The sequence below is a fragment of the Streptomyces sp. NPDC046931 genome (genome assembly GCF_040644655.1).
Lineage (GTDB): Bacteria > Actinomycetota > Actinomycetes > Streptomycetales > Streptomycetaceae > Streptomyces.
The window spans coordinates 286,848-330,422 of sequence record NZ_JBEYWX010000002.1 but is presented as its reverse complement, the minus strand read 5'-3'; the positions used below and the strand labels follow the sequence as shown (position 1 = coordinate 330,422).

The following is a 43,575-nucleotide window of genomic DNA, read 5'->3' as shown; positions in this document are numbered from 1 at the left end:
GCGGAGCAGGACCCCGAGCCCGAGACTACGACCGAGCCCGAGCCCGAGCCCGAGCCCGAGCCCGTCGCGGAGGAGAAGCCCCAGCCGGCGGCGCAGGCCACGACCGAAACCAAGCCGGAGGCGGAAGAGAAGCCCCAGCCGGAGACCACGACCGAGCACGCGCCGGAGGCCGAGCCGACGGCGGAGGAGAGGCCCCAGGGCGCGAAGCCCGAAGGCGAAGCCGCCGCCGAGGTGACCACCGCGACGACCGAGACCACCGGGACCACGGAGCCGGAGGCTGCCGCAGAGCCCGAGCCGGCCGTGGAAGTGGAACCGGAGGTCACCCCGGAACCGGAGGCTGCTGAGCCCGAGGCCGAGGCGCCCGCCGAGGTCACGTCGGAGGCTGAGCAGGCTGAGCCGACGGCCACGGACCCCGAGCCCGCGGTGGAACCCGAGCCCAAGCCGGAAGCGGTCGCCGAGACCACCCCCGAACCCGTCGCCGAGACGGCCCCCGAACCGAGCCCCGAGCCCGAGGCCGCGAAGGAGCCGGAGCCGGTGGCTGCCGCCCCCGAGCCGGTCGCCGCCGCCGACGGCGCGGCCGAGGCCCCGGTGGACGCCGACGGCGCAGCCGATGCGAAGCCAGCTCTGAGCCTCGCTCGCGTGAGGTCCCGCGCCCCCGGTCTCGTCACCGCCTACAAGGCCGCCGCCACCGCCCTCGACAAGCACGGCCTCACCGGCACCCGGGCCAAGGTCTACCTCGTGCTGGACCGCTCCGCCTCCATGCGCCCGTACTACAAGGACGGCTCCGCGCAGGCGCTCGGCGAGCAGGTCCTCGCCCTCGCCGCCCACCTCGACCCCGAGGCCACGGTGCACGTGGTCTTCTTCTCCACCGAGCTGGACGGCACGGGAGAGCTGACCCTCGCGGAGTACGAGAACAAGATCGACGATCTCCACGCGGGCCTCGGCCGCATGGGCCGTACGAGCTACCACGCGGCGGTGGAGGCGGTCACGAGCCACCACGACAAGTCCGCGGACCCCGCCCTCCCCGCCCTGGTGGTCTTCCAGACGGACGGCGCCCCGGACGCGAAGACCCCCGCCACCCAGTCCCTCGCGGACGCCACGAAGAGCCACCCCGCCCTCTTCTTCTCCTTCATCGCGTTCGGCGACCCGGAGAACAAGGCTTTCGACTACCTCCGCAAGCTGAAGACGGACAACACGGCCCACTTCCTGGCCGGCGAGACTCCCCGCGAGCTCACGGACACGGAGGTCTACGAGGGCGTACTGGCGAACTGGCGCCCGTAAACCTCCGCCCGGCCCGGCCGCACGGCGACCGCGGCGACCGACGCCGCCCGCTTCTCACCCCGTAGAACGAGAGGCGGGCGGCGTGCCCGTGTCGGCTACGATTTCAAGGTTCGTAGACGATGAAAGACGGTCCGGAAACCGACGATCATCACCCCACGTAGCGACTTGGGAGCAGCCCGCGATGGCTCGACACCTCATCACCAGCGCCCTTCCGTACATCAACGGGATCAAGCACCTGGGCAACATGGTGGGGTCCATGCTCCCGGCGGACGTGTACTCCCGCTATCTGCGCCAGCGCGGCCACGACGTGCTCTTCATCTGCGCGACCGACGAGCACGGCACCCCCGCCGAGCTGGCGGCCAAGGAGCTGGGCCTGCCGGTCGACGAGTTCTGCGCCCAGGCGCATGACGCCCAGAAGGCGGTGTACGACGGCTTCAAACTGGCGTTCGACTACTTCGGCCGCAGCTCGTCCCCGCAGAACCGCGAGATCACGCAGGAGATCGCCCGCGAGCTCAAGGCGAACGGGTTCATCGAGGAGCGGGCCATCCGCCAGGTGTACTCGAACGCCGACGGCCGCTTCCTGCCCGACCGGTACATCATCGGCACCTGCCCGCACTGCGGCTACGACAAGGCCCGCGGCGACCAGTGCGAGAACTGCACCCGCGTCCTCGACCCCACGGACCTGATCGATCCGCGCTCGGCGATCAGCGGCAGCAGCGACCTCGAGGTCCGCGAGACCAAGCACCTCTTCCTCCTCCAGTCCGCGCTGGCCGGGGAGGTCGAGGCATGGGTCGACGAGCGCGCCGACACCTGGCCGGTGCTCGCCTCCTCGATCGCCCGCAAGTGGCTCACCGAGGGCCTGCACGACCGTGCCATCACCCGTGACCTGGACTGGGGCGTCCCCGTCCCGGCCGACACCTGGCCCGAACTGGCCGCCGAGGGCAAGGTCTTCTACGTCTGGTTCGACGCCCCGATCGAGTACATCGGCGCGACGAAGGAGTGGGCGGACCAGGACCCGCAGAACCGGGACTGGCGTTCATGGTGGTGGGAGTCCGAGGCCGATGTCCGCTACACCCAGTTCATGGGCAAGGACAACGTGCCCTTCCACAGCGTGATGTTCCCGGCGACCCTGCTGGGCACCCGCGCGCCGTGGAAGAAGGTCGACGTCATCAAGGCCTTCAACTGGCTCAACTACTACGGCGGCAAGTTCTCCACCTCGCAGAAGCGCGGCGTCTTCACGCACGACGCGCTGGAGATCCTGCCCGCCGACTACTGGCGTTACTTCATGATGGCGAACGCGCCGGAGTCGGACGACACGTCCTTCACCTGGGAGCACTTCACGGCCACGGTGAACAAGGACCTCGCGGACACCCTGGGCAACTTCGTCAACCGGGTGCTGTCCTTCTCCCGCAAGCGCTTCGGCGACGCGGTGCCGGAGGGCGGCGAGCCGGGCGAGGCCGAGGCGCGGCTCGGTGAGGAGATCGGGCGCCGCCTCGCGGAGTACGAGGAGCACATGGAGGCCATCCAGTTCCGCAAGGCGGCGGCCTCGCTGCGCGCCCTGTGGTCGGCCGGCAACTCCTACCTGGAGGAGAAGGCCCCCTGGCTGGAGATCAAGACCAACAAGGAGGGCGCGGCCCTCACCCTGCGCACGGCGATGAACCTGATCCACCTTTACGCGGTGGTCTCGGAGCCGTTCATCCCGACATCCTCGGCGGCCATGCGCGCGGCCTTCGACCTGAAGGACGACACGGCCACGTGGGTGACGCACGAGGAGGCGAAGTCCCTCACCACGGTCCGGCCCGGCACGCCGTTCACGGTTCCCCCGGTGCTGTTCGCGAAGCTGACGGACGAGGACCTGACCGCGTACAAGGAGCGCTTCGGCGGCGAGTCGGAGTAGCTCGCCGCAAGGCGCACCGCCCGCACAGGGCAGAGGCCCGGGAAGCGTCCGCTTCCCGGGCTCCGCGCCGCCACAGGTCCTCGAGCCCTCCGACGGGCCCGACGGTCTCCCCGCTCCTCGGGCAGGTCCAGACCGCCTCGCCCCCTACCACCGTCGCGGTCGGCGGATGCGTGTCCGGGTGCACCGGGCAGCGCGGCCAGACCGCCGGGGCGCCCTCGGACCACGGAGCCTCGACCGCCCGGTCCCGCATCCGGTCCGCGAGGTACGCCAGACGCTCCGCCGGTGTGTCACCGGGGCCTTCGCTCACCCCTTGTCCGCTGCCGTCCGGCGCATAGAGCACCAGCCCGTACCCCCTCAGGGTGATACGCGTCGTCATGCGGGAAGGTCCCACACGAAAGTGGCCCGGAACCGGCCATCGGTTCCGAGCCACCCGAACCGCGGCGCTCACCGCACCGCCCGGCTCCGCTCCTACTTCGGCTGCGGCTTCCGCACCGACAGGTGCAGCTCCCTCAGCCGCTCCTCCGGCAGCTCCGTCGGCGCGCCCATCATCAGGTCCTGCGCGTTGCCGTTGAGCGGGAACGCGATGGTCTCGCGGATGTTCGGCTCGTCGGCCAGCAGCATCACGATGCGGTCGACACCCGGCGCGATACCGCCGTGCGGCGGGGCGCCGAAGCGGAAGGCGCGGAGCATGCCGGCGAACTGCTCCTCGACGGTCTCGCGGTCGTATCCCGCGATCTCGAAGGCCTTGAGCATGATCTCCGGCTCATGGTTCCGGATGGCGCCCGAGGACAGCTCGACACCGTTGCAGACGATGTCGTACTGCCAGCCCAGGATGTCCAGCGGGTCCTGGGTCTGAAGCGCCTCCAGGCCGCCCTGCGGCATCGAGAACGGGTTGTGCGAGAAGTCGATCTTGCCGGTCTCCTCGTCCTTCTCGTACATCGGGAAGTCGACGACCCAGCAGAAGCGGAAGACGCCCTCCTCGAAGTGGCCGGCCCGCTTGGCGGCCTCCACCCGCACCGCGCCCATGACCTTCGAGACCTCGTCGAACTCGCCGGCGCCGAAGAAGACGGCGTGCCCGGCGGCCAGCTGGAGCCGCTTCGTGAGCTCCGCGACGTTCTCCTCGGTCAGGAACTTCGCGATCGGGCCGGTCAGCGAGCCGTCCTCGGCGACGCGCACCCAGGCCAGGCCCTTGGCACCCAGTGAGACGGCGTACTCACCGAGCTGGTCGAAGAACTTCCGGGGCTGGTCCTGCACGGCCGGCACCGGCAGTGCGCGCACGTGCCTGCCCGCGAAGGCCTTGAACTCCGAGCCCTCGAAGACATCGGTGATGTCGACGAGCTCCAGCTTGGCGCGCAGGTCCGGCTTGTCGGATCCGTACTTGAGCATGGCCTCGCGGAACGGGATCCGCGGGAAGGGCGAGGTGACGTGACGGCCTCCGCCGAACTCCTCGAAGATCTCGGTCATGAGCTTCTCGATCGGCTGGAAGACGTCCTCCTGCTCGACGAAGCTCATCTCGACGTCGAGCTGGTAGAACTCGCCCGGCGAGCGGTCCGCGCGGGCGTCCTCGTCACGGAAGCAGGGCGCGATCTGGAAGTAGCGGTCGAAGCCGGAGATCATCAGCAGCTGCTTGAACTGCTGCGGCGCCTGCGGCAGCGCGTAGAACCTGCCCGGGTGCAGACGGGAGGGGACGACGAAGTCGCGGGCGCCCTCGGGGGAGGTGGCGCTGAGGATCGGGGTCGCCATCTCGTTGAAACCCATCGCCGCCATCTTGTGGCGGATGGCCGAGATCACCGACGTACGCAGCAGGATGTTGCGGTGCATGCGCTCGCGGCGCAGGTCCAGGAAGCGGTACTCCAGGCGCCGCTCCTCGTTCACCCCGTCCTCGGTGTTGATCGTGAAGGGGAGCGGAGCCGCGGCGCCCAGCACCTCGACATCGCCGACCTCGATCTCGATCTCGCCGGTCGGCAGGTCCGGGTTCACGTTCTCCGTGCCGCGGGAGACGACCTTGCCGTCGACACGGACGACCGTCTCCTTGGAGAGCTTGTCGAGCGCCTCGTACGCGGGCGTGCCGGGACGGGCGACAAGCTGCGTGATGCCGTAGTGGTCGCGCAGATCGATGAAGAGGATGCCGCCCAGGTCGCGCCGATTGTGCAGCCAGCCACTCAGCCGGACGTCGCTGCCGACGTCAGAGGCGCGGAGCTCGCCGCAGGTGTGGGACCTGTACCGATGCATCGTCGTTCATCCAGTCTTCGCGGGTCGGGTGTTCCCGGGGTCGCTCGCCCCGGCGCCTCCGGGCGGCCACGGCCCGGACCTACCAAGGGTACCGGCCGCCCCGACATCGCCTCCCCCTACTTATCGGCGACGCTCCGCGAAGACGGCCGTGAGGGCCCTTCCACCTTCGGCGGAGTCCTTCACGCGCCCGGCTGTTCCCCGCGCGCGCCCGGTCCCGGGGGGGCCGGTCCCGGTTCGTCCCCCGGTCCGTACCGCGCCCGCAGCTCGTGGCCGACACCGAACGCCGCCGCGGTCAGCGGCACCGCCAGCAGCATCCCGAGGATCCCGGCGACCGACGCCCCCGCGGTGAGCGCGAGCAGCACCGCGGCCGGGTGCATCCGCACGGTCCGGCTCTGCACCACCGGTTGCAGCACATGCCCGTCCAGCACCTGCACGGCGACGACGACACCGAGCGCCCAGAGCGCGATGACCAGCCCGCGGTCCGCGAGGGCGACCAGGACCGCGACCGCGCCCGAGAGGAAGGCACCGAGGTAGGGGATGTAGGCGCCGACGAAGACGAGCGCGCCCAGCCCGATAGCCCCCGGAACGCCGAGGACCAGCAGCCCCACGGTGGTCAGCGTCGCGTCGATGAGCGCGATGACGGTGGTGCCGCGCATGAATCCCTCGACGGCCGCGAAGGCGCGCCGCGCCACGGCCTCGACGGTGTCGGCGGTGCCGCGCGGGGCGAGCGAGCGCAGCTGGGCCGCCACTCGGTGGGAGTCGCGCAGGAAGAAGAAGACGAGCAGCAGCGCCAGTACGGCCATGGCGATGTACTCGGCGACGACGCTGACCCCGCTGATCACATTGGAGGCGGCGGTGCCACCGAACTTGGAGAGCAGCCCCTTGGAGCTGGTGGCCAGGTTGTCCAGTGAGGTGCCGGCCGCCCCGAAGTACGGCGTGACAGACTTCGCGGCCCGCTTCAGCGAGGACAGGATCTGCTCGCCGGTGTCGACGAGTGCGGTGACGACGATGTACCCGGCCCCGCCGACCACGGTCACGACGGCGACGCAGGTGATCCCGGCCGCGAGCGACCGGTGGACACCGGCCCGCACGAGCCACCGGTGCAGCGGCCCGAGGAGCGCGGTGCCGAGCAGCGCGAGCAGCACGGGCACGACGGCCGTACGGAACTGCCCGCACAGCCGGATCACGATCCAGACGACTCCGGCGACCAGCAGGACGGCGGCACACCAGGCGGCGAGCCGGCGTACGGGCTCGGGAAGGAGCTGCATCCTCCCAGCCGATCACGCGAAGGGCGGGCTGTCCTGTGTGGACAGCCCGCCCGGGTGACGCGGTATCAGGCCGGGCAGCGGTGTGTAGCCGCTGGTCAGGCCTCCCGCGGACCGCTCTCGCTCATCCCGTGCACCGCCGGGACGGTGCCGAGGCGCCCCTTCTGGAAGTCCTCGAAGGCCTGCTGCAGCTCCTCGCGGGTGTTCATCACGAACGGGCCGTAGTGCGCCATGGGCTCACGGATCGGCTGTCCGCCCAGCAGGATGACCTCCAGGTCGGGCGTGTGGGAGTCCTGCTTCTCGTCCGCGCGGACGGTGATCGAGGATCCCGCGCCGAACACGGCGGTCTGGCCGAGGTGGATCGGGCGGCGCTCCGTACCGACGCTGCCGCGGCCGGCCAGGACGTACGCGAGGCCGTTGAAGTCCTCGCGCCAGGGCAGGGTGACCTCGGCGCCCGGTGCCACGGTGGCGTGGATCAGGGTGATCGGCGTGTGCGTGATGCCGGGGCCCCGGTGGCCGTCCAGCTCGCCGGCGATGACGCGGATCAGCGCGCCGCCGTCGGGGGTGGTCAGCAGCTGGACCTGACCGCCGCGGATGTCCTGGTAGCGCGGGGCCATCATCTTGTCCCTGGCGGGGAGGTTGACCCAGAGCTGGATGCCGTGGAACAGGCCGCCGGACACGACGAGCGACTCCGGCGGGGCCTCGATGTGCAGCAGACCCGAGCCCGCGGTCATCCACTGGGTGTCGCCGTTGGTGATGGTGCCGCCACCACCGTTGGAGTCCTGGTGGTCGAAGGTCCCGTCGATGATGTAGGTGACGGTCTCGAAGCCACGGTGGGGGTGCCAGGGGGTGCCCTTGGGCTCGCCCGGCGCGTACTCCACCTCGCCCATCTGATCCATCATGATGAACGGGTCGAGGTGGCGGTAGTGGATCCCGGCGAACGCCCGGCGGACCGGGAAGCCCTCGCCCTCGAAGCCGCTGGGCGCGGTCGTGACACCGAGCACGGGACGGGACACCGCGTCGGCCGACGCGACCACACGGGGCAGGGTCAGCGGGTTTTCTACGGTCACTGCAGGCATGTCGGGACCTCCTTGTGCTTCCACTTTAGTTGACCATTGAACTTTCTGCCACCCCCGAACGCGGAAAGCCCGGAGGGCATTCCCTCCGGGCTTCCATCGCCGCGTGAGTGCGTCAGCAGCTTGGGCCGCTTCAGTTGCTGAAGTACAGGTACTTCCAGGCCCCATAGGTCGTGGAGTTCACGCTGTCACCGGACGATCCGTTGACGTACACCGACCGCGTCCGCGCCCTGATCCCGGACTCGCCGGGCGCCTCCAGACGCACGGCCGACCTGCCGTTCGCGCCGACCGCGAAGTACTGGGAGTCGGCCGGGTACCACCGTCCCTGGTAGTAGACCTGGAGGTCGAAGCGCTGCCGGCGACCCGGGTAGTACGTCATGGCCGTGGTGAGCAGCGGGTCGGTGTTCTTGTGGAACCAGTAGTACGACGTCGAGCCGATTCTGGCCGTCTTGTAGTGCCTGGAGACGGCCGTGGAGACCCTGACCCTGGCGTACGCCGTGACCTTCGCCGTCCCCGGCCTGTACCGGGAGTCACCCGCGAAAACCGCGGTCACGGCCGTGTCGCGGGTCATGTCCAGGGTCACGGACAGGTTGCCGCTGCTGTTGACGGTGCCGGACTTCACCAGCTTCTTCGGCCTGTCCGAACCGAAGGGGTCCGCGTAGATCTCGACCTTGCGGTTCTTGTACGTCGTGCCGAGGTGCGCGGTGAACTTTACGTCGGCGCCGTAGTTGTACAGCTTGCCGTTGTTGTTCAGGGTCAGCGTCGTGGTGGCGCGGGAGACCTCGACCTTGTCGGAGGCGCCGGCCGGCGTGTGCTCGGCGTCGCCCGCGTAGCCGACCTTGTACGTGACCCTGCCGCCGGCCGGCGGGGTGTCCGTGAAGGAGTAGGTGCCGTCCGCCTTCGCCGTGACGGCCGGGAGCGCCTTGCCGCCGGGGCTGTCCAGGTCGACACGGGTGACCGCGAGCTTCACGCCCGCCGGGAGCGGCACGTTCGCAGTGATCCTGCCCTTGACCGTGAGCCGCTTGGCGCGGGTCGCGGAGGCGGGCGCGTCGACCGTGAGGGCCGGCACGCTGAGCGCCGGGCCGGTGTACGCCTTCAGGGTGAAGGTGCTGCCCGTACCGGCCAGGGCGAACAGCCGCGAGGAGTCGGGGGCCCACGCCACCTCGCCGATGCCGGAGGACGTCCCCGTGTCGAAGCGGCGCACCGGAGTGGTGGCGCCCGGCTTGTAGACGGACACATGACGGTCGTAGGCCTGGGCGATCAGACCGCTCGGCGAGACGTCGCCGGACCAGCCCGTCTCCGTGAGTTCCCCGGCCTCCTTGAAGGCCCCGTCGGCGTACGAGAGCTTCCGGGAGCCGTTCCACAGCACCTGGGAGGTGCCGGGTACGAGGTCGATGTCGCCGAAGTACTGCCCGCCCTCGCTCTTGGCGACCAGCGTCGGGGTGGCCCCCGAGACGTCGAGCACGTTCAGCGCGCCCGGGCTGTCGCCGCTGTCGGCGAAGGACAGCAGACCGGGCACGGACGGGTCGGCGTCGAGGGCCGCCGCGTTGTAGTACGGGGCGACCGTGTCCGGGAGCTGTCCGAGGGTCACCGCGGCGGCCGCGTCGGTGGCGGCGGGGTCGATGGAGCCCAGGTTGCCGTGGAAGCCGTCGTCACCCGTGATCCGGTACGAGAACCAGAGCCGTCCGCCCGCGAAGGCGACCTCGCGCGGGTCGGTACCGGCGCCGAGGTCGTAGCGGGTCTTGACCTCCAGGGTGGCCGCGTCCAGGGCCACGATCTCGTGGCTGGTGGGCAGGGACGCGTACAGGGTGAGGCCGTCGTCGGAGAGCGCGAGGTCGCTGGGGCGGCCGAAGCCGACGTTCATGTCGACCAGGGTGCCCTTGTAGTCGGTGGCCAGGATCCGTCCGTTGTCCTGGTCGGCGACGAAGACACGCTGGAGGGCACCGTCGGCGACGAGGCCGACGGGCTGGGCGAGAACGGCCGGCTCGGCCGAGGCGGAGCCCGCCGCGGCCACGCTCAGCGTGACCGAGCCGAAGAGGACCGCGAGCGCCGTCGCGGCCGAAGTGCTGCGCATGCGCACAGTGATGAACCCCCACAAGAGATCCCGGGTTCGCCGGGGAGATGAGAGCGCCGCGCGACACCCGGACGCGACCGCATGAGGGCGGTGACGTGCGGGGCGCGGCTGCCGGGGGCAACTCTATGGCATGGCTGTGACAAACGACGGGCGGATTCACCGGGGCAACGGGCCCCTCGGCCCGGCCTGGTCAGCCGTCAGCGGGGCAGTGGCGTTCAGCTGCCAGCGGGGCAAGAGCGCTCAGCCGTCCGCGAGGCACGGGGCGTCCAGCCGTCCGCGAGGCAAGGGTGACTACCCATACATGCGCCGCATCGCGAACTCCACCATCTGCTCGACCGCCTTCGCGTCGAACACCATCCGGTGCTCCCCCTCCATGTCGAGGACGAACCCGTACCCCGTCGGCAGCAGATCGATCACCTCGGCGCCGGTGATCACGAAGTACTTCGACTCCTTGCCCGCGTATCGCCGCAGCTCCTTCAGCGAGGTGAACATGGGGATCACCGGCTGCTGGGTGTTGTGCAGCGCCAGGAACCCGGGGTTGTCACCGCGCGGGCAGTAGACCTTGGACGTGGCGAAGATCTGCTGGAAGTCCTCGGCGGACATCGACCCGGTGGTGAACGCGCGGACCGCGTCCGCGAGCGAGGGCGGCGACGGCTCGGGATACAGCGGAGGCTGCTGGCCGTATCCGCCGGGCATCTGCCCGCCCGGCATCTGCTGCCCGGGCATCTGCTGCTGCGCCGAGGCGTACTGCTGCTGCGCACCCGCGTTCTGGTAGCCGTACATGCCCCAAAGAGTAGTGGGCCACATATGGATCGTGAGGGGTTGATTCTTATTACCGACGGGTAGCATCATCGGTGCTACTCGTCAGTACTCGAACCAGATGCGAGGAGACAGTGCCTCGCCGATCTCTCTACGGAGCCGTCGCCATGGGGCACTACAAGTCGAATCTCCGCGACATCGAGTTCAACCTCTTCGAGGTGCTCGGCCGCGACAAGCTGTACGGCACCGGCCCGTTCGCGGAGATGGACACGGACACCGCCAAGAGCGTCCTCGAGGAGCTGACCCGCCTCGCGGAGAACGAGCTGGCGGAGTCCTTCGCGGACGCCGACCGCAACCCGCCGGTCTTCGACCCCGAAACGAACACCGCCCCGATCCCCGAGTCCTTCAAGAAGAGCTACAAGGCCTTCATGGACTCCGAGTACTGGCGCCTCGGCCTGCCCGAGGGAATCGGCGGCACGACGGCTCCCCCGTCCCTGATCTGGGCGTACGCGGAGCTGATCCTCGGCTCGAACCCGGCCGTGTGGATGTACTCCTCCGGCCCGGCGTTCGCCGGCATCCTCTACGACGAGGGCAACGAGGTCCAGAAGAAGATCGCGCAGATAGCCGTCGACCGGACCTGGGGCTCCACGATGGTGCTGACCGAGCCGGACGCCGGCTCGGACGTCGGCGCCGGCCGCACCAAGGCGGTCCAGCAGGAGGACGGCTCCTGGCACATCGAGGGCGTGAAGCGCTTCATCACCTCCGGTGAGCACGACATGGAGGAGAACATCCTCCACTACGTACTCGCCCGTCCCGAGGGCGCCGGCCCCGGCACCAAGGGCCTGTCCCTCTTCCTCGTCCCGAAGTACCTCTTCGACTTCGAGACCGGCGAGCTGGGCGAGCGCAACGGCGTCTACGCCACCAACGTCGAGCACAAGATGGGCCTGAAGGCCTCCAACACCTGCGAGATGACCTTCGGTGACCGCCACCCCGCCAAGGGCTGGCTGATCGGCGACAAGCACGACGGCATCCGCCAGATGTTCCGCATCATCGAGTTCGCCCGCATGATGGTCGGCACGAAGGCGATCTCCACGCTGTCCACCGGCTACCTGAACGCCCTGGAGTACGCCAAGGAGCGCGTCCAGGGCCCGGACCTGGCCAACTTCATGGACAAGGCCGCGCCCAAGGTCACCATCACCCACCACCCCGACGTGCGCCGCTCGCTGATGACGCAGAAGGCGTACGCCGAGGGCATGCGGGCACTGGTGCTCTACACCGCCTCCGTCCAGGACGCGATCGCGGTCAAGGAGGCGAACGGCGAGGACGCCGCCACCGAGCACGCCCTCAACGACCTGCTTCTGCCGATCGTCAAGGGCTACGGCTCCGAGAAGGGCTACGAGCAGCTCGCCCAGTCGCTCCAGACCTTCGGCGGCTCCGGCTTCCTGCAGGAGTACCCGATCGAGCAGTACATCCGCGACGCCAAGATCGACACCCTCTACGAGGGCACCACCGCTATCCAGGGCCAGGACTACTTCTTCCGGAAGATCGTCCGCAACCAGGGCGCCGCGCTGAACTCGCTCGCCGAGGACATCAAGAAGTTCCTGGCCATCGGCACCGGCGGCGAGGAGCTGGCCACCGCGCGCGAGCACCTCGCCAAGGCGGCCGTCGAACTGGAGGCCATCGTCGGCCTGATGCTCGCCGACCTCGCGGCCACCGAGCAGGACGTCAAGAACATCTACAAGGTGGGGCTGAACACCACCCGCCTGCTGCTTGCGTCCGGTGATGTGATCGTCGGCTACCTGCTGCTGAAGGGTGCCGCGATCGCCGCCGAGAAGCTCCAGACGGCCTCCGCCAAGGACAAGGCGTTCTACACCGGCAAGATCGCGGCGGCGAAGTTCTTCGCGGCCAACGTCCTGCCGGGCGTGACCCTGGCCCGCAAGGTGGCCGAGGGCGTCGACCTGGACCTCATGGAGCTGGACGAGGCCGCGTTCTAGGACGCGCCGGGCACGGGACGCCGCCGCACGCGGCGCCCCGGCCGGGCCCTGTCCGCCCTGGTCGGCCCGGCCGGCGTGCTCCAACCTCCACATCCTCCTTACGAGGGCCCGCTCCCATCACCGGGAGCGGGCCCTCGCCCGTCGTTAAGGTGAACCCATGAGCACAAGCCCTCGCTTCGACCGCGGCCACACCGACGACCTCATGTCCTTCCTGGCGGCCGGTCCCTCGCCGTACCACGCCGTGGCTCAGTCCGCCGAACGGCTGGAGAAGGCCGGCTTCCGGCAGGTCGCGGAGACGGATGCGTGGGACGGGACGAGCGGCGGCAAGTACGTGCTCCGCGGGGGCGCGATCGTCGCCTGGTACGTCCCCGAGGGCGCCGATCCCCACACGCCGTTCCGGATCGTGGGCGCACACACCGACTCCCCGAACCTGCGGGTGAAGCCGCGGCCGGACAGCGGCGCCCACGGCTGGCGGCAGATCGCGGTCGAGATCTACGGCGGCCCGCTGCTCAACTCCTGGCTGGACCGCGACCTCGGCCTGTCCGGCCGGCTCTCCCTGCGCGACGGCTCCACCCGCCTCGTCAACATCGACAGACCGCTGCTGCGCGTGCCCCAGCTGGCCGTGCACCTGGACCGCTCGGTCTCCACGGAGGGGCTGAAGCTGGACAAGCAGCGTCACCTCCAGCCCATCTGGGGCCTGGGCGAGGACGTCCGGGACGGCGATCTCATCGCGTTTCTGGAGCAGGAGCTGGGCCTGGCCCCGGGCCAGGTGACGGGCTGGGACCTGATGACCCACTCCGTCGAGCCGCCGGCCTATCTCGGCCGGGACAAGGAGCTGGTGGCGGGCCCGCGGATGGACAACCTGCTGTCCGTGCACGCGGCCACCGCGGCGCTCGCGGCCGTCGCCGGCACCGGCACCGCCCTCTCGTTCATCCCGGTGCTCGCGGCCTTCGACCACGAGGAGAACGGCTCCCAGTCCGACACCGGCGCCGACGGCCCACTGCTCGGATCCGTGCTGGAGCGCTCGGTGTTCGCCCGGGGCGGTTCCTACGAGGACCGGGCTCGGGCCTTCGCCGGCTCGGTCTGCCTGTCCTCCGACACCGGGCACGCCGTCCACCCCAACTACCCGGAGCGTCACGACCCGACCCACCACCCGCGGGCGGGTGGCGGCCCCATCCTCAAGGTGAACGTCAACAACCGCTACGCCACGGACGGTTCCGGACGTGCGATCTTCGCGGCCGCCTGCGAGAAGGCGAACGTCCCGTTCCAGACCTTCGTCTCGAACAACGCGATGCCCTGCGGCACGACCATCGGCCCCATCACGGCGGCCCGCCACGGCATCAAGACGGTCGACATCGGCGCGGCGATCCTCTCGATGCACAGCGCCCGCGAACTGTGCGCCGCGGACGACCCGCATCTGCTGGCGAACGCGCTGGTGGCGTTCCTGGAGGGCTGACGCGCGCCGCCGCGGCGGCGGCCCGCTCCTCCAGGCCCGTCACTCGCGCGTCCGTGCGATCGTCCCGGCATGCCCACCGCCCTCCCGGGTACCCGGGTTCTGGGCCGGAAGGACCGGCCCACAGGGAGGGCAGAACTCATGGGCCTGGGTGGATGCATCATCCTGATCGCCGTGGGGGCCATCCTCGCGTTCGCGACCGACTGGCACATGCAGGGCGTCAACCTTCATCTGGTCGGCGTCATCTTCATGGTCGTCGGGCTGATCGGGGTCGCCACGTTCAGCAGCATCTACCGTCGGAGGCGGGTCATGGTGCCGCCCACCCCCGTTGTCGAGGAGGAACGGCACCGTCCCGGCGACGGCTACGGCGGGTACGGGGTCTGACCCCGCACTCGGCCGCCCCGCCGCCTACTCCACGTCCATGCCCGCCAGCACCAGCGGAAGCCGGGTCACACCGCCCTCCGTGACACGGACCGGGACTCCCCAGTCCTGCTGGTGGACGTGGCACGCCGGATACTCGTTCGCCGGATCGTCGTCGCAGGACGCCGCCATCGCCGAGACGTGCAGCACCCCCTCGGATATGGACGGGTTCAGCTCCAGCTCGCGCGCCAGATCCGTGTGGGCCCCGTCGCCCTCGAGCAGCAGCTCGGGCGGGGTCGTGGAGACCAGCAGACGGGTCGAGGGGCCGTAGCGCGTGTCCAGCTTCTGCCCGGCCGGGGCCTGGAACACGACCTCCAACCGGAGCCTGCCGGGCGCCACTTCGGTCGCCGCGCGCTGGGTGCGGTGGGCGACCGACGCGACCTGCACCGCCTCCTCCGGCAGCCGCAGCCGGGTCAGCCGGTGACGGGCGGACTCCACCACCACGATGTCCTCGCCCGCGAGCACCGCGTCCGACGGCTCCCGCAGGTCCGTCGCGAGCGTCGTCACCTCGTCCGTCGCCGGGTCGTAGCGCCGCAGCGCGTGGTTGTAGGTGTCGCTGACCGCCACGGAGCCGTCCGGCAGCGCGGTCACACCCAAGGGATGCTGGAGCAGAGCCTGTTCGGCCGTGCCGTCCCGGTGGCCGAAGTCGAAGAGCCCCGTGCCGACCGCCGTGTGCACCGCGCCGTCCCGGTCCACCCAGCGCAGGGCGCTCGTCTCGGAGTCCGCGAGCCACAGCCGCTCCCCGTCGGCGGACACCGCCAGACCCGACGGCTGTGCGAACCATGCCTGGGCTCCCGGCCCGTCCACCAGACCCTCGTTGGTGGTGCCCGCCGCCACCGCGACCGTGTCCGCCTCGGGGTCGTAGGCCCACAGCTGATGCACGCCCGCCATGGCTATCCACACCCGGCCGCCGAAGACCGCGACGTCCCACGGCGAGGAGAGGTCCACCTCCCGGGCGGGACCGGACGTGGGCGAACCCTGCCACCACTGCTTGCCGGTGCCCGCGAGCGTGGTGACCGACCCGGTCGCCAGGTCCAGGCGGCGCAGCGCGTGGTTCACGGTGTCGGCGACGGCCACCGCGCCGTCGTCCAGCAGCGCCAGGCCCTGAGGCTCGCTGAAGCTCGCCGCCTCGGCCGGACCGTCCGAGAAGCCCCGCAGACCCGAACCGATGCGCCGCACCACCGTCTCGCCGTCCGCCGCCAGCTCCACCAGCTGGTGCCGGGTGGTGTCACTGACCAGGAAGGTGCCGGACGGCAGCAGGAGCGCCTTGCCCGGGAAGCGCAGGGTGGTCGGCTCCGGCTCCGGCGCCACGTAGGGACCGTCGCCGCGGCGCAGGGTGCCCTTCGCCTCGTGCTCGTCTTCCAGTTCCTCGACGAGCCGCGCCATCGCGTGGGCATGACCTTCACCCGCGTGCTGGGCGACCACGTACCCCTCGGGGTCGATGACCACGAGCGTCGGCCAGGCGCGCACGGCGTACTGCTTCCAGGTGGCGAGCTCCGGGTCGTCGAGGACGGGGTGCTCCACCCCGTACCGCTCGACGGCGTCCACCACCGCCTGGTGTTCCGCCTCATGGACGAACTTCGGAGAGTGCACGCCGATGATCACCACGGTGTCGCGGTGCTTCTCCTCCAGCTCGCGCAGCTCGTCCAGGACGTGCAGACAGTTGATGCAGCAAAACGTCCAGAAGTCGAGGATGACGATACGTCCTCGCAGGTCGGCGAGGGTGTATTGCTCTCCGCCCGTGTTCAGCCAGCCGCCCTTGCCGATCAGCTCGGGGGCGCGGACACGGATGCGACGCGGTGTGGAGTCGTTCATGGCTCAAGAGTGCCACCCGAGCTCGGCGGCCAGGGAAGCCTGTGGACAACCCGGTGACGATGCGTACGCGTACGGGATGCGCACCCGCCGTCACGGAGAGATGCTCGACCCAGACAGGGGGGCCATTGCAAGGGAGCAGTTCCATGCCACGTGACATCGACGACCAGATCCGCCGCCGGGACCGTGAGCGCGAGCACGGGGAGATCATCGGCGAGGACAGGCGCGACCGGGACCGGCACGACCCCGACATGAGCGGGCAGGGCCCGGCGGACGATGTGGAGGGCTCCGGCCTGCGGCGGGAGCGCGACGAGCGCCGTTCGTCGTGGGACGAGGACGACGAGGACCTACGCGACAGACGGGACACGCGGGACGGCTACCGGTAGCCCGGCCACCCGCATCCCGCGCGCGATCCGTGTGCGAGTCCTCCGCCGACGGCGGGGGACTCGTCCGCGTCCGGCCCGTGCCCGGTCCGTGCCCGGTCCGTGCCGACCGGACTCAGCCCGTCGGCCTACCGGCGGCGTTTCGGAACGGCCACGGGGGAAGCCCTGACCGTATGAGATTCCTCGTACGCGACCGGCTCCTCGGCATCGGTGACGACTACTGGATCGAGGACCAGCACGGAAACAAGGTGTTCCTGGTCGATGGCAAGGCGTTGCGGCTGCGGGACACGTTCGAGCTGAAGGACCCGCAGGGGCGCGTCCTGATCGACATCCACCAGAAGATGTTCGCCCTGCGCGACACGATGGTCATCGAGCGCGACGGCGAACCGCTGGCCAGAATCCGGCGCAAGCGCCTGTCCCTGCTGCGCAACCACTACCGCGTCTCGCTGGCGGACGGCACGGAACTCGACGTCAGCGGCAAGATCCTCGACCGCGAGTTCGCCATCGAGTACGAGGAGGAGCTGCTGGCGCAGATCTCCCGCCGCTGGCTGACCCTCCGCGAGACATACGGCGTCGACATCGTGCGCGAGGACGCGGATCCGGCGCTGCTGATCGCGGTGGCCGTGTGCGTGATCCACCTGGCGGACAAGGAGCGGGAGGAGGACTGAGCCGCCCGCCCCGCGCCGCCCGGACCCGGTCCGCTGCACCCGGTCCGCTACTTGGTGACCGCGAACGCCAGCAGGATCGCCGCCGTCAGCTCCGGGTCGCCCTCCGCCTTGATGCGGTCCGCCACGACGTCCGCGGTGACGCGGCCGCAGGCGAGACGGACGTACGTCTCCCAGTCCAGCGTGAGCGACACCGCCGGGCCCAGCGAGGGCGTGCCGTCTATCGAGCCGCGCCCCTCCGCGTCCACCCGGACCGTGCGCAGGAACTCGACGGGGCCGTGGACGTCGAAGACGACCGCGGCACCGGGCGGCGCCCCCGCGCCCTCGGCCACCACCTTCGGCAGTGCGGCCAGCAGCTCGTCCCTGGTGATGTGGGCACCCGGCGAGTCCAGGTTCCCCGGGCGGCCCAGGGTCGCCCGCAGGTCCTGCTCGTGCACCCACACGTCGAACGCGCGGTACCGCATGGCCTCCTCGAGGGTCTGCTCGCTCCCGAGCGGACCCCGCACCTTGGTGCCCGGATCCCGCGACTCGTTCCGCAGCTGGCGGTTGCGGCGGATGATCGTGTACTCCAGCTCGGACGTCATCTCCGGCGCCGTGTGATGACGGCGGACGTCGACCTGCATCTCCATGTAGCGCTGGTGCTCGTTGGTGACGTGGAAGAGGTCGCGCGGGAGCGTGTGGATGGGGCGGGGGTCGCCGAGCATCTCGCAGTCCATGCCGATGACGTGGGAGACCACATCACGCACCGACCACCCGGGGCAGGGCGTGCGCCGGTTCCACTCCCCTTCCACGAGCGGCTGCACCAGCTCGGATATCGCTTCGATGGAATGGGTCCAGGCGTCGGCGTAGGGCTGGAGGGTGGGATGCAGACTCACGGAACGGGACCCCTCGGGCGGTCGGTGCGCGGGCGGTTGACAGCGGTGTCGACGGGAGACGACTGTCGGCGGGTGTCTCGGAACGTTAAGTTACGCTGCTGTGAGGCACCCCGGCAGTGCTTTCGTGTGACGATCGTAGGCCGGAAGACAAGGCTCGAATGCCAGGACGGTGGTAGTGTGCGCGCCTCCCTGATCCAGATCCGGGTAAATGAGGACGAATCGGTCGAGTCACGCCGCCGACGAGCCGCTTCCCTGGTACGAGATCAAGCCGGAGTCGACCTCGTGGTGCTGCCCGAGCTGTGGACCACCGGCGCGTTCGCCTACGACAGGTTCGCAGCCGAGGCCGAACCGCTCGACGGGCCCACGTACGAGGCGATGGCGAAGGCGGCGAGCGACTCGGGCGTGTGGCTGCATGCCGGCTCCATCCCCGAACGCGCCGCGCCCGACAGCGGCTCCGCCGCGGGCGAGGGTCCCCTCTACAACACGTCTCTCATCTTCTCCCCCTCCGGTGAACTGGCCGCCTCCTACCGCAAGATCCACCGCTTCGGCTTCGACAAGGGCGAGGCCGTGCTCATGGGCGCGGGAACCGAACCGGTGACGGTGCGTCTGCCGGAGACGACCGTCGGCGTGGCCACCTGCTACGACCTCCGTTTCCCCGAGCTTTTCCGCTCGCTCGTGACCGCGGGGGCCGAGACGCTCGTGATCCCCGCGGGCTGGCCGGAGCGCCGTCGGCCCCACTGGACGCTGCTGGCCCAGGCCCGGGCGGTCGAGAACCAGGCGTACGTCCTTGCCTGTGGAACGGCCGGGACGCATGCGGGAGTTCCACAGGCGGGTCACTCGATCGTGGTGGATCCTTGGGGCGAGGTCCTCGCGGAGGCCGGCGCCGGCGAGGAGATCCTCACGGTGGAGTTCGACCCGGGGAAGGTCGCTGCCACACGGGACCAGTTCCCGGCGCTGAAGGACCGGGTGCTGGGCCTGGAGCCCCCGCGGCACTGACGGCTCGCCCGCACCTCCGCGGTCCCAGCCCTCCCCGGTCCCAGCCCTCCCCGGTCCCAGTCATCCACAGTCCCGGTCCCGCGGCCGTACCGGCCGGCCCTACGCCGGTACGTGCACCGTCTCCACGCGGCTGGCCACCAGCCGCTCCCGCTCCCTGCGCGCCGCCTGCCTGCGCAGCCGCAGGATCTGGCTCAGCCCCAGCGCCTGGAGGACGAACACCACGGAGAACGCCACCGCGTAGTCGTCGCCCGTCGCGTCCAGCAGCAAGCCGATCGCCAGCAGCGTCGTCATGGAGGCGATGAAACCGCCCATGTTGGTGATACCGGAGGCGGTGCCCTGACGCTCCGGCGGGTTCGCCGGTCGCGCGAAGTCGAAGCCGATCATCGAAGCAGGGCCGCAGGCTCCGAGCACCGTGCACAGCACGACCAGCAGCCACATCGGCGCGTGCACGCCCGGGTAGAGGAGCGTGGCCGCCCACGCCACCGACGTCGCCCCGACCGTCCCGAGCGCCAGGGGAAGCCGTGCCGCATGGTGCCGGGCCACGATCTGCCCGTACACCAGGCCGACGACCATGTTCGACAGCACCACGAGCGTGAGCAGCTCCCCGGCCGTCGCCCGGGACAGCCCCTGCGCCTGCACCAGGAACGGCAGGCCCCACAGCAGCAGGAACACCATCGCCGGGAACTGCGTCGTGAAGTGCACCCACAGACCGAGGCGGGTGCCGGGCTCGCGCCAGGACGCCGCGATCTGCCGTCGCACGTACGTGGACCCGTGGTGCGGGGACGGTTCCGGCTCGTACCCCTCGGGGTGGTCCTTCAGGAAGAGGAGGAGCAGCACGAGGACGACGACCCCGGCGAGCGCACTGCCGCCGAAAGCGGCCGTCCAGCCGACCCCGTGCAGCAGCCGGGCCAGCACCAGCGTCGAGACCAGGTTGCCCGCCATGCCCACCAGACCGGCGAGCTGCGCGACCAGCGGGCCGCGGCGGGCCGGGAACCAGCGGGTGCCGAGGCGCAGCACGCTGATGAACGTCATCGCGTCACCGCAGCCGAGCAGCGCACGCGAGGCGAGCGCCATGTCGTACGACGGGGAGAACGCAAAGCCCACCTGGCCGGCCGTGAAGAGGACGACGCCCATGGCCAGCACCCTCTTGGTGCCGAGCCGGTCCACCAGCAGGCCGACGGGTATCTGCATGCCGGCGTACACGAGGAGCTGGAGGATCGAGAAGGTGGACAGGGCGGACGCGTTCACATGGAAGCGGTCCGCGGCGTCGAGTCCGGCCACGCCCAGGGACGTGCGGAAGATGACGGCGACGAAGTAGACCGAGACACCTATGGTCCACACCGCTATGGCGCGCCGGCCGCCCGGCGGGTCTCCGGGCAGGGAGACCGGGTGGGAGTTCAGGGAACGGGACGTCATCGCACCTCACCCCGCGCCAGGTGGGAGAACCAGCTGACATGCCGGTGGACGATGTCGACGGCCGCCCCGGCGTCGCCGGACCGCAGAGCCTCGAGGATCTCCTCGTGCTCGGTGAGCGTCTTGGCGATCCGGTCGGGGTGCGAGTGCATGACCGCCACCCCCATGCGCAGCTGGCGGTCGCGGAGTTGGTCGTACAGGCGGGAGAGGATCTCGTTGCCGCCACTGCGCACGATCTCGGCGTGGAAGGTGCGGTCGGTGAGCGCCGCCCCGGCCAGATCCCCGGCGGCGGCCTGCTCCTTCTGGCGTGCGAGGAGTTCCTCGAGGCGGTGGATCAGCCCGGGCGGGGCGGGCACGGCCTTGCGGGCCGCGTGCTCCTCGACGAGCTGACGCGTCTCCACCACGTCCGCGATCTCCTGCGCGGACACGGGCAGGACCAGCGCCCCCTTCTTCGGGTAGAGCCTGATCAGTCCCTCGACCTCCAGCCGGAGCAGCGCCTCGCGCACCGGGGTCCGGGAGACCCCCACCTCCTCGGCCAGCTCTCCCTCGGTGAGCAGCGTCCCGCCCTCGTAACGGCGCTCCAGAACACCCCGTTTGACGTGTGCGTACACGCGGTCGGCGGCGGGTGGCTGCTTGGCGGTCGGATTCTCCTGGGCGGGGGCGGCGGACGGCGCTGAAGGCATGCGCACATCATAGATACAACACGTACGCAAGCCGATGGGCGTCCATGATGTGGACCGGGAAAGTCTTCTTCCCCGTCCATCCCGGCAACCGCACATCCTTCTGTGCTAGTTACGAGTCTCACGAGGGGGCGGCAGTACCATCTGGCCGTCCTCCAGGGGCATTTGGATGCAGAAAGTGCATCAGAGACGCAATCGGAGCGTTCAACTTGATTACCGGCATTAAGGGCGCGCGCGTCCGCAGAGCAGCCGCGACAGTCGTCACCACCGCAGCCGTGCTCGCCACCGGCGCCCTCACCGCGGCACCCGCGCAGGCCGTCACGAAGCCCACGATCACCGCCAAGGGCGGGTTCGTGATGAACAACGGCACCGGCACGAGCCTGTTCACCAAGGCCGCCGACACGCCGCTGTCCACCGGCTCCACCACCAAGATCATGACCGCGAAGGTGGTGCTCTCCCAGTCGAACCTGAACCTGGACGCGAAGGTCACGATCCAGAAGGCCTACAGCGACTACGTCGTCCGGAACAACGCCTCCCAGGCACACCTGATCGTCGGCGACAATGTCACCGTCCGTCAGCTCCTGTACGGGCTGATGCTGCCCTCCGGCTGTGACGCGGCCTACGCGCTCGCGGACAAGTTCGGTACCGGCTCCACGCGCGACGCGCGCGTGAAGTCGTTCATCGGCAAGATGAACAGCACCGCCAGCAGCCTCGGCATGACGAAGACGCACTTCGACTCGTTCGACGGCATCGGCAACGGCAACAACTACTCGACGCCGCGCGACCTGACGAAGCTCGCGAGCAACGCGATGAAGAACTCCACCTTCCGCTCGGTCGTGAAGACCAAGACGACGCAGCAGAAGGTCACCACCAAGAGCGGCGGCTACCGCTACTACAACTGGACCAACACCAACCCGCTGCTCGGCACCTACAGCGGCGCCATCGGCGTGAAGACGGGCTCGGGCCCGGAGGCCAAGTACTGCCTGGTCTTCGCGGCGACCCGCGGCACCAAGACGATCATCGGTACGGTCCTGGCGTCGACGTCCGCCGACAACCGCCTGGCCGACGCGAAGAAGCTGCTGAACTACGGCTTCGCCGTCTGATCGCCCGGTCATCACGGCGAAAGGGGCCGGCCGCTCGTCCGCGGCCGGCCCTTTCGTCGTTCCTGCGCCTTGGGCGCTAGGCCCAGGTGATCAGCCGCTTCGGCTGCTCCAGGATGGCCGCCACGTCCGCGAGGACCTTCGAGCCCAGCTCACCGTCCACCAGACGGTGGTCGAAGCTGAGGGCCAGGGTCGTCACCTGACGCGGCTTGACCTTGCCCTTGTGGACCCAGGGCTGGAGCTTGATCGCGCCGACCGCGAGGATCGCCGACTCGCCCGGGTTGAGGATCGGCGTGCCCGTGTCGACGCCGAACACCCCCACGTTCGTGATGGTGACCGTGCCGCCCTGCATCGCCGCCGGGGACGTCTTGCCCTCGCGGGCCGTCGCCACCAGCTCGCCGAGCGCCTCGGCCAGCTGCGGGAGCGTCTTGTCGTGCGCGTCCTTGATGTTCGGCACGATCAGACCGCGCGGGGTGGCCGCCGCGATGCCCAGGTTCACATAGTGCTTGCGCACGATCTCCTGGCTCGCCTCGTCCCAGGACGCGTTGATGTCGGGGCTCCGCCTGATCGCGACCAGGAGCGCCTTGGCGACGAGCAGGAGCGGGTTGACGCGCAGGCCCTGGAGCTCCTTGTCCTGCTTCAGCTCCTCGACCAGCTTCATCGTCCGGGTCACGTCGACCGTGACGAACTCCGTGACGTGCGGCGCGGTGAACGCGGAGCCGACCATCGCCTGCGCGGTGGCCTTGCGCACACCCTTGACGGGGATACGGGTCTCCCGCGCGGTGTCGTACGACGCCACGGGCGCCGGAACGGCCGGACGCTCCACCGCCGGCGCGGGGACCGCCGGAGCGGCCGCCGCCGGAGCGGGAGCCGCGGCGGCGTGCACGTCCTCGCGGGTGATGATCCCGTCCGGACCGGAGGGCGTCACCGTGGCGAGATCGACACCGAGGTCCTTGGCGAGCTTGCGCACCGGGGGCTTCGCCAGCGGGCGGGTCTTCCCGCCGCCGTGCCCGTTCAGCTCGCCCTGGAGTGCCGTGGCCGCCTGGGGGGCGTCCCCGGCAGCCGCCGCGGTCGTCTTGCGGGGGCGGCGCCTGGTGGACGACTCGGCGACGCCGTAGCCGACGAGGACGGGCTTGCGGCCCTCCTGCTTCGGCTCCTCGGCCGGGGGCTTCGGTGCCGGGGTCTGCTCGGCCGGCGCCGGTGCCTCCTGGACGGGAGCGCCCCCGGCCACGTCGACCGCGATGATCGCGGTGCCGACGTCCACCGTGGTGCCCTCGGGGAAGTGCAGTTCCCGGACCACCCCGTCGTACGGGATGGGCAGTTCAACGGCCGCCTTGGCGGTCTCCACCTCGCACACGACCTGCCCGTCGGTGACCGTGTCCCCGGGCTGGACGTACCACTTGAGGATCTCGGCCTCGGTGAGGCCCTCGCCCACGTCGGGCATCTTGAACTCGCGCACGGACGCGTCAGTCATCGTCGTCACGACCCTCTCCTCAGTACGCCAGGACGCGGTCGACGGCGTCCAGCACCCGGTCCAGGCCCGGCAGGTACTCCTCCTCCAGCCGCGCCGGTGGGTACGGGGCGTGATAGCCGCCGACCCGCAGCACGGGTGCCTCCAGGTGGTAGAAGCACCGCTCCGTGATCCGGGCGGCGATCTCCGCCCCCGAGCCGAAGAACACCGGTGCCTCGTGCACCACCACCAGGCGGCGGGTCTTCTCCACCGACGCCTGCACGGAGTCGAAGTCCAGCGGCGAGACCGAGCGCAGGTCCAGGACCTCCAGTGACCGGCCCTCCTCCTGGGCGGCCACGGCGGCCTCCTGGCACACCTTCACCATCGGGCCGTAGGCGGCCAGCGTGACATCCGTGCCCTCGCGCACCACCCGCGCCTTGTGCAGGGGGTAGGGGATCGCCTCGGGGTCGACCTCGGACTTGTCCCAGTAGCGCCGCTTCGGCTCGAAGAAGATCACCGGGTCGTCGCTCTGGATCGCCTGCTGCATCATCCAGTACGCGTCCGACGAGTTCGACGGAGAGACGATCTTCAGGCCGGCCACATGCGCGAACAGCGCCTCGGGCGACTCGCTGTGGTGCTCGACCGCGCCGATCCCGCCGCCGTAGGGGATACGGATGACGACCGGCAGCTTCACCTTGCCCAGGGAACGGGCGTGCATCTTCGCCAGCTGCGTGACGATCTGGTCGTAGGCGGGGAAGACGAAACCGTCGAACTGGATCTCGACCACCGGCCGGTACCCGCGCAGCGCCAGACCGATCGCGGTGCCGACGATGCCCGACTCGGCCAGCGGGGTGTCGATGACCCGGTCCTCGCCGAAGTCCTTCTGCAGGCCGTCGGTGACACGGAAGACGCCGCCGAGCTTGCCGACGTCCTCACCCATCACCAGGACCTTGGGGTCCGATTCCAGGGCCTTGCGCAGCGACTCGTTGATCGCCTTGGCGAGCGCCATCTTCTCGGCCACGTCACTTGCCCCCTTCAACGTCCGCGAACGACGCCTGGTAGGCGGCGAACCGGGCCCGCTCCTCGTCGACGAGCGCATGCCCGTCCGCGTACACGTTCTCGAAGATGGCGAAGTGGTCCGGGTCCGGCATGGCACGGACCGCTTCACGCACCCGCCTTCCCAACGTCTCGCTCTCCGCCTCGAGTTCCGCGAAGAATCCCTCGTCCGCGTGGTTCGAGGCGAGGAGGTAGGCGCGCAGGCGGGCGATCGGGTCCTTCGCCTCCCAGGCGACCCGCTCGTCGTCGTGGCGGTAGCGGGTCGGGTCGTCGGAGGTCGTGTGCGCACCCATGCGGTACGTGAACGCCTCGACCAGGGTCGGGCCCTCGCCGTTGCGCGCCCGCTCCAGCGCCCACTTCGTGACCGCGAGACAGGCCAGGACGTCGTTGCCGTCCACGCGCACACCCGGGAAGCCGAAGCCCTGCGCCCGCTGGTAGAGCGGCACACGGGTCTGCTTCTCGGTCGGCTCGGAGATCGCCCACTGGTTGTTCTGGCAGAAGAAGACCACCGGCGCGTTGTAGACCGCCGCGAACGTGAACGACTCCGCGACATCGCCCTGGCTGGAGGCGCCGTCACCGAAGTACGCGATCACCGCCGAGTCGGCACCGTCCTTCGCCACGCCCATGGCGTAGCCCGTCGCGTGCAGCGTCTGCGAGCCGATGACGATCGTGTAGAGGTGGAAGTTGTTGCTGTTCGGGTCCCAGCCGCCGTTGTTCACGCCGCGGAACATGCCGAGCAGGTTGGTGGGGTCGACCCCACGGCACCAGGCGACGCCGTGCTCGCGGTAGGTCGGGAAGACGTAGTCCTCGTCGTTCAGCGCCCGTCCCGAACCGATCTGGGCGGCCTCCTGGCCGAGCAGCGAGGCCCACAGGCCCAGCTCACCCTGGCGCTGAAGAGAGGTGGCCTCCGCGTCGAAGCGGCGGGTCAGCACCATGTCCCGGTAGAGGCCGCGCAGCTGCTCGGGCGTGATGCCCTCGACGTAACGGTCGTACTCCGGGTTCGCGACCCGCTCGCCCTCCGGCGTCAGCAGCTGGACGAGATCCGCGTCCGAGCCCTTCTTGGGCGTGGTGCGAGTGGTGCGCTTGGTGCCGGTGGCGCCGGCCTTGCTTCCGGCGCTGCGTCGCGGCTTGCGCGCGGCAGTGCTCTCCACGGTCACGTGTGCTCCTCCGTCGGTCCGGCCCCCGGGTTCGCCGGGTGCCTGGGGGTCCCCTCGGCCCGCTTGGGGCCGCTGGGAGCGGCTCCGCCTGCAGCGCACGGGCGCACGGGGTGGGTGCGACTCGTTCGAAACAGACGTGACAGGTGCCCCGGCGAGCGCCCTGCAAAGGGCACGTTACCCAGTGCGCCACATTTCTGTGAAACCCCTCCTGACCTGGGATTTTGCTTGGATTTCCAAGTAAATCGAGTAAGTCGGGCACAGATGCTGGTCACAGCCTTGCAGGGGGCCGGAACAACGGCACGTTATCCCGCTCACCTGGAGCACGGGAAGACGTCTTCTGGGGTGGTGCTGGTGTCGCGGGGTGAGGGCGGGCCGTGTGACCGGCTTCCGGGGGCGGCTGCCGGTGCCGCGGCTACCGTCCGTGTACGGCGTGTGGTGTGCCGGGGTGCGCGCGGCGCGGCCGAAGGGCGTGCGGTGTGGGCTCAGAGCGCCGGAGCCGAGGTGCCGTCCGGCATTGCCGGAGCTCCGAGGAAGCAGCGCTCGTCGCGGCGGACAGGGCCCGGAAATGCCACGCGCGCGTGGAGCCCGTTTCCGGGTTCCACGCGCGCGTGACCGCGTTGTCGGGGGTGCGTCACCCCTCGTTGTGTCGTGCGGGAGACGGCCCCGTCACGGCAGCTGCGGGTCGCCCACGCCCGAGGTGTCCCCGCCGCCGCCCCCGGCCCCGCCGGTCGCCGTCGGGTCCGAGGTCGTGCCGCCGCCGCCCGTGGGCGAGTCCGTCGGCCCGTCCGTGGGCGCCGTCTCGGAGGGCTCGTCGCTCGGCTCTTCCGGCGTCGTCGACGGCTGCGGCGGCGGCTGCTCGCTGTAGCTCTGCGACGGCGTGTACGAGGGCGTGTAGTCCGAGCCGCTGCCCGTGTTCTCGTCGCCGCCCGTGGACGGGCCGGTCGCCTCGTCGGACGGGGTCTCCTCGGACTTCTTGTCGTCCTTGGACTTGGTCGGGGCCGGCGACTGCGTGGTACTCGTCCCGCCGCCGCTGCCGCCCGCGTTGTTCAGCGCGAGCGCGACGCCCGCCGCGATGGCGATGACGGCGAGGATCGCGAGGATCCACATCTTGCCGCGCCCGCTGCCCCTGTTGCCGTGCCCCTCGAAACCGCCGTCGTCACCGGAGCCGTAGCCCGCGGGCAGGATCGGCTGCGGGATCTGGGTGGTGCCGGACTCACCGGGGTGCGGCATCACCGTCGTACCGGCGAAGCCTCCCGCGGGGGTGTGCCGGCCCTCGTGCATCTCCACCGGGCCGGTGTTCCAGGTGCCGGTGTGGCCGCCCTGGTCGTACAGCATCTGGAGCGCGTACTGCACCAGACCGCGCATCTCCTCCGCGGTCTGGAACCGGTCGTCCGGCTCCTTCGCGAGGGACCGCATCACGAGCCCGTCCAGCTCCGGCGGGGCCGCGCCCTCCGAGGTCTGGGACGGGGGCACCGGGATGTCCTGAACGTGCTGGTACACCACGGACAGCGGGGTCTCGCCCACGAACGGGGGCCGCAGCGCGAGCAGTTCGTAGAGCAGGCAGCCCGTCGCGTACAGGTCCGAGCGGTGGTCGACGGCCTTGCCGAGCGCCTGCTCCGGGGAGAGGTACTGCGGCGTGCCCATGACCATGCCGGTCTGCGTCATCGTCGTGGACGCCCCGTGCAGGGCGCGCGCGATACCGAAGTCCATCACCTTCACGGCGCCGTTGTTGGTGATGATGACGTTCGCCGGCTTGATGTCGCGGTGCACGATGCCGTGCTGGTGCGAGTAGGCCAGTGCCTCCAGCACACCCGAGACGATGATCAGGGCCTGCTCGGGTCCGGGTGCCTCCGCGTTGAGCAGCAGGTCGCGGATCGTACGGCCCTCGACCAGCTCCATCACGATGTACGGCACCGCCTGGCCGCCCGCCTGGTCCTCGCCCGAGTCGTACACGGCGACGATCGCGTGGTGGTTGAGGCCGGCCACCGACTGGGCCTCGCGCGTGAAACGGGCCTTGGAGACCGGGTCCTCGGCGAGGTCGGAGCGGAGCAGCTTGACCGCGACCGTCCGGCCGAGACGCACGTCCTCGGCCGCGAACACCTCGGCCATGCCGCCCCGGCCGAGTCTGCGGGTCAGCCGGTACCGGCCGTCCCCGACAAGGCCGCCGTTGCCCCAGTTCTCCGGCGCGTCTGACATCCCGCCGCCAGTCGCCTCGGGGTCGGACGGGCCCTGGGCGCGCTGCGTCTGTGCCATCAGTCCTCGCCGTCGTTTCTGCCCGCGGTCTGCGCGGTGGTTGTTACGGTCTCCGACGGGCCACGCTACAGGCTCCGAGCAAGGCACCGGTCCGAGATGGATTCGAGAAAGACCGGTCATCTAATCCTGCGCCCGGTTCCATATGCAAATTCCACGCGCCGGCTGTACGGCACCCTTCACACCTCCGCGACGCTACTCTCGCGTACGGTCACGGCACGAGCACTGGGCTCCAGCTCCCGTGACCCTGGGCGGACTTGGCCGAAAACAGGCGGTCGATCACGGAACGACAGTGTCGATCATCAGCGGGGCGTGCGTTTGCCCGGGGCCGCTGCCGGTTGTGCGGCGTGCCCGACGAGGACGGGACGGCTTCGGCGCCTCTCGCACGGGACACGGTGCTCGATCTGCCAAGTCATGATCAAGACACTTCACACCGAGCCGGGTCGCGAACAGCCCTTCCCGACGGGCTCCGCGGCGCGGGGCAGCTCGTGGCGAAACTCACGCCCCGCAACACCGTCTCCGGTATCGGCACGCTTCGGCACCGGCGGCCACGACCTGCCGGGGCCACGCCGGGAGCCACGCCGAGAGCCTCGGTGAGGCGGATCGGCAGGGTGGCCGGCACACGGCGATCGCGTCCGCACATGTGCCGAAAGAACGCCTCCGGGCGGCGCGGGGAGCGCGCCTCGGACAGCCGAAAACGGCGAAGGGGCCCGGCACCTTCGTGGTGCCGGGCCCCTCGCATCACCAAGGTCACAGCTCGCATGGCGCAGATCGCCAGGCTCGTATGGCCAAGGCCGCCAGGCTCGTACGGGCCAAGGCCGCCAGGCTCGTACGGGCCAAGGCCGCCAGGCTCGTATGGCGCGGGTCACAGCTCAGCGGGCGGCTGCGACCGGCTCGCATGCCGGGATGACAGGCGGTTCCGTGCTACAGGTACGGGCCGCCCGTGCGGCCGCCGGCGCGACGGTCCTCCTCGCCGTCGGGGGAGCCCGCGCCCGGCGGAAGAGCGCGGCGCATCTGCTCCAGCTGGGCCCGCGCCGCCATCTGCTGGGCGAACAGCGTGGTCTGGATCCCGTGGAAGAGACCCTCCAGCCAGCCCACCAACTGCGCCTGCGCGATGCGCAGTTCCGCGTCGCTCGGGATCGCCTCGTCCGTGAAGGGCAGGGAGAGCCGCTCCAGCTCCTCGACGAGCTCGGGAGCGAGGCCGTCCTCCAGCTCCTTCACCGAGCTGGCGTGGATCTCCTTCAGGCGCTGCCGGCTCGCCTCGTCCAAAGGAGCGGCGCGCACCTCCTCCAGCAACTGCTTGATCATGCTGCCGATGCGCATGACCTTCGCCGGCTGCTCCACCTGTTCCGTCACCGGGATCTCGCGGGAGTCATCGTCTCCGGTGCCGCCGAGAGCCATTCCGTCCTGGCCTAGGACCAGGATCTGATGGGCGTTCTCGGACGACCTTTCGTTCCTCGGCATCTCCATGCGGCCATTCTCTCGCACCCGTACACGACACCAGCCATGTGCCCTCGGTGAGGGATGATCCACCCTGCCTTTTCCCGCGGGCCGGTGACAGGTGGACTCGCCGACGGGATCCGCGGCCGCCGCCCCGCGGAGACGGTGCGGCCTGGCATCCCGATGGTCGAGCCGGACCAGCTGCGCCTCGGCGTGCAGGACCGTCTGGTCCAGGAGCAGCAGCCGGGCGATCTCGTCCCGGGGCGCTGGCAGCTCGGCGAGGGCCGCACAGCGCTGTCGGACGTACCTGGCCGCAGGGGCTCCCTCCGATTCCGGCGCTGGATCCCGACGACGGCTGCCGCAAGGTCCTCCCGCACCGCCAGCCCGTCCGCTTCCAGGACGGCCAGTGCCATAAGGACCTGCGTGGGGTCCGGCGCCCACAGCACCCCGGTCCGGGCCTGGGATTCCGCGCGCAGCCGGGTACCACCGGGAGGCCGCGCTCCAGCAGAGCCGGCAGGCCGTGGCGCATCGACATGCCGTATCTGCAGCCCCGGGACGGGGGGCGGCCGGGGTGATGACCAGGGCGCCGGGCGGCCGACGGCGGTGATGCGGTGCGGGCCGGGCGGTGCGGTCCCGGCCGACAGGTCGAGATGCCGGACAGCGCACCCCGTGTGACGCTGGTGTTCCGTTGATCTTGCCTCCGAGCACGGGAGGGGGTCACGCGCGTGACTCCAAGGCTGCGTACGCCGTCCACGTTCCGCTCGCTCCGCGCCGCCGTCCTGCCACCGGTCCTGACGACGACTGCCGTTCTCGGCGCGTGCGGGATATCCGCCGCCCATTGCATACCGTCCGGGTCCGGGACACGACCCGCATACGGCGGCCGGACCGCCCCGTACTCCGTTCAGCCCCTCTGGACCCCCATGTCCGACGGCCGGCCCCCGTCCGCCGTCCTTCTCCCGGCCATGGACGCCTGGCAGCGTGACCTCGGCCTGCCGCCCCTCGACCCCGGCCGCCCCACCATGACTTCGTACGATTTGTCCTCGCACGGCCCCGGGCCGACGGTCTCCGTGATACCCGGCCGCGTGACCACGCCGGGCGCGAGAACGACCACGGCCTTCCCCGGAACGGCCGCACCGGGCCACAAGACATCGGCGGTACCCGTCCGGACAGCCGCGCTGAAGCGCCCGGTGCCCGCTCACCCCGTCGGCCCCGGACCCAAAGCCCCCTCCGAACACGGTCCCGGTTCCGGTTCCGATCACGGTTCCGCTCACGGCCCCGGTCACGGTCACGCGCCCGCCTCCGGAGCTCCCGCCGCTCCCCGATCCCCCTCCACTTCGTCCGCCTCCGCCTCGTCCTCTCCCTCCCAGCCCTCGACCGCGCCCTCTCGGGCCGGCAACTGGGCCGGCGAGGGACGGGAACGGCCCGGACGGCCGGACTTCGAGGAGGAAGACGAGGGGGAGGAGCCCGCGCACACCGACCCGGACTCCACGACCCCGGCGGACGAGAACACCTCCCCGACATCGAGGGAGCCGGACGAGGACTCTGACGCGACCGCGGAGGCGTCCCTCGGGGCGACCGATCTCCCCGTGTCCTCGTCCACCCCCTCTCGGGCCTCCGCCGCACCCGCTCGGCAGGTCGCCGCCTCGCAACCGATGGTCGAGATCCTGCCGCTCGGCAGCGGCCTGGTACTCATAGGTCTCGGCCTGGCCCTCGCGCTCCTCGGCCTGCGCCTGCGCCGGGACTGACGTCACCGCTCCTCGCCCGCGCCGGCCGGTGGCTCCCTCAGGACGCCACCAGCAGCACCTTCCCGATGTGGCCGCTCTCGTCCAGCACCCGGTGAGCCACGGCCGCCTCGCTCATCGGCAGTTCACGGTCGATGACGGGGCGCACATGGCCGGAGGAGATCAGCGGCCAGACATGCTCCCGTACAGCGGCCACGATCGCCGCCTTCTCACCGAGCGGCCGCGCCCGGAGCGAGGTAGCGGTGATCGCCGCCTGCCTGCGCAGCAGCGTGCTGATGTTCAGCTCGCCCTGCACCCCGCCCTGCATGCCGATGATCGCCAGCCTGCCGTTCACGGCGAGCGCCTGGACATTGCGGTCCAGATACTTCGCACCCATGTTGTCGAGGATGACGTCCGCGCCCGCGCCCGCCGTGGCCTGCCGGATCTCCTCCACGAAGTCCTGCTCGCGATAGTTGATCAGTACGTCCGCGCCCAGTTCGGCGCAGTAGTCCAGCTTCTCCTTGGTGCCCGCCGTGACCGCCACCTTCGCGCCCACCGCCTTGGCCAACTGGATCGCCATCGTGCCGATGCCGCTGGAACCGCCGTGCGCCAGCAGCGTCTCGCCCGGGCGCAGATGGGAGACCATGAACACGTTCGACCAGACCGTGCAGGTCACCTCCGGCAGCGCGGCCGCCTGCCGCAGCTCGATCCCCTCGGGCACGGGCAGCAGCTGCCCGGCCGGGACCGCGACCTTCTCGGCATAGCCACCGCCCGCGAGCAGGGCGCACACCTCGTCGCCGACGGCCCATCCGGAGACGCCGGGGCCGAGCGCGGCGATCCGCCCGGAGCACTCGAGTCCGGGGTACGGGGACGCACCGGGCGGCGGGTCGTAGAGGCCCTGACGCTGGAGGAGATCCGCGCGGTTGACGGCGCTGGCCGCCACCTCGATCAGCACTTCGCCCTCGCCGGGTACGGGGTCGGGGACCTCGGCCCATACCAGCGCCTCGGGCCCACCGGGTTCAGGAATCGTGATCGCGTACATGAGGGGGACGCTACTCCCAGTCCTGGCCTCACGAGCACGCCCGCTCCCGACGTTTCACGTGAAACAGTCCCTGTTCCGGCTCACTCCGCCCATACCCACGGCAGGTCCAGCAGTTCCACTTCCTGACCGGGCCGGGCACCACCCGGCGGTACGACCGCCAAGGCGTCCGCGGCGGCGATACCGCGCAGCATGGCCGGTCCGTTGTAGTGGAGCGGCAGGGCATGGTCGGCGCGCACGACGACAGGGACGAGCCGGGTGTCGTACGGGTGACCGTGGGCGGATTCCCTGAGAGGCAGCGTGTACGGCTCCGGGGCCGCGCGCCCCGCCAGGCCGCGCAGCAAGGGCTCGGCGAGCGTGAGCAGGCCCGAGACGGCCGCGAGCGGGTTGCCGGGCAGCCCGACGAGGTGCTGGTCGTCCCGGGTGCGCGCCAAAAGCATCGGGTGTCCCGGGCGCACCTTCACTCCGTCCACGAGGAGTTCGGCGCCGACGCGACGCAGGGTGGGGTGGACGTGATCGACAGGACCGCCGGCCGTACCGCCGGTTGTGACGATCACGTCGGCCGTCGAGGACATGACCGCCCGGTGCAGGGCCTCGGCATCGTCGCCGAGCCTGCGGACGGCCACCACGTCCGCGCCGAGCGCGCGCAGCCATGGCGGCAGCATCGGGCCGAGCGCGTCCCGGATCAGGCCGTCTCTGGGCAGTCCCTCGGTGAGCAACTCATCCCCCAGCACCAGCACTTCGACCCGAGGGCGGGGCAGTGCACACAGCGTGTCGTACCCGGCGGCCGCGGCGAGTCCCAGTACGGCCGGGGTGACCAGGGCCCCCGGGGGGAGCAGCTGGTCGCCGGTGTGGCACTCCTGGCCGCGCGGCCGGATGTCCTGTCCGTGCGCGACGGTGTGGGTCCTTCCTGCGCCCTCGGAGCCGAGAGCCGGGGGGAGGACGGCATGCAGCCGGCCCTTGCCGTCCATGCTCCCGTGTTCGCTGCGCAGAACGGCGGTGGTGTCCGGGGGGATGCGCGCACCCGTGGCGATCCGCACGGCCTCGCCGTCCTCGAGGGGAGCCGGCTCCGTGTGTCCGGCGAGGATTCCCTCCTCCCGTACGTCCCAGGGACCGGGGCCCGCGACGGCCCAGCCGTCCATGGCGGAGGTGTTGAAGGAGGGCAGGTCGGTCAGCGCGGTGAGGGGCGCGGCGAGAACCATGCCGAGTGCGTTCTCCAGAGGCACGTCGGCGGGTTCGCGTCGGGGGACGGAACGGGCCGCGCGCTCGGCGGCGGTGCGGGCCTCGGGCCACGGCGTGGTCTCGTGGCGCGGGTGACGCTCGGGCGTGGCCGACGAGGCGGCCTCCGGCGGGCGGTCCCGGCCGGAGTCCCGGGCGCCGGGATACCGAGGGGTGCCCGGGCCGGTTCCGGGCGTACGGGGCTCGGACCGGACGTCCCGTGAGCCGGGGTCCCGTACGAGGGCGAGTGCCTCTTCGAGGTCGCGGTCGTGTTCGAGGTCGCGGTCGTGCGCGACGTCCCGGTCGTGCGCGACGTCCCGTTGCTGCTGCTCCGGGCCGTGCCGCTTCTCGGGCGGGCGGCCGGGGCGGGCCTCGCCCGGACGGTCGCGGGCACCGCTGTCGTCGACCACGGCCAGGGCCTCCTCCACATACCGTTCGTCGGTGTCCGGGCCTCCCCGGGCGCCCCTGCCCCTCATCCCGCGTCCGGCTTGGCCTCGGCGGCCTCCTCGTCCGCCCAGCGCAGGGCCAGGGCGGCGGCCTTGCGGGCGGCCTCGGCGACCGCTTCGGGGCCGCCCTGCGCCTGCGCGGCGGCGTAGCCGACGAGGAACGTCGTCAGCGGGGCGGCGGGACGGGCCACACCGTGCGCGGCGTCGCGGGCGAGGTCCAGGAGGACGCCGGTGTCGACGTCGAGGTCGATGCCCAGCTCGTCCTTGACTGCGGAGATCCATTCATCCAACACGTGCCCATGCTCCCTGATGCGTGTCCGGGCGGCGGCGATGTCGTCCCAGGTGTCGCAGTCGAAGGACGCGACGGGGTCGGAGATACGGGTGAGGCCGAGCCCGGCGACCAGCCGTCGCAGGGGAAGGCCGGCAAGGTGATCGTGCTCGGTGGCCAGCCGTGCGAGTTCGCGGCGCAGTGCCGCGCTCCGGTACGCGGCGACGAGGGGCTGATCCCGTCCCTCGGGGTCGGTGAGCACCGCCCCTTCGGCGCCGCTCGCCCGCAGTGCGGCCAGCAGCCGCCGTACCGTGCCCTCCTCCAGGAACGGCAGATCGGCGGAGAGCACGACGACATACCCGGCCGTGGTGCGCCGCAGCCCCGCGTCGAGCGCGGCGACCGGTCCCGCGCCGGACGGCTCCTCGCGGGCCCACATCACGGGGCGCGTGGTGGGTCTGGGGTCGGCGACGACCACCGTCGTGGCCGCGCCGGCGCAGGCCGTCAGGACACGGTCGAGCAGTGCCCGGCCCCCGACGCGCACGCCCGGTTTGTCGGCCCCGCCGAGCCGCCGGGCGGCACCGCCGGCCAGCACGACGGCGTCGTACCGGTCGGCGCCCGGGTCGCCCGGGGCTTCGTACTCGGTCATGCCCCCGAGTATGGGCGCCGGGTCGATCAGTGCCACCCCCGCGCACATCGGACACGCGCGGGAGTTTGCTCACAGTGTCGGCGGCCGGCCGGTCATGGACCCGGCTCACAGAGTGCGCAGCAGCACCGCCGGCTGTTCCACGCAGTCCGCCACGTAGCGCAGGAATCCGCCCGCCGTGCCGCCGTCGCACACCCGGTGGTCGAAGGTGAGCGAGAGCTGCACGACCTGCCGCACCGCCAGCTCGCCCTCGTGCACCCAGGGCTTGGGGACGATCCGGCCGACGCCGAGCATGGCCGCCTCGGGGTGGTTGATGATCGGCGTCGAGCCGTCCACGCCGAACACTCCATAGTTGTTCAACGTGAAGGTTCCGCCGGTGAGTTCACCGGGGGTGAGCGTGCCGGCCCGCGCTGCCTCGGTCAGCCGGGCGAACTCCGCGGTGAGCGATTCGGCGTCCCGCGCGTGCGCGTCGCGCACCACGGGGACGACGAGTCCCCGTTCGGTCTGTGCGGCGAACCCGAGGTGCACCTGGTCGAGCCGGACGATCTCCCGGGCCTCCATGTCCACGGTGGAGTTCAGCTCGGGGAAACGGGCGAGCGCGGCGGTGCAGATGCGGGCCAGCAGCGCGAGCAGGGAGATCTTGGGGCCTCCCGCCGCGTTCACGGCCGTCCGTGCGCGCATCAGTTCCGTGGCGTCGGCATCCACCCAGCAGGTCGCGTCGGGGATCTCACGCCGGCTCCGGGAGAGCTTGTCGGCGACGGTCCCGCGGACGCCCTTGAGGGGGATCCGGGTGCCGGCGGCGGTCGCCGCGGGCCTCGGCGCGAGCGAGCCCGGCGTGGATCCGGCGGAAACCGCGGGGGCGGCCGCAACCGCCGTGGTCCTCGTCGCGCCGCCCTGGGCGGCGGCGGCCCGCAGGGCGTCCTCCACGTCCGCCCGCAGGATCAGCCCGTCCGGCCCGGAACCCTTCAGCCGCCGCAGATCGACGCCGTTGTCGCGGGCGAGCCTGCGGACGAGCGGGGAGATCACCTGGACGGGCCCGTCGAGATACCGGGGGACGTCCGCACGGTGGCCGCGCGTCGAAGCCGCCGAGGCCGGGGCGGAGGCGGCCGGGGCGGCCGGGGCCGTGTTCCCGGCCGGGGACGCCGCTGCCGGTGCGGCGGGCGCCGGTCCGGCGGCGGACGGAACCGGAGCCGGGCCTTCGACGGCATCGACCGTACGCGGGAGCCCGTCCGTGGGGCGGGTGCCCGGCCGGGGCGGCCGAACCCGGCGGCGCCGGGCAGGAGCCGCCGACGTCCCGTAGCCGACCAGCACGTTCCCCGAGGATTCGTCGCCCTCTTCCGCGGGGGCACCCACGGCGACCGTCAACAGCGGTGCGCCGACGGGAAGTTCCGTGCCCTCCTCGCCGTAGCGGGCCGTGACCACGCCCCCGTAGGGGCAGGGCACCTCGACCATCGCCTTGGCCGTCTCGACCTCGACGACGGGCTGGTCGACCGTGACGACGTCCCCGACCTGCACCAGCCAGCGGACGATCTCCGCCTCGGTCAGTCCCTCCCCGAGGTCCGGCAGCCTGAACTCGAGCACCTGTGCCATCAGCTCTCCGCCTCCCACTGCAGGCGCCCCACGGCGTCCAGGATCCGGTCGACGCCCGGCAGATGGTGGCGCTCCAGCATGGGCGGCGGGTAGGGGATGTCGAATCCGGCCACCCGCAGCACCGGCGCCTCCAGATGGTGGAAGCAGCGCTCGGTCACCCGCGCGGCGATCTCCCCGCCGGGACCGCCGAAGCCGGTCGACTCGTGCACCACCACGGCCCGGCCCGTACGGCGCACGGACGCGGTGACCGTCTCGTCGTCGAACGGCACCAGGGAGCGCAGATCGACGACTTCGAGGTCCCAGCCTTCGGCGCGGGCCGCCTCGGCCGCCTCCAGACAGACGGGCACCGACGGCCCGTAGGTGATGAGCGTCGCACTGCGGCCCGTACGACGCACCACCGCACGGCCCATCGGTGCCACGGCCTCGGGCTCGTCCGGGTTCCAGGAGTCCTTCGACCAGTACAGGCGCTTGGGCTCGAGGAAGACGACCGGGTCGTCGGAGGCGATGGCGGCACGCAGCAGTCCGTAGGCGTCCGCGACCGTGGCGGGCGTGACGACATGGAGACCCGGCGTCGCCATGTAGTAGGCCTCGGACGAATCGCTGTGGTGCTCGACGCCGCCGATGCCTCCTCCGTAGGGGACCCGGATCGTCAGGGGCAGCGGCATGGCGCCGCGGGTCCGGTTGCGCATGCGCGAGACATGGCTGATCAGCTGCTCGAACGCGGGGTAGGCGAAGGCGTCGAACTGCATTTCCACGACCGGCCTGAGGCCGTACATCGCCATGCCGACGGCCGTGCCGAGGATGCCGGCCTCGGCGAGCGGAGTGTCCGTGCAGCGGTTGTCGCCGAACTCCTTGGCGAGCCCGTCCGTGACCCGGAAGACACCGCCGAGCGTACCGACGTCCTCGCCCATGACGTGCACGGACGGGTCGGCGGCCATGGCGTCGCGCATCGCGCGCGTGAGGGCCTGCGCCATGGTGGCCGGTTTGAGGGCAACGGTCGTCATCGCCCGGCTCCTTCCGGCCCGGCCGCCTCGGCGTCCAGCTCCGCCCGCAACTGCGCCTGCTGTTCGATGAGTTGGGTGGTGGGCTGGGCATACACGTGGGCGAAGAGGTCCATGGGGTCGAGCGCCGGGTCCTGGTTCATGCGTGCCCGCAGGTCGGCCGCCAGGGCCTCGGCGTCCTCACGGGCGGCCCGTATCCCGTCCTCCTCGAGGAGACCGCGCTGCGTCAACTCCCGCTCGAGCAGCGCGATCGGGTCGTGCGCCTGCCAGGCCTCGACCTCGGCGTCGCCGCGGTACCGGGTCGCGTCGTCGGCGTTCGTGTGGGCGTCGATGCGGTACGTCACCGCCTCGACGAGGGTGGGTCCGCCACCCGCGCGCGCGTGCCGTACGGCCTCGTCGAGGACCTCGTGCACGGCGGCGGCGTCGTTTCCGTCGACCAGGCGGCCCGGCATGCCGTAGCCGACGGCCTTGTGCGCCAGGGAGGGCGCCGCGGTCTGCTTGGCGAGCGGGACGGAGATCGCGAAGCCGTTGTTCTGGACCAGGAAGACGACCGGCGCCTGCCACACCGCGGCGAAGTTCATGGCCTCGTGGAAGTCGCCCTCGCTGGTGCCGCCGTCGCCGACCATGGCGAGGGCGACCACGTCGTCGCCCTTCAGACGCGCGGCGTGCGCCAGTCCCACGGCGTGCGGCAGCTGGGTGGCCAGCGGGGTGCACAGGGGTGCCACCCGGTGTTCGTACGGGTCGTAGCCGGTGTGCCAGTCGCCGCGCAGCAGGGTGAGGGCCTCGACGGGGTCGACGCCGCGGGCGACGGCCGCGAGCGTGTCGCGGTAGCTGGGGAAGAGCCAGTCGCGCTCCTCCAGTACGAGCGCGGCGGCGACCTGGCAGGCCTCCTGCCCGGTGCTGGAGGGGTAGACGGCCAGGCGGCCCTGCTTGGTGAGCGCCGTCGCCTGCGCGTTGTACCGGCGGCCGCGCACCAGCTGGGCGTACAGCCGGCGCAGGAGCTCCGGGTCGGCCTTGGCGGCCGTCTCGGTGCCGAGGACTCGGTACGGCAGTGCGTCGGGCAGCAGCGGAGCGGGATCCGTACGGGGCTGCCAGGCGGGCGGCGGAGTCGGCCGGTAGGCACCCCGCTGCTCCATGACCGTCATGACGGCACCTCCTCGTGGGAGCGGCTTCAGGCGCGCCACGGGAGTGATGCGCCTCACCTACCGATTGTTCGGTCGTTGGCACATTTTGGCTACAGGCCCCTTCAGGCTGTGGACAAACGGTTCTCCACAACTTGAGATGGACGCAGTATGTCCATGGTAGAGAGGCGGGGGCGCATGGCACCTGAACAAATGGCCGAGCCGCCGGAGCACGGCCCCATACTGCCGCACCCACGCCCCCTGGACGCCATCGACCGGGACATCCTCCAGATACTCCAATCGGACGGCCGCGCCTCCATACGGTCGGTCGCCGAACGGGTCCACGTCTCACGCGCCAACGCCTACGCACGGATCAACCGGCTCATCGAGGACGGCGTGATCCGCGGCTTCGGCGCCCGGGTGAATCACGAACGAGCCGGTCAGGGCACATCGGCGTACATCACCCTGAAAATCGTCCAGAACTCCTGGCGCACGGTCCGCGAGCAGCTGCGCATGCTCCCCGGCGCCTCGCACATCGCCTTGGTGGGCGGTGACTTCGACGTGCTGCTCCTGGTCCACACGCCCGACAACAGGGCACTGCGCGAACTGGTCCTCACCCGGCTCCAGGCGATCCCCGAAGTGCTCAGCACACGCACCCTGCTGGTGTTCGAGGAGGAGGACCTGGAGCCGGAGGGCTGACCAGGGCGGGCCGGGCGTGAGCCGGGGGCCGAACGGCTCGGCAGCGGCCCGGGCAGGCTCCTCAGTGGTCGGTGCGCAGCCCCGAGAAGGCCAACTGGACGACCGCGTCGGCAACTTCACGCTCGCCCATGCCGCGGCCGTCGGGCCGGTACCACTCCACGATCGAGTTGATCATCCCGAAGACCAGCCGTGTCGCGAGCCGCACCTCCACATCGCCGCGCACGTCCCCGTCGGCGGCGGCGGCCTTGAGCAGCTCGGCCACCTGATGGTCGAACTCGCGGCGCCGCTCCAGAGCCCACCGCTCGGTGTCGGTGTTGCCGCGCACCCGCAGCAGCAGCGTCACGTACGGCAGCTCGGTGGTGAGCACCTCGACCATGCGCCGTACGACGTACTCCAGCCGTTCCACGGAACGGCCCACGCGCGCGTGGTCCTCCTCGAGGATCCCGAAGAGCCCGTCCAGCGCACGGCTGACGGCCCGGCGCAGCAGCTCCTCCTTGCCCGCGACGTGGTGGTAGATGGACGACTTCGAGATACCGGCGGCCTTGGAGAGGTGCTCCATGGACGTGCCGTCGTAGCCGCGCTCGTTGAAGACCTGTACGGCGACGGAGAGCAGGCTCTCCGGGGTGTACGTGTCGCGCTTGGCCGTGCTCATGAGGTGCCCTCCCGCCTCTCCGAGGCGTACGCGTGTCGGTAGAGCGCGAGGGACGGGGCGTACCGTCCGGAAGGGTCGCGCATGTGCAGGTCGTCCAGAAGGTCGTAGGCCCAGCTGCGGCCGAGCCTGCGGCTCCACTCGAAGGGCCCGAGGGGGTAGTTGACGCCGAGGCGCATCGCGGTGTCGATGTCCTCCTCGGTGGCCACGCCCTTGGCTGCGGCGTCGTGCGCCAGGTCGACGATCCGGGCCACCGTCCGCGCGACGATCATGCCGGGCACGTCCCCGATGACGCTGACGTCCTTGCCGAGCGCCTGGAAGAGCCCAGTGGCCTCGGCGAGGGTCGCCGGCGAGGTGTCCTGGGAGGCGGACAGGGCGATGCGGGTCGCCCTGCGGTAGTCGAGCGCCAGGTCGAAGTAGACGACGTCGCGGAACTCGACGGAGGTCTGCCCGTCCGCCAGGGCCAGCTGCCCGCCGCTGGGCAGCACCATGCGGGTGCCGTGGTCCTCGTCGTCCTCGCGGACACCGATGCCCGCCTCTCGGATCAGGGCGAGCAGTTCGGAGGCGGGGCCCAGATCGCCCTCGGCGACGACATAGGCGGGGGCCTGCGCCTTCTCCGCGGTGTGCGGCTCCGGCCGCTCGGCGCCGTCCCCGTAGACGTACCAGCCCTGTCCGGCCTTGCGGCCGAGCCGGCCGGACTCCACCAGCCGCCGCTGGGCGAGCGAGGGCGTGAAACGCACGTCCTGGAAGAAGGACTCCCACACGGAGCGGGTGACGGATTCGTTGACGTCCTGCCCGATGAGGTCGGTCAGTTCGAACGCGCCCATCCGGAAGCCGCCCGACTCGCGCAGGACGGCGTCGATGGTGGCAGCGTCGGCGGCCTGCGCCTCGTACACCGCGAAGGCCTCGGCGTAGAAGGGCCGGGCGATGCGGTTGACGATGAAGCCCGGGGTGTCCGCGCAGGCGACCGGTGTCTTGCCCCAGGCGCGGGCCGTCTCGTACGCGCGCGTGGCCGACGTGACGTCGGTGGCGAACCCGGAGACGACCTCCACCAGCGGCATCAGCGGCGCGGGGTTGAAGAAGTGCAGGCCTACGAAACGGCCCGGGTTGCGCAGGGCGCCGCCGACGGCGGTCACCGACAGGGACGAGGTGTTGGTGGCGAGCAGGCAGTCGTCGCCGACGACCGACTCCAGCTCCCGGAACAGCTGCTGCTTGACCTCGAGCCGCTCCAGGACCGCCTCCACGACGAGCCCGCAGTCCGCCAGCTCGGCCAGGCTCTCCGCGGGAAGGAGGCGGGCGCGGGCCGTGTCCCGCTCGGCCGCGGTGAGCCGGTCCTTGTCGACGAGCCGGTCGAGGCGGGCGCCGATCGCCGCGGCCGCCTCGCGGGCGCGTCCCGGGACGGCGTCGTACAGCCGCACGGCGTGGCCCGCGACCAGCGCGACCTGGGCGATGCCCTGGCCCATGGTGCCGGTTCCCACGACGGCCACAGGGCTGCTGAGGTCGAGTGCTGTCATGTGCGCGATCCTCCCGCACCAGGTTTTCCACAGATACGGCAGGCCCCCTTGTACCGACCGATCGTTCGGTTACTCTAACTCTGTCCGCCTGTTTCTGCCCAGGTCATGAACTCGACGAAGAGTTCTCGAGACGAGGAGTTGGTCCCGCATGGCCGCCGAACTCACCGCGCACCAGCTGATCGCCCAGCACCGGCCCACCCTCGACCAGGCGCTGGAGGCCATCCGCACACGCGCGTACTGGTCCCCGCACCCCGAGCACCCCAAGGCGTACGGGGAGCACGGCAGCCTGGACGCCGCGGCGGGCAAGGCCGCCTTCGACGCGCTCCTCGGCACCCGTCTGGACCTCGGCCAGCCGGGCACGGACGACTGGACGGGCGGCGAGCTCTCGCCGTACGGGATCGAGCTGGGCATCACCTACCCCCACGCGGACATCGACGTCCTGCTGCCCGCCATGCGCGCCGGCCAGCGAGCGTGGCGCGACGCGGGCGCGGAGATCCGCGCCGTCGTGTGTCTGGAGATCCTCAAGCGCATCAGCGACCGTACGCACGAGTTCGCGCACGCGGTCATGCACACCAGCGGCCAGGCCTTCATGATGGCGTTCCAGGCGGGCGGCCCGCACGCCCAGGACCGCGGCCTGGAGGCGGTGGCGTACGCGTACGTGGAGCAGGTCCGCACGCCGGAGACCGCGGAGTGGACCAAGCCCCAGGGCAAGCGTGACCCGCTGGTCCTCACCAAGACCTTTGTGCCCGTCCCGCGCGGCGTCGCGCTGGTCATCGGCTGCAACACCTTCCCGACGTGGAACGGCTATCCGGGCCTGTTCGCGTCCCTGGCCACCGGCAACGCGGTCCTCGTGAAGCCGCACCCGCGCGCGGTGCTGCCGCTCGCGCTCACCGTGCAGGTGGCCCGCGAGGTGCTGGCCGATGCGGGCTTCGACCCGAACCTGGTGGCGCTGGCCGCGGAGCGCCCGGGCGAGGGCATCGCCAAGACACTCGCGGTGCGCCCGGAGATCCGTGTCATCGACTACACGGGCTCCACGGCGTTCGGCGACTGGCTGGAGACCAACGCCCGCCAGGCGGAGGTCTACACGGAGAAGGCCGGCGTCAACACGGTGATCGTCGAGTCGACGGACAACTACAAGGGGATGCTGTCGAACCTGGCGTTCTCCCTGTCGCTGTACAGCGGGCAGATGTGCACCACCCCGCAGAACCTGCTGATCCCACGGGACGGCATCACCACCGACGAGGGCCCGAAGTCGTACGACGAGGTGGTCGCGGATCTCGCGCGCTCGGTCGACGGCCTCCTGGGGGACGACGCGCGCGCGAACGCGCTGCTCGGCGCGATCGTGAACCCGGACGTCAAGGCCCGTCTGGAGGCGGCGGCCGGGCTCGGCGAGGTCGCGCTGCCCTCCCGGGAGATCACCAACCCGGAGTTCCCCAAGGCGGTCGTGCGGACACCGGTGATCGTGAAGCTCGACGGCGCCAAGCCGGACGCGGAGGCCGCCTACATGAGCGAGTGCTTCGGCCCGGTGTCCTTCGCCGTCGCGGTCGACTCGGCGGCGGATGCGGTCGAGCTGCTGCGCCGGACCGTCCGGGAGAAGGGCGCGATGACCGTCGGCGCGTACACCACCTCGGAGGAGGTCGGGCAGGCCGTGGAGGAGGCCTGCCTGGAGGAGTGCGCGCAGTTGTCCCTCAACCTGACCGGCGGGGTGTACGTCAACCAGACGGCCGCCTTCTCCGACTTCCACGGCTCGGGCGGCAACGCGGCGGCCAACGCGACCCTGTGCGACGGGGCGTTCGTGGCGAACCGCTTCCGGGTGGTGGAGGTCCGCCGGGAGGCGTAGCGGCCGTTCAGGCGGATGCACCCCCGGTGGCGCTCCAGTGGTACAGCGTCATGGCCACACTGGTGGCCAGGTTGTAGCTGGAGACCTGGGGGCGCATC

Annotated in this window: 35 protein-coding genes (1 of these 35 cut by a window edge); 12 read left to right on the top strand and 23 right to left on the bottom strand. The window is 71.1% G+C overall.

Annotated elements, in window-relative coordinates; translation table 11 throughout:
• Nucleotides 1-1,281: VWA domain-containing protein (locus tag ABZ876_RS05545; protein WP_361774657.1), on the top strand; the 1,281-nt coding region annotated here is incomplete at its 5' end.
• 181 nt (nt 1,282-1,462) lie between these two features.
• Entirely contained in the window at nt 1,463-3,178 is a 1,716-nt protein-coding gene (gene metG / locus ABZ876_RS05540) for a methionine--tRNA ligase (RefSeq protein WP_361774654.1), read from the top strand.
• 468 nt (nt 3,179-3,646) lie between these two features.
• Here metG and aspS read toward each other — a convergent pair whose 3' ends face one another.
• From aspS to ABZ876_RS05515, 5 genes are all read right to left on the bottom strand, one after another.
• Nucleotides 3,647-5,410, bottom strand: a complete 1,764-nt coding sequence (aspS, locus tag ABZ876_RS05535; RefSeq protein ID WP_361774651.1) for an aspartate--tRNA ligase — start codon at nt 5,408-5,410, stop codon at nt 3,647-3,649.
• A gap of 179 nt (nt 5,411-5,589) precedes the next feature.
• Nucleotides 5,590-6,678 (bottom strand): AI-2E family transporter, encoded by a 1,089-nt coding sequence (locus ABZ876_RS05530; protein ID WP_361774649.1) that lies wholly within the window; start codon nt 6,676-6,678, stop codon nt 5,590-5,592.
• 95 nt (nt 6,679-6,773) lie between these two features.
• Nucleotides 6,774-7,754, bottom strand: a complete 981-nt coding sequence (locus ABZ876_RS05525) for a pirin family protein (protein ID WP_361774646.1) — start codon at nt 7,752-7,754, stop codon at nt 6,774-6,776.
• Between the two features lie 130 nt (nt 7,755-7,884).
• Complete coding sequence (locus tag ABZ876_RS05520; RefSeq protein ID WP_361774643.1) at nt 7,885-9,825, bottom strand: Ig-like domain repeat protein; 1,941 nt, start codon at nt 9,823-9,825, stop codon at nt 7,885-7,887.
• 291 nt (nt 9,826-10,116) lie between these two features.
• Nucleotides 10,117-10,608 carry an SseB family protein gene (locus ABZ876_RS05515; protein ID WP_361774641.1) on the bottom strand — a complete coding sequence of 164 codons (492 nt, stop codon included), beginning with the start codon at nt 10,606-10,608 and terminating at the stop codon, nt 10,117-10,119.
• A 143-nt stretch (nt 10,609-10,751) separates the two neighbouring features.
• On the opposite strand from ABZ876_RS05515, the gene ABZ876_RS05510 reads away from it, so the two are divergent.
• From ABZ876_RS05510 to ABZ876_RS05500, 3 genes are all read left to right on the top strand, one after another.
• Complete coding sequence (locus tag ABZ876_RS05510) at nt 10,752-12,578, top strand: acyl-CoA dehydrogenase (RefSeq protein ID WP_361775573.1); 1,827 nt, start codon at nt 10,752-10,754, stop codon at nt 12,576-12,578.
• A 157-nt stretch (nt 12,579-12,735) separates the two neighbouring features.
• Nucleotides 12,736-14,034 (top strand): M18 family aminopeptidase, encoded by a 1,299-nt coding sequence (locus ABZ876_RS05505; protein ID WP_361774638.1) that lies wholly within the window; start codon nt 12,736-12,738, stop codon nt 14,032-14,034.
• Nucleotides 14,035-14,172: 138 nt separating this feature from the next.
• The gene (locus tag ABZ876_RS05500; RefSeq protein WP_361774635.1) at nt 14,173-14,415 is read left to right on the top strand and encodes a DUF6458 family protein; all 243 of its coding nucleotides are present in this window, start codon (nt 14,173-14,175) and stop codon (nt 14,413-14,415) included.
• 24 nt (nt 14,416-14,439) lie between these two features.
• On the opposite strand, the gene ABZ876_RS05495 is transcribed toward ABZ876_RS05500, so the two are convergent.
• Nucleotides 14,440-16,266 carry a thioredoxin-like domain-containing protein gene (locus ABZ876_RS05495; protein WP_361774632.1) on the bottom strand — a complete coding sequence of 609 codons (1,827 nt, stop codon included), beginning with the start codon at nt 16,264-16,266 and terminating at the stop codon, nt 14,440-14,442.
• Between the two features lie 143 nt (nt 16,267-16,409).
• Between ABZ876_RS05495 and ABZ876_RS05490 the strand changes: the two genes are divergently transcribed.
• A complete protein-coding gene (locus ABZ876_RS05490; protein ID WP_361774629.1) occupies nt 16,410-16,649 on the top strand; it encodes a hypothetical protein in 240 nt (79 codons plus the stop codon).
• 170 nt (nt 16,650-16,819) lie between these two features.
• Nucleotides 16,820-17,314, top strand: a complete 495-nt coding sequence (locus ABZ876_RS05485; RefSeq protein ID WP_361774626.1) for an LURP-one-related family protein — start codon at nt 16,820-16,822, stop codon at nt 17,312-17,314.
• A gap of 47 nt (nt 17,315-17,361) precedes the next feature.
• Here the strand turns inward: ABZ876_RS05485 and ABZ876_RS05480 are convergent, their stop codons facing one another.
• Nucleotides 17,362-18,186: a maleylpyruvate isomerase family mycothiol-dependent enzyme gene (locus ABZ876_RS05480; RefSeq protein WP_361774623.1), complete on the bottom strand. Its 825-nt coding sequence runs from the start codon at nt 18,184-18,186 to the stop codon at nt 17,362-17,364.
• A 177-nt stretch (nt 18,187-18,363) separates the two neighbouring features.
• Between ABZ876_RS05480 and ABZ876_RS05475 the strand changes: the two genes are divergently transcribed.
• A complete protein-coding gene (locus ABZ876_RS05475; RefSeq protein WP_361774620.1) occupies nt 18,364-19,182 on the top strand; it encodes a carbon-nitrogen family hydrolase in 819 nt (272 codons plus the stop codon).
• A 99-nt stretch (nt 19,183-19,281) separates the two neighbouring features.
• Here the strand turns inward: ABZ876_RS05475 and ABZ876_RS05470 are convergent, their stop codons facing one another.
• Together ABZ876_RS05470 and ABZ876_RS05465 are read right to left on the bottom strand one after the other, a co-directional pair.
• Nucleotides 19,282-20,598, bottom strand: coding sequence for an MFS transporter (locus ABZ876_RS05470; protein ID WP_361774617.1), 1,317 nt, complete (start codon nt 20,596-20,598; stop codon nt 19,282-19,284).
• On the bottom strand, nt 20,595-21,278 hold the full coding sequence (locus tag ABZ876_RS05465) for a GntR family transcriptional regulator (RefSeq protein ID WP_361774614.1): 684 nt from the start codon (nt 21,276-21,278) through the stop codon (nt 20,595-20,597). The genes ABZ876_RS05470 and ABZ876_RS05465 overlap by 4 nt, the downstream gene beginning before the upstream one ends.
• A gap of 206 nt (nt 21,279-21,484) precedes the next feature.
• On the opposite strand from ABZ876_RS05465, the gene ABZ876_RS05460 reads away from it, so the two are divergent.
• On the top strand, nt 21,485-22,378 hold the full coding sequence (locus ABZ876_RS05460) for a serine hydrolase (RefSeq protein WP_361774612.1): 894 nt from the start codon (nt 21,485-21,487) through the stop codon (nt 22,376-22,378).
• 76 nt (nt 22,379-22,454) lie between these two features.
• On the opposite strand, the gene ABZ876_RS05455 is transcribed toward ABZ876_RS05460, so the two are convergent.
• The 5 genes from ABZ876_RS05455 to ABZ876_RS05435 form a co-directional block, all read right to left on the bottom strand.
• Complete coding sequence (locus ABZ876_RS05455) at nt 22,455-23,858, bottom strand: dihydrolipoamide acetyltransferase family protein (RefSeq protein WP_361774609.1); 1,404 nt, start codon at nt 23,856-23,858, stop codon at nt 22,455-22,457.
• A 10-nt stretch (nt 23,859-23,868) separates the two neighbouring features.
• Nucleotides 23,869-24,846 carry an alpha-ketoacid dehydrogenase subunit beta gene (locus tag ABZ876_RS05450; RefSeq protein WP_361774606.1) on the bottom strand — a complete coding sequence of 326 codons (978 nt, stop codon included), beginning with the start codon at nt 24,844-24,846 and terminating at the stop codon, nt 23,869-23,871.
• 1 nt (nt 24,847) lies between these two features.
• Entirely contained in the window at nt 24,848-26,038 is a 1,191-nt protein-coding gene (gene pdhA / locus ABZ876_RS05445) for a pyruvate dehydrogenase (acetyl-transferring) E1 component subunit alpha (protein WP_361774603.1), read from the bottom strand.
• A gap of 666 nt (nt 26,039-26,704) precedes the next feature.
• A complete protein-coding gene (locus ABZ876_RS05440) occupies nt 26,705-28,291 on the bottom strand; it encodes a protein kinase (RefSeq protein ID WP_361774600.1) in 1,587 nt (528 codons plus the stop codon).
• A 921-nt stretch (nt 28,292-29,212) separates the two neighbouring features.
• Nucleotides 29,213-29,758, bottom strand: coding sequence for a bacterial proteasome activator family protein (locus ABZ876_RS05435; protein WP_361774597.1), 546 nt, complete (start codon nt 29,756-29,758; stop codon nt 29,213-29,215).
• Between the two features lie 890 nt (nt 29,759-30,648).
• Here ABZ876_RS05435 and ABZ876_RS05430 point away from each other — a divergent pair.
• Nucleotides 30,649-31,473, top strand: coding sequence for a hypothetical protein (locus tag ABZ876_RS05430; protein WP_361774594.1), 825 nt, complete (start codon nt 30,649-30,651; stop codon nt 31,471-31,473).
• A 37-nt stretch (nt 31,474-31,510) separates the two neighbouring features.
• Here the strand turns inward: ABZ876_RS05430 and ABZ876_RS05425 are convergent, their stop codons facing one another.
• From ABZ876_RS05425 to pdhA (ABZ876_RS05400), 6 genes are all read right to left on the bottom strand, one after another.
• Nucleotides 31,511-32,491 (bottom strand): NAD(P)H-quinone oxidoreductase, encoded by a 981-nt coding sequence (locus tag ABZ876_RS05425; protein WP_361774591.1) that lies wholly within the window; start codon nt 32,489-32,491, stop codon nt 31,511-31,513.
• 80 nt (nt 32,492-32,571) lie between these two features.
• Complete coding sequence (locus ABZ876_RS05420; RefSeq protein WP_361774588.1) at nt 32,572-34,182, bottom strand: molybdopterin molybdotransferase MoeA; 1,611 nt, start codon at nt 34,180-34,182, stop codon at nt 32,572-32,574.
• Nucleotides 34,179-35,066, bottom strand: a complete 888-nt coding sequence (locus ABZ876_RS05415; RefSeq protein ID WP_361774585.1) for an NTP transferase domain-containing protein — start codon at nt 35,064-35,066, stop codon at nt 34,179-34,181. Before ABZ876_RS05415 ends, ABZ876_RS05420 begins: the two co-directional genes overlap by 4 nt.
• A gap of 105 nt (nt 35,067-35,171) precedes the next feature.
• A complete protein-coding gene (locus ABZ876_RS05410; RefSeq protein WP_361774582.1) occupies nt 35,172-36,653 on the bottom strand; it encodes a dihydrolipoamide acetyltransferase family protein in 1,482 nt (493 codons plus the stop codon).
• Nucleotides 36,653-37,657 (bottom strand): alpha-ketoacid dehydrogenase subunit beta, encoded by a 1,005-nt coding sequence (locus ABZ876_RS05405; RefSeq protein WP_361774579.1) that lies wholly within the window; start codon nt 37,655-37,657, stop codon nt 36,653-36,655. The genes ABZ876_RS05410 and ABZ876_RS05405 overlap by 1 nt, the downstream gene beginning before the upstream one ends.
• Nucleotides 37,654-38,799 (bottom strand): pyruvate dehydrogenase (acetyl-transferring) E1 component subunit alpha, encoded by a 1,146-nt coding sequence (gene pdhA / locus ABZ876_RS05400; protein WP_361774576.1) that lies wholly within the window; start codon nt 38,797-38,799, stop codon nt 37,654-37,656. The genes ABZ876_RS05405 and pdhA (ABZ876_RS05400) overlap by 4 nt, the downstream gene beginning before the upstream one ends.
• A 189-nt stretch (nt 38,800-38,988) precedes the next feature.
• Here pdhA (ABZ876_RS05400) and ABZ876_RS05395 point away from each other — a divergent pair, with 189 nt between their 5' ends.
• Complete coding sequence (locus ABZ876_RS05395; protein ID WP_361775570.1) at nt 38,989-39,474, top strand: Lrp/AsnC family transcriptional regulator; 486 nt, start codon at nt 38,989-38,991, stop codon at nt 39,472-39,474.
• A gap of 61 nt (nt 39,475-39,535) precedes the next feature.
• Here ABZ876_RS05395 and ABZ876_RS05390 read toward each other — a convergent pair whose 3' ends face one another.
• The gene (locus tag ABZ876_RS05390; protein WP_361774573.1) at nt 39,536-40,126 is read right to left on the bottom strand and encodes a TetR/AcrR family transcriptional regulator; all 591 of its coding nucleotides are present in this window, start codon (nt 40,124-40,126) and stop codon (nt 39,536-39,538) included.
• A complete protein-coding gene (locus tag ABZ876_RS05385; RefSeq protein ID WP_361774570.1) occupies nt 40,123-41,637 on the bottom strand; it encodes a 3-hydroxyacyl-CoA dehydrogenase in 1,515 nt (504 codons plus the stop codon). The genes ABZ876_RS05390 and ABZ876_RS05385 overlap by 4 nt, the downstream gene beginning before the upstream one ends.
• Before the next feature lie 148 nt (nt 41,638-41,785).
• Between ABZ876_RS05385 and paaN the strand changes: the two genes are divergently transcribed.
• Nucleotides 41,786-43,477, top strand: coding sequence for a phenylacetic acid degradation protein PaaN (gene paaN / locus ABZ876_RS05380; protein ID WP_361774567.1), 1,692 nt, complete (start codon nt 41,786-41,788; stop codon nt 43,475-43,477).
• Between the two features lie 7 nt (nt 43,478-43,484).
• Here paaN and ABZ876_RS05375 read toward each other — a convergent pair whose 3' ends face one another.
• Nucleotides 43,485-43,575: the 3' end of a TrmH family RNA methyltransferase gene (locus ABZ876_RS05375; protein WP_361774565.1), read on the bottom strand. Its footprint extends 680 nt past the window's final position; the window shows 91 of its 771 coding nt (coding positions 681-771); the start codon falls outside the window, past its right edge; its stop codon occupies nt 43,485-43,487.

Excerpts from the sequence above, each read along its gene's own strand:
- ABZ876_RS05520 (WP_361774643.1), bottom strand. The coding sequence starts at position 9,825 with ATGCGCAGCACTTCGGCCGCGACGGCGCTCGCGGTCCTCTTCGGCTCG.
- ABZ876_RS05425 (WP_361774591.1), bottom strand. The coding sequence starts at position 32,491 with ATGTACGCGATCACGATTCCTGAACCCGGTGGGCCCGAGGCGCTGGTA.
- ABZ876_RS05490 (WP_361774629.1), top strand. The coding sequence starts at position 16,410 with ATGCCACGTGACATCGACGACCAGATCCGCCGCCGGGACCGTGAGCGC.
- ABZ876_RS05435 (WP_361774597.1), bottom strand. The coding sequence starts at position 29,758 with ATGGAGATGCCGAGGAACGAAAGGTCGTCCGAGAACGCCCATCAGATC.
- ABZ876_RS05440 (WP_361774600.1), bottom strand. The coding sequence starts at position 28,291 with ATGGCACAGACGCAGCGCGCCCAGGGCCCGTCCGACCCCGAGGCGACT.
- ABZ876_RS05410 (WP_361774582.1), bottom strand. The coding sequence starts at position 36,653 with ATGGCACAGGTGCTCGAGTTCAGGCTGCCGGACCTCGGGGAGGGACTG.
- ABZ876_RS05385 (WP_361774570.1), bottom strand. The coding sequence starts at position 41,637 with ATGACAGCACTCGACCTCAGCAGCCCTGTGGCCGTCGTGGGAACCGGC.
- ABZ876_RS05500 (WP_361774635.1), top strand. The coding sequence starts at position 14,173 with ATGGGCCTGGGTGGATGCATCATCCTGATCGCCGTGGGGGCCATCCTC.
- ABZ876_RS05470 (WP_361774617.1), bottom strand. The coding sequence starts at position 20,598 with ATGACGTCCCGTTCCCTGAACTCCCACCCGGTCTCCCTGCCCGGAGAC.
- aspS (WP_361774651.1), bottom strand. The coding sequence starts at position 5,410 with ATGCATCGGTACAGGTCCCACACCTGCGGCGAGCTCCGCGCCTCTGAC.
- ABZ876_RS05420 (WP_361774588.1), bottom strand. The coding sequence starts at position 34,182 with ATGAGGGGCAGGGGCGCCCGGGGAGGCCCGGACACCGACGAACGGTAT.
- ABZ876_RS05510 (WP_361775573.1), top strand. The coding sequence starts at position 10,752 with ATGGGGCACTACAAGTCGAATCTCCGCGACATCGAGTTCAACCTCTTC.
- pdhA (WP_361774576.1), bottom strand. The coding sequence starts at position 38,799 with ATGACGGTCATGGAGCAGCGGGGTGCCTACCGGCCGACTCCGCCGCCC.
- ABZ876_RS05395 (WP_361775570.1), top strand. The coding sequence starts at position 38,989 with ATGGCCGAGCCGCCGGAGCACGGCCCCATACTGCCGCACCCACGCCCC.
- ABZ876_RS05390 (WP_361774573.1), bottom strand. The coding sequence starts at position 40,126 with ATGAGCACGGCCAAGCGCGACACGTACACCCCGGAGAGCCTGCTCTCC.
- ABZ876_RS05485 (WP_361774626.1), top strand. The coding sequence starts at position 16,820 with ATGAGATTCCTCGTACGCGACCGGCTCCTCGGCATCGGTGACGACTAC.
- ABZ876_RS05505 (WP_361774638.1), top strand. The coding sequence starts at position 12,736 with ATGAGCACAAGCCCTCGCTTCGACCGCGGCCACACCGACGACCTCATG.
- ABZ876_RS05530 (WP_361774649.1), bottom strand. The coding sequence starts at position 6,678 with ATGCAGCTCCTTCCCGAGCCCGTACGCCGGCTCGCCGCCTGGTGTGCC.
- ABZ876_RS05515 (WP_361774641.1), bottom strand. The coding sequence starts at position 10,608 with ATGTACGGCTACCAGAACGCGGGTGCGCAGCAGCAGTACGCCTCGGCG.
- ABZ876_RS05465 (WP_361774614.1), bottom strand. The coding sequence starts at position 21,278 with ATGCCTTCAGCGCCGTCCGCCGCCCCCGCCCAGGAGAATCCGACCGCC.
- metG (WP_361774654.1), top strand. The coding sequence starts at position 1,463 with ATGGCTCGACACCTCATCACCAGCGCCCTTCCGTACATCAACGGGATC.
- ABZ876_RS05430 (WP_361774594.1), top strand. The coding sequence starts at position 30,649 with ATGTCCGACGGCCGGCCCCCGTCCGCCGTCCTTCTCCCGGCCATGGAC.
- ABZ876_RS05415 (WP_361774585.1), bottom strand. The coding sequence starts at position 35,066 with ATGACCGAGTACGAAGCCCCGGGCGACCCGGGCGCCGACCGGTACGAC.
- ABZ876_RS05405 (WP_361774579.1), bottom strand. The coding sequence starts at position 37,657 with ATGACGACCGTTGCCCTCAAACCGGCCACCATGGCGCAGGCCCTCACG.
- ABZ876_RS05525 (WP_361774646.1), bottom strand. The coding sequence starts at position 7,754 with ATGCCTGCAGTGACCGTAGAAAACCCGCTGACCCTGCCCCGTGTGGTC.
- paaN (WP_361774567.1), top strand. The coding sequence starts at position 41,786 with ATGGCCGCCGAACTCACCGCGCACCAGCTGATCGCCCAGCACCGGCCC.
- ABZ876_RS05495 (WP_361774632.1), bottom strand. The coding sequence starts at position 16,266 with ATGAACGACTCCACACCGCGTCGCATCCGTGTCCGCGCCCCCGAGCTG.